Source organism: Brevundimonas sp. SL161, assembly GCF_049896985.1.
Taxonomy (GTDB): Bacteria; Pseudomonadota; Alphaproteobacteria; order Caulobacterales; family Caulobacteraceae; genus Brevundimonas.
In genome coordinates, this window is sequence record NZ_JAFCVJ010000022.1 from 1 (window position 1) to 43,398 (window position 43,398).

Here is a 43,398-nt window from a genome sequence, read left to right on the forward strand (position 1 = left end):
AAGAAGGCCCTGGTCGCCCATGTCCGCAAGGAGATCGGCCCGATCGCCGCGCCCGACGCCATCCAGTGGGCCCCCGGCCTGCCCAAGACCCGGTCCGGCAAGATCATGCGGCGGATCCTGCGCAAGATCGCCGAGAACGATCTGGGGTCATTGGGGGATACGTCGACCCTGGCGGACCCGTCGGTGGTCGATGATCTGGTGAAGAACCGGGGTGGGTAGGCCGCTTCCATCGAACCCGGCGAGGGTCCAACGTCGGCCTCAATCCGGAGCGTCTCATTGACCGCCATCGACACCCTTTACCGCCAACGCCTGATGAGCCCGGCCGATGCTGCCGACCTGATCCCCTCGGGCGCCAGGATTGCCATGGCCCTGGGCGTCGGCCAGCCGCCCGCCCTGCTGAAAGCGCTCGCGGACCGTGCCGAGGCCGGACAGGTCGACGATCTTCGCCTCTACTATCTGCTGTCGACCTCGATCGCGGGCGACACCGTCCTTCGATACGAGCTCATGGATCGCATCCATCCGTGCAGCCTGTTCCACAGCGCCATCGAGCGCCGTCTGGATGCGCGGGCGCGCGAAGACGGTCGCCCGTCCGTGGTGCAGTTCATCCCGACCGGGTTCCAGCAAACACCCCGTGTGCTGTGCCAGGAGATCGGGGTTGACACCCTGATCGCCACGGTCTCGCCGATGCACGCCGACGGCAACTTCTCTTTCGGCACCAATACCGACTACGCGCAGCCCGTTTCCAAAACGGCGAAACGCGTCATCCTTGAGGTCAATCCGCACATGCCGCGCGTGTTCGGCGACTGCACGGTCCATGTCTCGCAGGTCACCGCTCTGGTCGAGAACGCCGTCGCGCTGCTGGAAGTCGCCAAAGCCGCGCCGCAACCGGCCGACACGGTCATCGGCGGGCTCATCGCCGGTCTCGTCGAGAACGGCGCGACGCTTCAGATGGGCATCGGCGCCCTGCCGGACGCGGTCTGCGCCGCCCTCAAGGATCACACGGACCTGGGCATCCACACAGAGATGCTGACGCCGGGACTGGTCGAGCTAATGAAGGCCGGCGTCGTCACCAATGCGAGGAAGACCCTGCATCCGGGCAAGTCCGTCTTCGCCTTCTGCATGGGTGATCGATCGACCTACGAATACCTCGACCAGAACCCGGCCCTGGAGGCCCACCCTGTTTCGTACGTCAACGATGTCCATGTCATCGGGCGGAACGAACGGATGGTCTCGGTCAATGCGACGCTGGAGATCGATTTGGACGGGGCCTGCTGTTCCGAGCACCTGAACGGCCACCAGTTCACCGGATCGGGCGGCCAGCTCGACTTCGTGCGCGGCGCCTATCTCTCGAAGGGCGGCCTGTCGATCATCGCCTGTCACGCGACCGCCAGGGGCGGCGCCGTGTCGCGTATCGTCCCACGGCTCTCGGGTCCGGTGACGACACCCCGCAATGACGTGCACATGGTCGTCACCGAATATGGCGTCGCCAATCTCAAGGGACTGAGCACGTCCGAGCGCGCTCGCGCCATCATCTGCCTCGCCGCGCCGCAGTTCCGCGACGAACTGACTTCCCGTGCGAACGAGATGGGTGGGCCTCGCTAGAGGCGGATATTTCCAATGACCGAGAGGGCTCGGAGGCGGCAGGGCCCCGCGAACGGTGCTGACAGGTTAACCCCGCCAAGGCGAAAGCCGCCCGTCGTCGGCCCTTCAGTTGCGTCATCGCCTGAAATGCTGCATCTGCACGGTCGTCATCAGGACCCGGCGACGGGTGGCTACCCCGGGCGCCGATCCCTCGGGAAACGAGAACGACGCATCGCCGCGGGCGAGCCGTTCCCAACGACAGACTGAATTGTATGACCCTTATCGCATCGGCGCGCCAGCAATGGCTCGCCAACCCTCGCCGTGATCTGCTGGCGGGCACCGTTGTGGCGCTCGCCCTGATCCCCGAGGCGATTGCCTTCTCCATCATCGCCGGCGTCGACCCCGCCGTCGGCCTCTACGCCAGCGTCGTCATCGCCGTGACCATCGCCTTCGTCGGCGGGCGCCCCGCCATGATCTCGGCGGCGACCGGGGCGATGGCCCTGCTGATGGTCGGTCTCGTGCGTGACCACGGCATCGAGTTCCTCTTTGCCGCCTCCCTGCTGACCGGTGTGTTCCAGATCATCGTCGGTATCTTCAAGCTGGGGCGGTACATCAAATTCGTGTCGCGCAGCGTCATGACAGGCTTCGTCAACTCGCTCGCGATTCTGATCTTCCTGGCGCAGATGCCGGAGCTGATCGGCGCCAACTGGGAGACCTTCGCCCTTGTCGGCGCAGGACTGGCGATCATCTACGGCTTTCCACTGATCACCAAGGCAGTGCCCGCCCCACTGATCGCCATCGTGGCCCTGAGCGTCTTCGTGGTCGTCACCGGCGTGGATGTCCGCACCGTCGGCGACATGGGTCAACTGCCTTCGACCCTGCCGGTGTTCCATATCGCCAATGTGCCCCTCACCTGGGAAACGCTGCTGATCATCGCGCCGGTGTCCGCGACGCTGGCCTTCGTCGGCCTGCTGGAAAGCCTGCTCACCGCCAACCTGCTCGACGACATCACCGACACGCCTTCGGACAAGGACAGGGAGACGCGCGGCCAGGGCATCGCCAACATCGCTTCGTCGCTGTTCGGGGGCATGGCGGGCTGCGCCATGATCGGCCAGTCGATCATCAACGTGACCTCTGGCGCGCGAGGGCGGCTTTCGACGCTGTGGGCAGGGCTGTTCCTGCTGTTTCTCATTCTCGTGCTGGGGCCGTGGGTCGCGCAGATCCCCATGGCCGCCCTGGTCGCCGTCATGATCATGGTCTCGATCGGAACCTTCGACTGGGGGTCCGTGCTGAAGCTCAGCTCCACCCCATTCCAGTCCTCGATCGTCATGATCGCGACCACAGCCACGGTGGTGGCGACCCACGACCTGTCCAAGGGCGTGGTCCTCGGCGTTATCCTCTCCGCCGTCTTCTTCATGCGCAAGGTCGGCAAGACTGTGGTCGTCCAGGAGATCGAGACGCCGGAGGACGGCCGACTTCGGTACCGCGTGACCGGCAATCTGTTCTTCGCATCCGCCGATGTCTTCGCCGCCGCCTTCGAACATCATGGCCATCCGACGCGGGTCGAGATCGACATGACCGACGCCCATCTGTGGGACCTGACCGGCGTCGCCGCCGTGGACAAGGTCGTCTTCCGCTACCGCCGCCAGGGGACAGACGTGGAGGTGATCGGCATGAATGCCGCCGGCCGGACTCTGGTCGACCGCGTCGGCCGTCACGACAAAGCCCATCTGCCGGTCGGCGTCTCACATTGATGGCCGTGCCGCAGCGCCCCGGCGCCTTGCGAGATCGCGGTGGGCGATACCGAACCGTCACCGGCCGCGATCGAGATCCAGCCTGGCTGTGACGAGCGTCAGCGTCGCCATGATGAGCACCGCTCCGAGAAGGGCGTGGACCCCAAAGCTTCTGTACGCCAGCGCGCCCGTGACAGCGCCGGTCAGAAGGCCAAGCCAAAGCAACAGGAACGGCGCCCAGCCCAGGGGATCGCCGCCCAGAAGCGCGGCCGTGAGCCGCTTACCGAGTTTCACCAGTGTTCCGGTCATATAAGTCAGGCCAATCCTGACCTCGCCATCCTCGGCAAAGACCGTGTTTTCCGCGCCCATGGCCAGCACCATCGGGATCACCGCCATTACACCGGCGCCGAGCATGTGAGCGAGCAAGGCCGTGGCCAGCAAGACCGTGACCAGGCCGAGGATGGCTGGGCGACGACGGGCCTTGGCGATACGACCGGTGAGTGCGCCCAGCATCACCCCGATTACGAAGGTTGCCAGCAGCACGGCTGCGAAACCCGCCGTGGACGATCCGTCTGCAAGACCGATCCCCAATCTGGTGGAGTTTCCGCTCATGAACGAGACGAAGAAGCCGCCCGTCATCAGGAAGCCGATCGAGTCGACATAGCCCGCGACGCACGAAAAGCACGCGGCGAGAACCCGGACCCGGCGGTCGTACTGCATCATCGGGGAGGCTCTCCGCTGGGCATGAGACTTATCCCTCGACCAAACAACAAGAAATCTGACAACGGCGCTTGCACATTTTATACATTATAAGTGATACACAAGATATCATAACATAGTGCTTTGCATGCAAGGTTGATGCGCAAACGGCTGGGGATTGACGCACATGATCGTGGTCCACGAGGTCAACGATGGCGGGCATTCGATCCGCGTTACGGAATCACTGAGGGATGGCGCCCGCCGCTATTTCGATGGTCCAGCCCTTTATACGGAGGTCGACGTCAACGGCGAGAACCGTCTTGGCTACATCGCCGCGATGGAGCGGCAGATGACCGGTGCATCGAGCCTGCTGCTTCTTGGAACCGCCGGGGGCGCTCTGGCCACCCGCTTCAGCCGGGCAGGACGGGCGGTCACGGCGATCGACAACCGCGCGACGGTTTTCGAGATCGCTCGGAACTGGTTTCATATGCCCGACGAGGTCGAGTGCATATGCGCCGACGCGGTCGATTTCCTGCGTTCGAACACGCGTCGCTGGGATGCCGTCGCCGTGGACATCTTCCGTGGGACCGAGATTCCCGACTCCATGTTCGCCGCCGAGGTTGGCGAGGCCTTGCGGCGAGCCGTTGCGCCCGGAGGCGTCGTGGTCTGGAATGTAGCCGACAGTCAGAACGCCTGGCCCGTCTATGTCATCAGACGGATCATGCGCGTCGCCGGATTCGTGCCTAAGGTCGTCCCGGTCCTGGATATGGACATCGGCAACACTCTGGTCGTTTGCCGTGCCGACATCGCACCCCCGTCGCCCACGGTCGGCGGGTCCCGGCCAGGTCTCTTATCGCCATCGGCTAATCACGTTCCAGAAGTCGCACGCCTCGCCCGGAACCTTCGCTCCGTCCTCCAGCCGCAATCAACTCTACCCCGGCCTCGTTCAGCGCATTGATCACCTTCTCCAGACTGTCGACGACAGCCCGCACGACACCCGCGCTCGCCTCCATGCGCTGAATTGTCGGGAGCGACAGTTGCGCCAGGCGAGCGAGTTCCTTCTGGTCGATACCGAGAAGCGCGCGGGCGGCCTTCATCTGAGAACCTGTGATCATGGGTCGGTCTATAATGATGTGTGGAGCATCATCAACCGGATCATGCCGGCCGGGCGGACGCGGATCGCACCGTCACGCCGCCGTCGATGACCATGTCTCTCCACTCGCGCCTCATCTGGCCGATGCCAGTCCTCGACATGTCGAGACCGGCGCTGGCCCACCCCGGGGCCTGCTTCAAAAGGCTCTTGACGGATTCCAGCGCCGAGGGACCATCAAAGTTCAGAACCATCCGGTCGTGCCAGGCCGTGATGATCAAAGTCGTCGGCGTGGCGCGCTCGACCTCGACTTCGCGTGAAATGGGGATTGCGGACAGGCCGGTGTCCGGGTCGAGGAAGATGATCCGCCAGTTTGTGACGAGCGCCAGCCCGGGTCGGCAGACTGACCCATAGTCGCGAGACACGGCATAGCCCTCGAACAGCAGTTCGTCGGCCAGCAGTTTCACTGCCTGCTTCATGTCCATCAGCCGGCGCGTGATTTCCACGATGTCACCCTCATGAGAGATAGAAAAGTCGATATCCTAGATATCGATACTGATGTTTAGACCCTCGGCCTCACGAGGTGCAAGCGCGCTCCGGGTCGGTCTCGCCCCCGGGCTGGAGATCGACCTGCGCCATTGGGAAATGTGATGTAAAATATCATCAGTGATGCTTGAAACATCATTATAAGAGGCACATATGTCTCCTCGCGGGATCAAACCGCTTTCCGGTGTGGAGCGTCTGTCGTGAAGAGTCCCAATCCTTTTTTCGCGGGGGCAAGGTGCAGGTGCCCGCGGTGTGGAACAGGAGCGATCTTCTCCGGATTCCTGACGATACGGCCAAACTGCACCGTATGTGGACTCGACCTCGCCAAGGCTGATCCGGGCGATGGCCCCGTCGTTTTCATCCTCCTGAGCGTCGGCGCGATCGGCTGCTTCGGGTTGTTGTTCACCGAGATGACGTTTCACCCCCCCGCCTGGCTGGAACTCGCTTTCTGGCTGCCCATGATGGCGATCCTCAGCCTGGGCGCGCTGAGGCCGTTCAAGGCCATCATGATCGCGCTTCAATTCCAGAATGCCGCCTCCCAGGCGCAGAACGACGAGACCGGGGATGTCTGACGCCCGGACAAACAGCCTGTCCTTTCGCCATCCGGACCGTCGCTGGGGTCCGGACCAATGATTTCGGGGAGTCAGGTTCGTGCGGCCCGAGCACTGCTCGGCATCGATCAGAAACAACTCGCCAGTCTTGCGGGCCTGTCGCTCCCGACGGTCCAGCGGATGGAGCGATCCGAGGGGTCCGTGAGGGTCATCGTCGATAGCCTGGAGAAGGTGCTGCAAGCCTTCGCCATCGCGGGTGTCGAACTGATAGCCGACGGGTCTCCGAGCGCCGGGCGAGGCATCGGGGTGCGTCTGATCCTGCGCAACCAGAAAGCCCTGGCCGACACGCGATCATCAACCAACACTTCCCTGGCATCTCTGGACGCTCCCGATTCCGCCGAGAGTGCGGGTTGTGGGGCTTGCTCGCTGGAACGGCTAGTATGACCGACGACGCGCCAGTCAGACGCAGCCCCTTCGCCGGCCTCAAGCGCGGGGCTCGGGGTCAATGCCCAAACTGCGGGAAGGGCCAGCTTTTCCGCGCGTACCTGAAGATCCGGCCGATCTGCGAGATCTGTGGTCATGACAACGGCCAGTATCCTGCCGACGACGCGCCACCGTATTTCACCATCCTGATGGTAGGACATCTCGTGGTCGGTCCGTTGCTGGCCTTCCACGTCATCTTCACCTGGCCGCCCGGGCTCGTGCTTGCCGTTCTACTGCCCAGCCTGACCGCCCTGATGCTGTTCATGTTGCCGATCGTTAAGGGCGCCGTGGTCGGCGTTCTTTGGGGCGTGGCCAAGCCCGCCCCCTGAAAGAGTCCCCGCCATGACGCCTCAAGACCGCCGCGCGCGCGCCGACCAGGAAGCGCTCGATTTCCACCGTTGCCCCCGACCCGGCAAGATCGAGGTCAATGCGACCAAGCCGATGGCGACGCAGCGTGATCTCAGCCTGGCCTATTCGCCCGGCGTGGCCGCGCCGGTTCTGGCCATCGCGAACGATCCGGCCGCCGCCTACGACTACACCTCCAAGGGCAACCTGGTCGGCGTGATCTCCAATGGAACGGCCATCCTCGGCCTCGGCAATCTCGGCGCGCTCGCCTCCAAGCCCGTGATGGAGGGCAAGGCGGTCCTGTTCAAACGCTTCGCCGACCTCGACGCCTTCGACATCGAGGTCGCCACCGAGGACGCCGACGCCTTCATCGAGGTCGTCCGCCACATCGGCGCGACCTTCGGCGGCATCAACCTGGAGGATATTTCGAGCCCCGACTGTTTCCGGATCGAGGCGCAGTTGCAGGATCTGCTCGACGTTCCTGTCTTCCATGACGATCAGCACGGCACGGCCATCATCTGTTCGGCCGGTTTGATCAACGCCTGCGAGGTCACGGGCCGCCGACTGGAGGACGTCAAGCTGGTCCTGTGCGGCGCCGGGGCGGCCGGGCTCGGCTCCATCACCCTGATGAAGGCGCTGGGCGTCCGGGCCGAGAACACCACCCTGGTGGACATAGACGGGGTCGTCTATCGCGGCCGGCCTCACGGCATGGACCAGTGGAAAGCGGTCCATGCCACGGACACCCCGCACAGGACCCTGGCCGATGCCCTGGTCGGGGCCGACGTGTTCATCGGCGTGTCTGCAAAAGGGGTCCTGACCCAGGCCATGGTCGCTTCCATGGCCGCCAACCCGGTCATCTTTGCGATGGCGAACCCGGACCCGGAGATCACGCCGGAGGAGGTCCTGGAGGTTCGGCACGACGCGATCGTCGCCACGGGCCGGTCCGACTATCCCAACCAGGTCAACAATATCCTCGGATTCCCCTACATCTTTCGGGGCGCTCTGGACGTCCAGGCGAGCGCCATCAATCACGAGATGAAGATCGCGGCGGCGAGGGCCCTGGCCATGTTGGCGCGTGCGGACGTGCCGGACGAAGTCGCTCTCGCCTACCAGGGCAAGAAGCTGAAATTCGGCCGCGACTACATCATTCCATCGCCCTTCGACCCCCGTCTGATCTGGTTTGTGCCGCCCTTTATCGCCGAGGCTGCGATGGCGACCGGGGTTGCCCGGCGGCCGATCGCGGATATGGACGAATATCGGGCCTCGCTCCGGCGTCGCCTGGATCCGTCGGCGGGCTTTATTCAGACCATTACCGCCAGCGTGCAATCAGCACCCAAAAAGAAGGTCGTGTTCGTCGAGGGCGAAGAGCCGGCCGTCATCCGGGCGGCATACGCGTTCGGCGCCGAAGGTCTGGGGACGCCGATCCTTCTGGGTCGCGATGATGTCATTCGAGCCAATGCTCTCGATCTCGGCTTCGACGACGTCGGCGCAAGCGTTCAGATCGTCAACGCCCGACTGTCGCAGCGAAACACCGACTACGTCGATTTTCTGTATGGACGATTACAGCGCGAGGGCTACCTGCGCCGCGATGTTCAGCGTCTGGTCAATGTCGATCGCAACAGCTTCGCGGCCGCCATGGTGGCGCTTGGCGACGCCGACGCGCTCGTTACGGGCGTGACTCGCAACTTTGATCAGTGCCTAGAGGATGTCTCAAGAGCCATCGACCCCGCAGCGGGGGGCCGCATGTTGGGGCTCTCCGTACTGCTGGAGCGAGGGCGTACGATATTCGTCGCTGACACCTCGATTTGCGAACTGCCCACGCCGGAAGACCTGGTGGAGATTGCGTTTCAGGCCGCAGCCGCTGTGCGTCGCATGGGGCATACCCCGCGCGTCGCGTTTCTCTCGTCGTCCAGCTTTGGCCATCCGCGCGGCGAGCAGCCGGCGCGCGTGCGACGCGCCGTGACGCTGATGGACGAGCGGACGGTCGATTTCGAGTATGAGGGTGAGATGCCGCCCGATGTCGCCCTGGATGACGGTCTTTGGGCCAGCTATCCGTTCCAGCGATTGAGCGAGCCCGCCAACGTGCTGATCATGCCGACCATTCATTCCGCCACCATCTCCACAAAGCTTGTCCAGGCCATGGGAAGGGGCACCGTGATCGGCCCCCTGTTATACGGTCTCAGCAAACCGGTTCAGATTTGCAGGCTCGGAGCCTCGGTTTCAAACATCCTGACGCTGGCGACCCTTGCCGCCTACCAATGCCCCCCTTCTGGCCAACCTCTCTCGAGGTAGGAATTGGTGTTGAGTGATCCGCCCCCCGGAAACCGGATCACTGGACGGTGGAGTTTTCTGCTGAGGTTTCCCTCGTTGGGGATCTGCGCCAATTGCGCAAACCAAACGGGCCGGTCCGCGACCCCACGGCGGTGTCCTTGCGCTGCTCCGGATTCCAGTCGATCGCGGGCGACGGGTCCATCTGCGCAGGCCTGGCTCTCCGGCGACGGCCAGCGTCGGCAACAGGACGCTGACATAGCCCCGCCTTCGGATCAGAGCGCACCGTCGCTCAAGCGCCTTCGAACCGGCTCCGGACGGCGGCCCTGCGAAAGGCCCGGGGCGTCGTGCCGACCTGGTCCTTGAAGGCCCGATTGAAGGGACCGATCGACCCGAAGCCACAGTCGAAAGCGATCTCCAGGATCGAACCGGTCTCTGCCGGGTCGGCCAGCCGCGCCTTAGCCCGCTCGACGCGATGATGATTGATCAGGCGATTGAAGTTCGCGAACCCCAGGGCCGCGCTGATACATTGCGAGACCCTGTATTCCGGCTCCCCGAGCCGCGCCGCGACGTCGCCGATCCGCAGGTCCGGCGCGCTGTCGATCGCTTCCGTCTGCAGCAGGCGCACCAACCGGTCGGCCAGTCGCCGGTCCTCCTCCGTCGTCGCGCGTCGGATCGGCGAGACCACCGGTTCCGCGAGAGGGTGGCGCAGCCGGAACCACACTGCCGCCATCGCCGCACCGAGACCGACCACGGCGCAGGCGGCTTTGATCAGATTGTCGCGAAGCGCGTCGTCCGGCCCATCTCCCGAGGCCCAGAGCCCCAGGACCGACGCCCCCACCAGCACGGCATAGGTCCCGAGGAAGGCGAGCCGGAACCGCTTCTCTCCGGCGGGCAGGTCGCGCCTGTAGAGATGAAACGGCTCGACGAAGGTGAGCAGCAGGGCGGCCGATCCGCTCATCGCATAGAGGTTCCCGGCCACCCGGGACGCCGCGCCTCCGGATGGGGCCAGCACCGCGACAGCGGCGCTCACCGCGACGAACAGGACGACGATGCGCGGCCACCACGCGTCACGCGTGGAGGAATCGAACAGGGCCCGGGTCAGCAGCCACGCCCACCCGCAGGCCCCCAGTCCGAACACCGCGAAGGCCGTGGAGACATCACCCGTGGTGAGCCTGTGAAGGATGTAGCTGACGAACGACCCCGCCGCGACCGCCGCATAGACCCGCAGCCGACCCGGCGATCGGCCGGGGCCTTGTTCGCTCGCACCCATCGCTGTCGAGCTGCTGAACGGCGTCGTGGTGAACATCCGGTCCTCCCCGGGGACGCCTTTTCATGACCGGGGCGCGCCGGCGAAACAAGAACTTCTGGCCGAATTCCAAATCGGCGAGACCCCGGCGCGGCGACGCCCGCATGCCTGTCGATGACCTCGATCGGAGGCCTCGGGAGATTCCATGTCGACGACTGTTCAAACGCCGCCCTCGCGCGGCCTCGCCTCGAAAGCGCTGCGCTGGTCGGGCATGCTCTGGTTCATCGTCGCCGCCGTCGGCCAGACGGGCTTCATCGGCTTCATCGTCGCCTTCTACGGGGTGCGGACCGTTACCGGCGACTTCTCCGGCTGGAACGACAAGCCGCTGATCGACGGCTATATCGAGGGCGACGATACCGGCAATCTGATCTTCGCCGCCCACGTCCTGCTGGCCGCCGTGGTGACGCTCGGCGGGCTGATGCAGCTGCTCCCCGCGATCCGCCGCAGACTGCCCGGCCTGCACCGCTGGACCGGCCGAACCTTTCTCGTCATCGCCGGTTTCATGGCGTTGAGCGGCATCTGGCTGGCTCTGGTGCGAGGGACCTATCTGTCGGTCATCTCGAACGTCGCCATCCTGATCGACGCCCTGCTCATCCTGGTGTTCGCAGGGTTCGCCTGGCGCAATGCGATCAAGCGACGCTTCGAGCCGCACCGGATATGGGCCATGCGGACCTTCATGGTGGTCAGCGGCGTCTGGTTCCTGCGCGTGGGCCTGATGGGCTGGGTCATCGTCAACCAGGGCCCCGCAGGCCTGACGAAAGACATGAGCGGCCCGATCGACAGCCTCATGACCTTCGGCAGCTATCTGATCCCCCTGACCCTGCTCGAACTCTATTTCGCGGCCCAGCGCAGCAGGGGCGGCGCCCTGAAGATTTTCGCCGCCCTCGTCGTAGTCGCGGCCGCCGCCTACACGGCGCTGGGAGTCGTGGGGACCGTCGCCTTCATGTGGGGGCCCTATCTGTAGGCCACTCGCCGGTTCCGATCCTCGCGGATCGGAACCAGCGATCATGTCTCAGAACGGCGACTCAGTCCCCGTTGTGGCCGTGCCCTTGCGCGTGGGTGGAGCCGACCGCGAAGCCCTGGTCGCCCTCGCGCTCGAACCAGAACGGCGCCCTCGCCCGCTCCCGCAGCCCGACCTCGTTCATGTGGTCGTCGTAGAGGCGGCCGTTGGCCAGCGTGTACCGGACCGAGGTGGTGTTGCGGATGTTCTCCAGCGGGTTCAAGTCCAGCACCACCAGATCGGCCAGCTTGCCGACCTGCAGCGAGCCCACATCCCGATCCAGCCCCAGCGCCCTCGCCCCGTTCAGCGTGCCGGCCCTCAGCGCCTCCAACGGCGTCATCCCACCCTGGGCCATCATCCACATCTCCCAGTGCATGCCCAGGCCCTCACGCTGGCCGTGGGCGCCGGTCGAAACGATCACGCCGAGGTCCAGAAGGCGTTTGGCTTCGCGCGCGATGGAGATGTGATTCCACTCCCCCTCGGGCGCGGTGACCGGCCGCCGGGCGCGGGCGTCCAGCAGGCGGCGCGGCACATATTGCGTCAGGATCGGATGGTTCCAGACCTCGCTCTCCTGGTACCAGTAGTTCTCGCCGAAGGCGCCGCCATAGGCGACGATCAGCGTCGGCGTATAGGCGACATCCGACTGGCTCCACAGGTCGTGAACATCGTCGTAGAGGTTGGCCAGCGGGATCGAGTGTTCGATCGTCGTGTGGCCGTCGACCACCATGCTCATGTTGTGGTGATACAGGGACCCGCCTTCCGGCACGACGTTCATGCCAAGCTGGCGCGCGGCCTCGATGATCTGCTGGCGCTGTTCCCGACGCGGCTGGTTGTAGCTCTTCACGCTCCAGGCCCCGATCGCTTGCATCCGCCGCAGCGTCGACAGGGCGTCGTCCAGACTGTTGACCACCGCCGTGATCGGCGTCGCCGCCCCGTACAGGATCGTGCCGGTAGAGAAGATCCTCGGCCCGACCACCCGGCCGGCGCGGGCCAGCTCGGAATGGGCGAAGATTTCCGATGAGTCGTTCGACGGATCGTGGATGGTCGTCACGCCGAAGCCCAACGCCGCATAGTTCACCCAGCTCTGCTGCGGGATGATCTCGTCAGATCCCATCGAGCCGTGCCAGTGAGCGTCCACCAGGCCGGGAATGATGGTCTTTCCGGTCACGTCCACGACAGTCGCCCCGGCCGGAATCGTCACCTCGCCGCGTGCGCCGATGGCCTCGATGCGGTTGCCGTTGGTGACGATGACTCCGTCCTCGATCACCGTATCGCCGTTCATGGTGACGATCCGCGCGCCGGTCAGGGCCAGGCGTCCTTCGGGCCGATCAGCGACCTGCTGGAAGCCGAGGTTGATGCCGCTTTCCGGCGGTTTCGGCAGCTCGGCCGGCGCGCCTTCGACGAAGGCGAAGCCCTGATTCAAGTCGCGGCTGAACAGCTGCGGCCCCAGCGACCAGCTCAGACGGCGGCTATCGCCCGACCAGTGCAGCCAGTCCCCTGCATCGCGCGTGAACCGCGTCTGCGGCAGGGCCTTGCCGTCCGACGACAACGTCACCGGCCGCCCGGTCCGGGCGAAGGGCGCCACGAAAGCGTTGAAGCGTTCGGTCCACGCGATCCAGTGCTCGTCCGGCGACAGCACATACTCCGCCGCCCATTCCGAGGTCAGGTGAACCCGCTCGTCGTGGCCGCCCAGATCGACCGACTTCAACGCCGAGTTCCGCTCCACCCGGCCGGTGAAATAGATGCGGTCGTTCGAGGCGCCGAACTGGGGCGCGACGCCGTCATCAGTGACGAAGGTGGCCTCGCCGCCGGCTTCCGGGATGCGGTAGATGCCCGGTTCGCGGCTCCACAGGCCAGAGGTCAGGAAGCCGTCCGCAACCTTGCGATAGGCGATGGTCCGCCCGTCCGGTGAGAAGGTCGGCTCGATGTAGTGGCCCGGATGCGAGGTCACGACGCGGCTCTCGCCGCCCCTGGCCGGTATCACGCGGATGGTCCCCAGATCCTCGTCGTCCCAGGTCGTGTAGACGATCGACCGGCCGTCCCGCGACCAGGCGGGATAGAGCTCGAAATGGTCCGACTGGCGCGTCAGGCGACGCGGCGTCCCGTTCGGAAGGTCCTTGATCCACAGATTGCCGAGGGCCTCATAGACCACGCGCGATCCGTCCGGAGACGTCCGCGCCCAGCGGACCATTTTCACATCGAACGTGTCGGGCGCCACATCGACCGGGAAGCGCACGGCCTCCTCAACGCGACGGGTGTCTGCGACGTGGAACGGGACGTCCGCGACCTCGCGCGAGGCGACGTCGATGCGGCGGATCTTGCCGCCGGCCCAGAAGACGATGGCCGAGTTGTCGGGCGTCCAGCTCATCGCCGGATAGACGCCGTGGACGGCCCAGGTCTCCTGCAGGTCGCGGTCGAGACCGGAATAGATCGCCGTCTCGCGTCCGCTCTCGATGTCCATTACGAACAGGGTCGACTGGTAGCGAACGCGCCGGACGAAGGCCAAACTCTTGCCGTCGGGCGACGGCGTCGGGCGGATCGATCCGCCCGGCCCGCCGAGGAACTCCTCGACCTCGCCCGTCTCGCGATCCAGCCGCTGGATCACATAGATCTCGGTGTTCACGTCCTTGGAGTATTCGAACACCTCGCCCGCGGTGTTGTCGTCACTGAAGTACAGATAGCGGCCGTCCGGCGAGAAGGCGGGTTCCCCGGAGTCCTTCTGCTGCGTCCGCCGCGTGGTGAGCTGGACACCGCCGCCGCCCGAGCGGTGATACATCCACATCTCGCCGGCCCCCAGCGATCGGGACGAAGTGAAGTGTTTGCGCGCCACGATGAACTCGCCGTCCGGCGACCAGTCGGGCGAGTTCAGCAGACGGAAGCTCTCGTCCGACACCTGCGTCGGGTTCGACCCGTCGCGGTTCATGACCCAGATATTGTCGCCGCCGTCACGGTCGGAGGTGAAGGCGATCTTCGTTCCGTCCGGCGAATATTTCGGCTGCATGTCCCAGGCGACGCCGGATGCGATGGCCCGCGCCTCGCCGCCGCCGATCGGCATGACGTAGATGTCGCCCAGCAGGTCAAAGACGATCTCGCGGCCGTCCGGGCTGACGTCCAGCGCCATCCATGTGCCTTCGGTAACGTCGATGGCCGCGTCGTGCGCAGGGCCCGGCGGGTTCTGTACGTCCCACCCGGCCGTCTCGGCCTCGTCCGCCAGCGGTGCGGCGGGAGCAATTGCCGGCTCCGGCGGGGCCGCAGTCTGGGCCCATGCCGTACCGGCCACGGACAGCGCCACCACGGCGCTCAGCACAACACGCATCAGCATAAGACGATTCCCCCAAACGCTTGTTCCAGCCTGTGTAGGCAGGCCGCCGGAATTTGGCGAGAGGCCCCGTCGATCGGAAAATTTTGCACGAAGACGTGAAGGCGCTATTGGGGAATAATGCACCGTGTCGGTGTAAAGCGACGAGAAGTCGTTGCTTTACTTCCAATGTAGTGACGCTGGTCGGGGGGCCGTTCTTGCCTGATTTCATGATCAACAGCCTGCGCGCCTGCGCATTGTCCGCCATGCTTCTGGTCGGACTGGCCTCGTGCGGCGAGGGTGGGGCCTTGTCCGTCTTTGGCGACGCCCGCGAACGAACGACGCCGGTCGAGAACGACCCGGCCACGGCCGAATCGGCGGCGCGATTCCTGACCCAGGTCACGTTCGGACCGACCGACAACGACATCAGGACGGTCCTTGGCAAGGGCTATGGCGCCTATCTGGAAGGCCAGCTCAACGCGGTCTCGTCGTCCCATATGGCCTATGTGGACAATCGCCTGGCCCAGATCCAGCTGACCAATCCCACGGCCACGCTCAGCGCGAACCAGTTCTATGAAAGTTACTGGCTCTACGCCGCCACCAGCCAGGCCCAGCTGCGCGAGCGGATGAAACTGGCCCTGTCTGAGATCTTCGTAATCTCACTGCTGGACAACGCAATCGATACGCGCGGCGCGGCCTCCTACTATGACATGTTGGGGACCAAGGCTTTCGGCAACTACCGCACCCTGCTGGGGCAGGTGGCCCTGCATCCGATGATGGGGCGCTACCTGACGCATCTGGCGAACCAGCGGGAAGACCTCGCCTCGGGCCGCAAGCCCGACGAGAATTTCGCCCGCGAGGTCCTCCAACTGATGTCTGTCGGCGTCTATCAGCTGAACGCCGACGGTACCCTGCGCCGCGACGGCGCCGGGGCGACGATCCCGACCTACACCTCGGAGGACATCTCCAACCTGGCCAAGGTCTTCACCGGCTACAGCTGGTACAGCCCGACACCGACCAACACCACCTTCTTCGGCGGATCCCGCAACGTCGACGCCTCGGTGCGGCCGATGATCTATTATGCGAACTATCACTCGATCACGGCCAAGACCTTCCTGGGCGTGACCCTTCCGGCGGGGGCGGCGAACGGTCCGAACGATCTCGGCGTGGCGCTGGACACGATCTTCAACCATCCCAACGTGCCGCCGTTCATGTGCCAGCGCCTGATCCAGCGGCTGGTGACCTCCAATCCGACGCCGGGCTATGTCGGGCGTTGCTCGGCCATCTTCAGCAACAACGGCGCGGGCGTGCGTGGCGACCTCAGAGCCGTGGTCAGGGCGATCCTGATGGACTCCGAGGCGCGCAACCAGTCCCTGGCCTCAACGCCGGGCTACGGCAAGTTGCGCGAACCTGTCATCCGAGTGACCAACTGGATGCGGGCCTTCGGGGCGACGTCCGTCAGCGGGAACTATCTGATCACCTCGACCAGCGCGAACACGTCGCTGGGACAGTCGGCGCTGGCCTCGCCCTCGGTCTTCAACTTCTACCGGCCGGGCTACATCCCGCCCAACACCCGCCTGGGCGCGCAGGGACTGACGGCGCCGGAGTTCCAGATCGTCGACGAGGTCACTGTCGCCGGCTACGCCAACACCATGCAGACGGCGATCGGCACGGGCATAGGCTCCGGTTCCGACGTCCGCTCGGCCTATACGAACGAGGTCGCCATCGCGGACGACGCCAACGCCCTGGTCAACCGGATGGACCTGCTCCTGCTCTACGGCCAGATGAGCCCCTCGCTTCGCGCCCGCATTGTCGAGAGCGTGAACAGCGTCGTCATTCCGGCGCCCACCGCGAACAATGCGGCGACGATCGCCACTGCCAAACTCAACCGGGCCAAGCTTGCAGTCTACATGACGATGGTCTCGCCCGAATATCTGGTGCAGCGATGAGCCACGGAATCCACACCCGGCGTCAGTTGCTGCGCATCGGCGGCGGCCTGTCGATGCTCGGCGCCGCCGCGCCCTTCGCCGCCCAACTGGCCGCGGCCGGCGCCGCGGTCAGCCAGAGCGCCCCGGACTACAAGGCCCTGGTCTGCGTCTTCATGTTCGGCGGCAACGACGCCAACAACATGGTGCTGGCGACCGACCAGGACAGCTGGACCCGCTATTTCACCGCCCGCAACACCGGCGTGGATCCGATCGCCCTGATGCCCGTCGGTACGGCGCCGACAGCGGTGGGCGCGACCAACCCCCTGACCGGCCGCGTCGCCACCGCAGCGTCGCCCGACGCCTGGGGCGGCGTCCTGCCGATCGTTCCCCGGACGATCCAGGCCGTTCCGGCCGGCACCAACGCCTCGACCCGAACCTTCGGCCTGCATCCGCACATGGGCCCGGCCAAGACCGTGTTCGACGCCGGTCGCCTGGCGGTCGTCGCCAATATCGGCACCCTCGTCCGGCCGGTCACGCGCGCCCAGTACGAAGCTCGCTCGGTCACCCTGCCGACCAACCTCTTCTCGCACAACGACCAGCAATCGACCTGGCAGGCCGGCCGCACCGAGGGCGCCCAGCGCGGTTGGGGCGGTTCGTTCAGCGATCTTCTGACCGGAATGAACGGGACGAACGCCCTGTTCACCGCCGTCTCCACGGCCGGCAACGCCGTCTTCCTGTCCGGCCAGGACGTCGTCCAGTACCAGATGAGCACGGGGGCCCAGCCGGCCGTCGTCATCAACGGTCAGACGGGGACCAGCCTGTTCGGCTCCACCGTCGCCCCCAGCAGGGTGAGCGACATCGTCCGCGACACCTCATCTGCCAGCCTGTTCGCCGCCGACTACGCCACCACGACCGGACGCTCGATCGGCGCGGCGGGATCGTTGAACACCGTCTTCACCTCCTCCGCAGTCACCAGCGTCCCGGCAGTCCCCGCCTATCGCAACCCGATAACCGGTGCGACCGAGACGAACACCCTGGCGGTCCAGCTCCAGACCGTCGCCCGGATGATCGCCGCCGCCCCCACCCTGGGCGTCAAACGCCAGGTCTTCTTCGTCAGTATCGGCGGGTGGGACAGTCACGACGTTCAGAATACCGCCCAGCCCAACAACCTGTCCAAGGTCGCCAACGCCCTGGCCTACTTCGACGAGGTCCTGGGCAATCTCGGCGGCGTCAACATGCGCGAGGCGGTGACCACCTTCACCGCGTCGGATTTCTCGCGGACCTTCACGACCAACGGCGACGGCACCGACCACGCCTGGGGCGGGCATCACCTGGTCATGGGCGGCTCGGTCCGGGGCGGCGACATCTACGGCCAGTTCCCGACCGTCGGGATCGATCAGGGCACGGCCTTCCGCAACCCGGACATGACCCAGGCCTACATGATCCCGACCACTTCGGTGGATCAGTACGCCGCCACCTTTGGCCGCTGGATGGGGGTGTCGGAAACCAACCTCGACCTGATCTTCCCCAATCTCAGGAACATGGTCACGCGGGGGCTGGGCTTCCTCTAGGGCCTTATCGTTTGAGACGGAACTGCTTCGTGCTTCTGTCGAAAGCGTGAATCAGGCCCTCGCTGGTGCCGATCCTGCTCTAGGACCGGCGACGGCCCGCCCACTCCGCATCTCGCGTTGCCTCGTAGCCGTCCCGCACCGTCTGTCTCGGCTGGTCGGCGCCCAGTTGCGCGATCTGTTCGGCCCAGACGTCGGCCATACGGCGGACCGTCGTGGTCACCCAGCCCGGAGCCTGTTGACGCGACCAGTTCTGGATCGACACGGCGTTGAAGATCAGCAGGAAGACCGTCGCCAACACGATGATGCGGCTGGTCCAGCGACGGTCGCGCGCCGCCACCCCCTCCTCGTCCGGCGGCTCTCCCGGCGGGAAGGCGAACCGTCCCAACGCCAGCAGCGGATTGACCGGCACCTGAGCCGTCGGCAGGTCGTGGGCGTCGGCCGTCTCGATCCAGTCGCTGGGCGGATCCTGCCGGACCTCCTCGACGGGATCGTCCAGATAAGGTTCGGCAGCCTCCCCCTCCAGCGGCGGGAAGGGGCTGGCCGGCAAGGCCGTCGGGAAGGGCGCCAGCGGGATTTCAGGATCGTCGGGACGGTCGCTCATCTCGCCACCCTCAGAACTGGAAATAGATGAAGGGGGCCACGCCGTCCGGGCGCACGGCCTCGACCAGAAGGATGGCTGCGCCGAGCAGCAGAGCCATGGTCAGGGACGGCGCTGGCTTCAGCCAGGTCGCGATCCCCTCGGCCGCACGCGGCGGCAGCCAGTGCATGGCCAGACCGCCCACGATCAGCGTCAGCAGGAAGGGCGTCACCAGGGTCGCCGCCTCGAACCGCCCGAGCCCCGTCAACACCTCCACCGCCATCGGGAAGGTCTCGGACCGGAACAGGATCCAGCCCAGGCAAACGATATGGAAGGTGACCAGCACGCCGAGCCAGGCCGGCGGTCCCTTGCGGTCGCCGTCCGCGCTCAAGTCGCCCTCAGGGCGATAGCGCGATGAGAATGCCGCGCGGCCCAGTCGCTCAAGCACCTGCACCCCGCCGTGCAGCGCCCCCCAGGCCACGAAGGTCCAGGCCGCCCCGTGCCACAATCCGCCCAGCAGCATGGTAATGAAGACGTTGAGGCAGGACCGGATCAGCCCCTTCTTGCCCCCTCCCAGCGGCACATAGAGGTAGTCGCGCAGCCAGCTGGACAGGCTGATATGCCAGCGCCGCCAGAAGTCCTGCATCGAGCTGGCGCGATACGGCTGGTCGAAGTTGCGCGGGAAGGAATACCCCAACAGGGCCGCGATCCCGATCGCCATGTCCGAATAGGCCGAGAAATCGCAGTAGATCTGGACCGCATAGCCATAGACCGCCGCCATCAGGTCCAGCGTTCCATAGGCCGCCGGATCGAAGAAGACCGGGTCGACCAGTCGCACCGACAGTTCCGACGCAATCACCGTCTTCTTGAACAGCCCCCAGCAGATCAGCAGCAGCCCATGCGTAGCCATCTCCCTTGTCAGCCGCGGCGCGCGGTCGAACTGGGGCAACAGGTCCGACGCCCGCACGATGGGCCCGGCGACCAGATGCGGGAAAAAGCTCATCAGAAGCATGACGTCGAGCAGCGACCGCGCGACCGGCGTCTTCCGGCGATGCACGTCGACGACGTAGCTGATGCCCTGGAAGGTGAAGAAGCTGATCCCGACCGGCAGCACGATCTGCAGCAAGGGCAGGTCCCGCTCCCACCCGAACCGGGTCAGCAGGTCGCCCGCCTGTTCGACGAAGAAGCCGTAGTATTTGAAGAACCCCAGGATCAGCAGATTGGCCGCGACGCCGAGCCCGACCAGCCACTTCCTTCGGCTCTGCTCGTCGGACCGCGCGATCAGAACCGCGACACCCCAGTTCAGGATGGCGGACGCGATCAGCAGGGCGACGAACCGCCAGTCCCACTGGGCGTAGAAGAACCAGCTGGCCAGCAGCAGGAACAGCTTCCGCCGCCCGTTGTCGCGATCCAGCGACCAGGCGGTGAAATAGACGAACAGGAAGAACACGCCGAACGCCAGCGTCGGGAACAGCACCCTACCGGTCCCGCTGGTCGTAGGCCGCGATCAGGTCGGCGGCGAGCAGCGCCCCGATCCAGTCGCCGCCAGGGCCGGTGAAATGCACATGGTCGCCACGCATCAGCGGGGCCTCACCCAGCGTCAGGGCGTGGGCCGAACAGTCTCCCCCCATACGGCCCCTCCAGTCCCAGAACGCGACGCCCATCGACGCCGCAACCCGATGCTGCACGTCCCGCACCACCGACAGAGTGTCGGGCGCCTTCCAGCGATAGTCCGCATCTCCCGCGCATCGGCCGCCCCCGTCGCCCCGCATCGCTTCGGGCGCCCCAAGCATCAGGATCGCCGTCCCGGGCGAGGTCTCCCGCACCCGTTCGATCTGTGCCCGCAGTAGGGCCTCGTAGGCGCGCGGGTCGAGCAATTCGTCGAACCCCTCGTTGGTGCCATAGGCGAGGATGACCAGATCCGGCCCCGCCTCGCCGTCGTCCAACAGCGGCTCGCGCTGCGCCATGGCGTTGAGCGTCGCCCCGACCAGCCCGTGCGCATGCAGATGAATTGGCCCGCCCTCGAACCGTCCCTGCAGCCGCCATAGGAGGGAGCGGGTGATGTCCCCGCCGGCCGTGTGGCTGTCGCCGAACTGGACGATGCTCACCGGCCTGCGCTGTCCGAAGGCGGCGAAGAACGCGGTCAGTCCCTCCGGCTGGCAGATCCCGCCCGGACAGGTCGCGCTGACCGGCGACGGCAGCGGCCTGTAGGGGCGCTCCTGCGCAATGGCCGGGCCCGCCAGCGCCAGTCCAATGAGCAGGGCCAGCGCCCGGTTCACGCCGCCGGTTCTGCGGCCGGACCTGGCAGCCCCGCGTCCCGCTTCAGTCGCGCGGCCACCGGCTCGGTGATCCGCAGATACCCGGCCATCGACATGTGGATCCCATCGTTGGCCCGCATCAAGCGCCGCCGCCCGGTGCCCGTCTCCGGCAGGTAGGCGTCGTATTCGCCCTCGGCGTTCTGCGTGATGCTTTCAGTCTCGATATAAGGCACCCGCAGCGCCGCCATCCGCGCCGATACCACCTCGTTGATCAGCATCATCTTGGCGTCGAAGCTGGCTCGTTTCATCGCCGGCAGCCCGACCCAGTAGACCGCCACGTTCTGGCCCCGCAGCATCGCCACCAGGTCGTCGACCCGTCTGGCGTAGGCGGCCTTCCAGCCGTCGGTGCCGAAGTCGTGGACCTCACCGTCGATGCTGATGCCCTGCGCGTCGTTGGTGCCGAACAGGATCACCGCAGCGTCGATAGGCTGTTCGGCGATCTGACGCGCCGTCTTGGCCTGGATGTCGACGTAGTCGTAGCGGCTCAGACCCGTGGAGACCTCGCTGAATTTGGTCACCGTCACGCCCGGCTGGTCGCGCATCTCGCGGTAGAGGCCGGTCCACAGGCCGTCGGCCATGGAGTCCCCGAACACCCCGATCCTCAGTTGTCCGCGCGCGGCTCGCTCGGCCAGCGGCCTCGGCACGGGTGCGTTGGGGAACGCAGCGGCAGGCAGGACGGCGGGGGCGATCGGCTCGGGGCCTGCAGAGGCATTGGCCACCCCGCCCAGCATCAGGGTCGGACGACGCAGCCAGCCGCGGCCGTCCGGCGTCAGCGCCAGCCCGATCAGAACACCGACGACCAGGGCCGCCGTCACTGCATTGATACCCGCGCGCAAACGTCCCACCCCGACCGGGAAACTCAAGTCCCGCTTATAACCCGGCGACGCTAACCGCCGCCATGGCGCACGCGTCACGCACGAGGATAAAGGTTAACGGCCCAGTTCGGTCAGGAACAGCCGACCCGACACGCCCCGGCCGGCATAGGCGCCGACCCAGACGTCATAGACGCCCGCTCGCGGGTTCCGGAACGTGATCTCCGGGTCTGCCTGGCCACCGGAATCGTCGTCGCAATACCATTGTCCGTCCGGTCCATTGATGACCAGGGTCGTGTCCCCGTCGGCCTCGACGCCAAACGTCAGGGGCAGGCTGCCTGACTCGTAGGTCAGCTGGAAATCGGGCGCCTCCGAGATCATGCCGACGCAGCCGCTGGCCACCGTCGAGGCGTCAATACTGCCGCCCGAATAGATCGGCAGCCAGTAGGGGTCCGGCGTGAACCCGGCCGACAGGTAATACTCGCCAAAATTGGCAGTCAGGGCGGAGTTGGGCCGGGTGGCATCCGAATACCGGCCGTCGTTGTTGCCGCCGCTGTCGCCATAGACCTGGCTGTTCAGCTCGGTGATGTAGAGCTGCGCCGCCGCGCCGTTGCCGCCGTAGGCGCCGACGAAGACGTCATAGGTCCCGGACTGGGGATCAGGGACCGACATCAGCGGGTTGGTGCCGTCGCCGCTGTCATCGTCGCAATACCACCGGCCGTCCGGCCCGTTGATGACCAGGGTCGTATCGTTCGAGCTGGTGACCCCGAAGATCAGCGGCAGGCTGCCCGCACTGTAGGTCAGCTGAAAGTCCGGGGCCCGCGCCACCATGCCGACGCAGCCGCTGGCGATGGTCGTAGCGTCCACGTCGCCGCCCGAGAACATGTCGACCCGGTAGGGGTCGGGCGTGAAGCCTGACCTCAGAGACGCGTCGCCATAGGTCGCCCGCTGGCTGACATCCACGGCGGGTGCGGTGACCTTCTGCCCCTTCTGGCCGCTCAGCGGAGCCGCCGCCGACGCTCCAGTGGTGAGTGCAAGGGCGCCGATCATCAGCGCGAGCCCAAAAGCGGTCTTCATCGTCTCACCTCCGTCGAACGATCCCCGTCGTCCGCACTCGTTGCAATGTTGCAGCCGAACACCCGTCGGCGTCTTCATCAACACGAATGGGAGCGCCCGCTGGCTACAGGGAGCCGCGCACGATCCCATTCCCCTCACACGGATCAGATATCATCGGCTGGTGAAAGACAACCGTCCGCCTCAGCGAAGCTCGGTGATGAACAGTTCCGCGTCGGCCGAATCGCCGCCGAAGGCCCCGATCCAGACGTCATAGACTCCCGATTGCGGACGATAGAACGAGATTTCCGGGTCGGTCCCGCCGCCGGAGTCGTCGTCGCAATACCAGTCGCCGTCTGGAGCGTTGATGACCAGGGTCGCATCGCTGTAGCTCGACACCCCGAACGTCAGCGGCAGGCTGCCGGCGTCGTAGGTCAGCTGGAATTCCGGCGCCCGCGAGATCATGCCGGTGCACTCCCCGCCCAGACTGGACGCATCGAGCTCGCCGCCCGAGGTCACCGACACCGTATAGGGATCGTCGTCGAACCCGGCGCTCAGATACTCTTCGCCGTAGTTGGCCCGCGCGCTGGGGTCTGGCGCGCCATTGCCGCCGCCGTAGCTCCCGCCGCCATAGGCCGGCCCGGGCCCGTAGCCGCCGCCGTAGCCGTAGGGATCCTCGACGCAGCCCGACAGACCGATGATTGCCAGTGCGCCCAGCGCCAGAATGATCCGCATCTCGATGTCCCCACGAAGCCCCTCGCTCCGCTTTCATCAGAGATCATCGATTGCCTGAAAACAACCTGTCGTCGGAAATCGTCAGGTTACGCGTCGGTCCGCTTACCATTGGCGCTCGCTGCCGGGCCTCGCTACCTTGCCCCCGCGCCCCGACCGCCGTATGGAGCGTTCAAGCACCGATATTCATCTATCGGTGAAATAAACGAGGAAGCGATGCGCAAGATCTACGCCGACGCCAAAGCGGCGCTCGAGGGCCTGACCTTTGACGGCATGACCGTCATGTCCGGCGGCTTTGGCCTGTGCGGCATCCCCGAGAACCTGATCGCGGGTCTCAAGGCCTCCGGGGTGACGGGGCTTACCGTCATCTCCAACAATGCGGGCGTCGACGGCTTCGGCCTCGGCCAGCTTCTGGAGACGCGCCAGATCGCCAGGATGATCTCGTCCTACGTTGGCGAGAACAAGGAGTTCGAGCGCCAGTATCTGGCCGGAGAGTTGCAGCTGGAGTTCAACCCCCAGGGCACCCTCGCCGAGCGCATCCGCGCAGGCGGCGCCGGCATCCCGGCCTTCTTCACCGCCACCGGCGTCGGCACCCTGGTCGCCGAGGGCAAGGAAGTCCGCAACTTCGACGGCCGCGACTATGTCATGGAGACCGCTCTTGTCGCCGACCTGGCCATCGTCAAGGCGTGGAAGGCCGACGAGCGCGGCAATCTCGTCTTCCGCAAGACGGCCCGCAACTTCAACCCGATGATGGCCACGGCCGGCAAGGTCACCGTCGTCGAGGTCGAGGAAATCGTCCCCGTCGGCTCGCTGGATCCCGACAACATCCACACGCCCGGCGTCTATGTCGATCGCCTGTTCGTCGGCACGTTCGAAAAGCGCATCGAACAGCGCACCATCCGCCAGCATGCGGACGCCTGACATGACCGCCCAACGCGCCGACCGCGGCGCGGCCTATATGGCGACCCTCGATCCGGGCCTCGAGGGCGCCCTGCGCAAGGGCATGGCCCCGATCGCTCCAGACTTCGCCGACATGATGGTGGAGTTCGGCTATGGCGAGATGATGAGCCGCCCCGGCCTCGATCCGAAGAGCCGCCAGATGGTCACGCTTGGCGCCCTGGCCGCGCTCGGCCACCCCGTCGATCAGCTGAAGGGCCACATCAACGGCGCACTCTCGGTCGGCGTGACGCCGCAGGAGATCGTCGAGGCCCTGATGCAGGTCGCGATCTACGCCGGCTTCCCCTCGGCCACCAACGCCCTTCGCGTCGCCAAACGCGTCTTCGCCGACCGGGGCGTCAGCCCCCTGCCCCAAACCCTTTCCGGAGACTCCTGACATGCCCCGCACCCGCGAACAGCTCGCCGAACGCGCCGCCCAGGAACTGCAGGACGGTTTCTATGTGAACCTGGGGATCGGCATCCCGACCCTGGTCGCCAACTACATTCCGGCCGGCATGGAGGTCACCCTCCAGTCCGAGAACGGCATGCTCGGCATGGGGCCCTTCCCCTATGACGAGGACGTCGACGCCGACCTGATCAACGCGGGCAAGCAGACGATCACCGAGATCCGCGAGAGCGCCTATTTCTCCTCGGCCGACAGCTTCGCCATGATCCGTGGCGGCCACATCAACCTGTCCATCCTGGGCGCCATGGAGGTGGCCGAGAACGGCGACATCGCCAACTGGATGATCCCGGGCAAGCTGGTGAAGGGCATGGGCGGCGCCATGGACCTGGTCGCGGGCGTGAAGCGCGTCGTGGTCGTCATGGAACACGCCAACAAGCACGGCCAGTCCAAGGTTCTGAAGGCCTGCTCCCTGCCGCTGACCGGCACAGGGGTGGTCAGCCGCATTATCACTGACCTCGCTGTCTTCGACGTGAAGCCGGACGGCGCGGGCCTCGAACTGATCGAACTGGCCAACGGCGTGACCCTCGAGGAAGTCGCCGCCAGGACCGAGGCGACCTACACGGTTTCCCAATCCCTGAAAGCTGCGGCATAGTTACTCCGCGATCGGCACGAAGAGGCCGCGACGGAGGGTGATATGGATATTGCGGGGTCGATCAGTCCGCCGGGCGGCGCGCCAAGGCCGGATCCCGAACGCGTGGCCACGCTGCGCTACACCATCGTCGACGAGCCCGAGACCTGCGCCGCCTTCGGCGAGAACGCCCGCGCCGCGCTCGCCTCGCTGAACGACCGCGCCCTGGCCGAAACACGCAGCGGCGACCTCGGCGAATGCCTGCTTCTGCTGGATCAGGTCCGCGGCCATGTCGCCGGCCTCGATCCCGCCCGTCTGGAGCCGCGCAGCGGCCTCGCAGGACTGTTCGACAGTCGAGGCAAGCGGTTGAAGGTCTTCCGCGCCGCCTGGGACTCCGCCGCCACCGCCGTGGCCCGGTCCGCCTCCGACCTCGGCGACCGCGCCGGCGCCCTGGCTCGCAAGAGCACGGCGCTGGAGACCCTGTGGTCCGAAACCCGAGACGCCATCGCCGAACTGGACGCCCATATCGCCGCCGCGCGAATCTGGCTGGACAACGAGACTCCGGCGCCCGCCACCGTTGAATCCGCGGCGCCCTTTGCCGAGATCGAGACGTCCCAACCGACGGAAGATGTCCACGAACAGGTCGAGGCCCAGGCCGACGACGGAACTCCCGCCTCGCCTGTCGAGGACAGGGGCGAACCGGGGCCAGTCGAGACTGTCGACGACCGCGTCGAAATCGCGCCGACCGGGGAAGCGCGAGCGACGGACCCGATTCTTCCGCCGGACGCCGAAGACGCACCCGTCGCCGAAGGCCTCATCGCCGCCGTCGAACCCCTGGAAGACGCACCATCCAAGGCCGGGGTCGTCGCGGAAGCGTCCGCCGAACCTGAGGTGATGATTGCACCGGAGGCGTCTGCGGCCCCCGAAGCCGAGCGACAGACCGAACCCGCCCCGCCGCCCGCGCCCATCGCCTCACTGCCTCATCCGCTGGAAACCAGGCTCGTCGCGCTGGAGGCCATACGCGCCACGGCGATCGGTCGCCTGCCTCTGCTGCGCGCGGCCCAGAATGCCGACTGCCGCGCCCCGGCGGTGCTCAAACAGGTCTGCGACGGCGTCGAAGCCTGGCGCGCCGACTGGCAAGATGCCCTGGGCCTCGCGGGCAAACGGCCGAAAAAGGTCCGCCCCGACCGCGTGCGGCTGTCGAACGCCTCGTCCGCCCTGACCGGGAGCATCACCGCCGCAGCCCATGAACTCACGGCCGCGCAGGGCCGCCGCGCCGAGCTCGACGCCCGCACGGCGCCCGCCCCGGGCGCCGCACTGGCAGCCTAGTCCGTCGTCGCGTTCGCGTCGGTCCACGCCACGATCTGCGTGTTCACATCCCGCGTCGCCAGGTCATAGGCCTCTACGATGGCCGAGACCCGGTTCTCGCCGGCCGGCTGGCTGACCGTGAAGGTCTGTTCCGACACCACGGTCCGCTCCGGGAAGCGCAGCAGCCGCGCCCGCACCGTGATCATCACCGTCGGCGTCGCCCCGGCGTAGTCATAGCGGGTCTCGAACGCGCGAACGTCGACGTCCAGCAGACGCGTCGTCGGCGTCAGCTCACGCCGGCCGATCAGACGGACCGTCCGCGCCTGGGAACCGAAGCTGGTCTCCAGCGCATCGCTATACAGCATCAGGGCCGGCGAGACCCAGCGTGCGCCGGCGATATAGGCCGCTTCGGATCCGGTGACGCCCAGCAGTCGGTCGCCCTGCGAGGCCTGCGGCATGTCGAGCGCGCGCAGCTTGATCTGCACCGGCGAGGCGACCGGCGTCGCGACCGGGCCCGCCGCGTCACCGAAGCGATACAGCTGCACCGGGTCCGGCGACGACAGAAGCGCGCATCCGGACAGGGAGACGGCGGCGATGGCCGCAAGGGCGAGGGTGCGGATCATGGCTGGACCTCCAGTTCCTGGGACGGCGGCCGTCCGATGAAGTCACGCGGGCTGGAGCGCACGTCGTCCACCAGTCCCTGCAGGGATTCCGTCGCCTCCTGCAGCCCCTGGATCGCCTCCAGCAGCTGCGGTACGCCGGTCGTGGCGAACTCGCCGGCCGGACCCTCGATGGCGTTGGCCGTGCGGTTGATCGAGGCGATGGCCTCGCGCGCATCACCCGTCGCCTGGTTGATGTTCCGGACAGCTTCCGCGCCGTCTTCGTTGACCAGGCGCCGCGCGTCGACGCCCAGGGCGCGGTATTCGGCTATGGCGTCATTGGCGTTCTCCAGCGCCTTCTCAAGGTCCTCGAACATGCCCTTGCGCGCTTCCAGCTCGGTCGACAGCGCCTCGACGTTCTTCAGACTGGTCGAGAAGCTGCGGATATTGTCGTCCGACAGCACCCGGTTGATGCGGTTCAGCGCGTCCACGGTCTGGGCCAGAACAGTGCCGGAGCCCGACAGCAGTTCGGCGATCGGCGACGGCTGCGACTGGATCACCGGCACGACATTGGCCGGATACTGGGTCTTCAACAGGGCGCTGCCGTCCGTACCGGCGGTGATCTGGATATAGTTCAGGCCGGTGATGCCCTGCGGCTCCAGCTGGGCCCGCGAGGTCACCCGCACCGGCGTCGTGCCGTTAAGCCTGACCCGCGCGATGACCTGGTCGCCCTTGTCGGGATCCAGGTTCAGGTCGGTGACCTCCCCGACCCGGATGCCGTTGAAGTGCACCTCGCCGCCTTCCGACAGCCCGCGCACCGGCCCGTAGAAGACGATGTCATAAATATCGTAGTCGTCGTTGAACTGCAGCCGGGCCAGCCAGATGGCGAACACCGCCAGCGCCGCCAGCAGGGCGACGGTGGCTATGCCCACGGCGGCGTAGTGTGCGTCTCGTTCCATCGTCTGTCCCTACGCCGCCTTGGTCGCCGCGCGTCCGCGCGGCCCCAGGAAATATTCCTTGATCCACGGGTGGTCGGATTTCTCCAGCTCCTGCACCGTGGCCTTCTCGATCACCTGTTTATCAGCCAGCACCGCGACCTTGTCGCAGATGGCGTACAGACTATCCAAATCGTGCGTGATCATGAAAACAGTCAGACCCAGATCGTCGGACAACTTGCGGATCAGTTCGTCAAACGCCGCCGCCCCGATCGGATCCAGTCCCGCTGTCGGCTCGTCGAGGAAGATCAATTCGGGATCCAGAGACAGGGCGCGGGCCAGACCCACGCGCTTGCGCATTCCGCCCGACAGTTCGGCGGGCTTCTGGTGGTGGCTCTCGGGTTTGAGACCGACCATGGCGATCTTCATCTCGGCCAGTTCGCGAATGGTGTCCTTGGGCAGTTTGGTGTGCTCGACCATCGGCGAGGCGACGTTCTCAAGCACGGTCAGCGAAGAGAACAACGCGCCTTGCTGGAACAGGACGCCGGTGCGTCGCTCGACGTCGGCGCGTTCCGCATCGGTCGCGCCACCGACATCATGGCCGAAAATCTTGATAGAGCCGCCCTCCGGCTCTTTCAGTCCGATGATGGAGTTCAGCAGCACCGTCTTGCCTGTGCCCGACCCGCCGACGACGCCCAGAACCTCGCCGCGCACGACGTCCAGATCGAGGTCGTGGTGAATCACTTGATCGCCGAACTGGCTCAGCAAACCGCGCACTTCGATCAGGGTCTCCGGCGTCTTGACGCCTGACGCGTCGTTTGCCGCGCCTGTTGTCGTCCGGGCCGCCTTCACAGGTTCAGCTCCAGGAAGATCAGGGCGAACACGGCGTCCAGTGCGATGATGGCGAAGATCGCCTGCACAACCGCCGCCGTGACGCGCCGTCCCAGGCTTTCCACGTCCCCGGCGACGGCCATGCCCTGACGGCAACCGATGGCCGCGATGACAACGGCGAAGACGGGGGCCTTGACCAGCCCGACCATCAGGTGCGTCCCCATGTCCGGGTCTTCGCTGACGCGCTGGATGAAGAAGGCGGGGCCGTAGTCAAGCTGACTCCAGACCACCAGCATGCCCCCCAGGAAGCCCGAGACCATCCCGATGAAGGTCAGCAAGGGAACCATCACGAGCATGGCGGCCAGGCGAGGGATGACCAGGGCCTGGAACGGGTTGACCCCCATCACCTGCATCGCGTCCACCTCCTGGCTCATCCGCATCGAGCCGATCTCAGCCGCGAAGGACGAGGAAGAGCGCCCCGCCAGCAGGATGGCGGTGATGAGGACGCCGAGTTCCCGCAGCACGGCTACGGCGACCAGCTGCACGGTAAACACGCCCGCCCCGAACTGGGTCAGCAGATCGGCTCCGAGGAAGGCGATCACCGCCCCGATGAAGAAGTTGGTCACGGCGATGATCGGCAGAGCGTCAAGGCCCGAGCGCTCCGCCTGGCTCACCCAGGCGGGCCAGCGGATGGCGCCTGGATGCCGCAAGGCGAAGCCCGTCGCCCCCATCAATCGACCCAGGAAGGCCATCGACAGCAGAATTTCGGCCGCAGCGTCGTGCACGCCATGGCCGATCTTGGAGAAGATGCGCACCAGGGGCGCCTGTCGTTTCGGGGGTTCGGCGCTCTGCCGCTCCAGGGTCTCGACCATCGCATAGATGCGGCCGGCCTCTGGGCGCGTGTCGAAAGCGTTGGCGGGCATGGCGAAATTCGACGCCTGCACCAGGGCCAGGGCGCCGGCCGTGTCGAACCGGCCCAGTTCGCTCAGATCGACGTGTTCGATGCTGTAGCCGCGCAGACTTTCCCCGAGGCGGATCGCGGCCTGGTTGAGCCCCATGGTCGTCCAGTCGCCCGTGAGCTTCAGCACGGTCGCGTCGCCCCTGGCGTCCTCGATGTGGAAATCGGCCGTCCTCATACGCCCACCCTTAGACGAGACCGAGCGAATCGCCCATGCCCGAAAGCCGTGTCGAAACCGTATGAAAGACGGGCCGTCTTCCTTGGGCAACAGCCGTTACGCGAAGGCTACAGAAGATCGCGCACCGCCTTGAGATCACGCACGAACAGAGCCCGCTCGCGCCCCTTGGACTCCGCTTCGGGAAGGCGCAGCAGGTAGGAGGGATGGACCGTGATCATCGCCGTCGATCCATCGGACAGGGATAGCCGCTGGCCCCGCTCCCGGGTCACCGCGACGGGCCGACCCAGCACGCCAAGCGCCGCCGTACCGCCCAGCGCCAGGGTCACCTTCGGCCGCACCAGCCGCCGCTCCTGATTCAGCCACCAACGACAGGCGGAGACCTCGCTGGTTGTCGGCGTCCTGTGCAGCCGCCGCTTTCCGCGCGGCTCGTGCTTGAAGTGTTTCACCGCGTTGGTGACATAGACCTCCGCCCGGTCGATCCCCGCCTCCTCCAGCGCCGCATTCAGCACGTCACCCGCCGGCCCTGCGAAAGGCCGCCCGACCAGGTCCTCCTGATCGCCCGGTTGCTCGCCCACGATCATCAACCGCGCCTTCTTCGGTCCCTCGCCGCACACGCCTTGCGTCGCATCACTATAGAGGGGGCATCGGCGGCAGGCCTGCACGCCGTGCCGCAGCTCTTCCAGATCGGACGCGACGAAACCCTCCTCATACGATCCATCGCGCACGGATCGGGCGATGGCTTTGGCGAGGCGTGCGTTGGGCTCGGTGTGCGGACTGGCGACCATGACTTCGGTTCGAGCGTGTGACGCGGCGACCAGTTCCGCGATCAGCGATGCCTCCGGCAGGTTCTTCCAGTACCGTTTGGGCATCTCGCCCTGCATCGTCCGGACCTTCAGCCGGGCCGGATTGAAGGTCGAGGCGTAGTAGGTCTTCCAGAACTCCTCGATCTCGTCGTCCTGCGGCGCGTCGGCCGCATTCGCAGGCGGCCCGAAGGACAATTCACCCCCGCTGATCTCCGCGGACGCGGGGACCCAGAAACAGGATCCGTCCGGCGTCAGGATCGACCATCGCATCGTCGTGAACCGCCGCACGAAGAAGCCCGAAGTCTTTTCCAGCACCCGATGCGCCGGCTCGAACCAGGCGACGAACACTTCTCCTGCGTCGTCCTCGACCGATCGAAACCGGACAAAGGCCTTCATCTTGTGCGATGCCCTGGAAACGTTCTTCGCCCGCTCCATCGCGTCTGCGACATCGCGATCCGACACGACCTTCATCAGATCCGGCTCGTCCCTGAGCCGCCACAGCAACCGGTACAGCAGATCGAACCGGTCGGTGGACCGGTGCAGGATCACCTCCTGCGCCACGTCCACGAAGGCTTTGGGCACGGTGAACGGCCCTTCAATCCGTGCATCGCCCTTCCCTTCCAGTGCACCTCGGCGAAGGTCGGGGTCCAGATCATAGACGTCGCTCGTTCCCGCTCGGCTCAGGGTCCTTGCGTCAGGCGAAATTCCCGTGTGGGCAACGGGATCCCGGCCTTCGCCGGGATGCGCGGCGATGACAGTATCAAACAGCGAGCCTGTCCCTTCCGCCCCCGCCACTACGAACCGCACAGCCGCCGGCTCCGCCCCGGCCAGCCGGAACGCCCGTGCAGCCTTCCGCCACCCGTCGAAATCCGTCTCGTGCGCGAGTTCAGCGATCGGCATCAGAACAGGCTCAACTGCTCGGCCTTCGGCCCCCCGACCAGCCGTTGCCGCAGATCGACCGCATCCGTAAGCCCGCCCGGGGTCCAGTCCAGCGCCGTGATAAACGGCCGCACCTTGTCGATACCCCGGCACAGCCGCGCGATGTCCTCCAGCCTCAGCGTGCGATAGCGGCGCACCGAGATCATCCGGTCGACCGACTTCACCCCCAGCCCCGGCACCCGCAGCAGCATCTCGCGGGGCGCGGTGTTCACATCGACCGGAAACTGCGCCCTCTGGTTCAGCGCCCAGGCCAGCTTCGGATCGATCGCCAGATCCAGCATCCCGTCCGTGGCCGCCTCGCCGATCTCGGGCGCCGAGAAGCCGTAGAACCGCATCAGCCAATCCGCCTGATACAGCCGGTGCTCCCGCATCAGCGGCGGCTTCGACAGCGGCAGGGCCGAGCTCGAATCCGGGATCGGGGAGAAGGCCGAGTAATAGACTCGTTTCAGACCGTAGCCGCCGTAGAGCGACGCCGACCGGTCGAGAATTTCCGTGTCCGGCGCCCCGTCCGCCCCTACGATCAGCTGGGTCGACTGCCCCGCCGGCGCGAATTTCGGCGGCCTCGTGCGGTCCTTCTTCTGCGGTCGGGCGGCCTCGACCTTGAGCCGGACGTTGGCCATGGCCTGTTTGATGACGCTGACGTCCTTCTGGGGCGCGAACCGGCCCATGGCCTCGTCGCGCGGCAGTTCGATGTTGGCCGACAACCGGTCTGCATAGAGACCGGCCTCCTCGACCAACTTGGGATCCGCCTCGGGGATCAGCTTCAGATGGATATAGCCGCGGAAGTCGTGCTCCTCGCGGAGCTTCTTGGCGACCAACACCAGCCGTTCCATCGTGTAGTCGCCGGACTGGATAATGCCGGACGACAGGAACAGGCCCTCGATGTAATTCCGGCGGTAGAAGTTGAGCGTCAGCTCGACCACCTCATCGACGCTGAACCGCGCCCGCTGGACGTTCGAGGAGACGCGGTTGATGCAGTAGACGCAGTCGTAGATGCAGAAGTTGGTCAGCAGGATCTTGAGCAGGGAAACGCAACGCCCGTCCGGCGTATAGGCGTGGCAGATCCCCATGCCCTCGGTCGAGCCGATGCCCTTGCCGCCCCGGCTGTCGCGCTTCGACGTGCCCGACGACGAACATGAGGCGTCGTATTTGGCCGCGTCGGCCAGCACCGACAACTTCTTCCTGAGATCCAGCTGCGCCATCGTTCATGGTATGTTCCTTTTCAGGAACGACGTCCAGCGTGACCGTTCTTCTGTCCGGAAGGAGGCTTATCTCAGGTAATTCAACAGCGAGACTTCGCTGAGTTGTGCCACGACCTGAGCCGACGCCTGCACGGCGATCTGCGACAGCTGCAATTCCGTCACGGCCTTCAGCGGATCGACGTCGGTACGGCTCGACACCAGCTTCTCCAGCGACAACTGCTGCGCCTCGTGGCTGGTGGTGATCTGTTCCATGCGCTTCTGCAGCGAACCGTTGCGCGCCCCGGTGTCGATAGTCGCGGTCGAGGCCGCGTCCAGCCGTTTCATTTGTGCGGTCAGGAAGGTCTTCTGCGCATCGGTCGGCTTGCCGGTCAGCGGCCCGGTGGCCGGGTTGTCATTGTAGGCCTTGATGTCACGGAAGATCTCGAAGATGTGGCTCTGGGTGACGCCGTCGGCCTCGATGAATTTGAAGCCATCGGCGAGGTAGCCTGTCTCGACCGAGGTGTTCTCGGCGATCCGCGACACCGCCTTGATCTGGTCGTTGGCGAGGGTCGCGGCCACGCTCGGCGCGGCTGCCAGTTCGCTCAGAGTCGCCACCGTCACGGGCTGGTTGGTGGTATTGGCCCCGGCGAACAGATAGCCGCCCTGATGGCGATAGTTCAGGCCGTTGGACACCGACTGGAACTGGCCCTCCAGGTCCAGCATCAATGTCGCCGACGAGTCCGAAGCCAGGACGCTGGCGATCGCCTCGCGCGCGGAGCCCAGAGCATCGGCGATCTGGTTGAGCGCCAGGTCCTGGGCGTCCAGCCGCGCCGTCACAGCCTCACCCGTGTTGAGGAAACCCTGCACGCGGGACTCCGCGCCCTTCAGCGCCGTCAGCGTCTCCGAACTGCGGCCGTAGCCGGTCATGTCAGTCGCATTCTTGCGGGTCGAGACCCGCTCTCCAGCGTCGGTCTGGGCCTGCTGCGCCTGCATCAGGTTCAGCAGCGCCGACTGATAGTTTCCGGTTGTCGAAACGCGGCTCATCAGATCATCCCCAGCAGAGTATCGTACATTTCACTGGCCGCCTGAATCAACCGGGCGGAGGCGTTGAAGGCCTGCTGATAGGTGGTCATCAGCACCAGCTCTTCATCCAGGTTCACGCCTTCATAGTTGGCCTGGCGCGCATCGGCCTCGGTGGCCAAGGCCTGGGCGCTCGCCTGTCGTGTCTTGGCCGCCTGGGCCCGCCCGCCGATCTCGCCGGACAATTCTGACGCATAGCGCGACACGGACAGGTTGCCGCCGGGACTGTCCCCGGCCGCCGAGAACCTCGCCGTCCTCTGGCCCGCATCGGCCAGCGTCAGCGCGCCGCGTCCATCACCGGAGCTCAGCGCCGCCGTCCCGACCGACGCGGCCAGGTTCAGTTGGGCCAGCGCCAGTTTCGACGGGCTCTGCTGGATGTCGGTGCGCACCTTGAATCCGTCCGAGCGCGACGCCCGCACCCCGCCGCCCAGGCCGAACAGCTCGGTGGCCGAAACGCCCGAGGGGATCTGGACCGTGGTGTCTTCCAGCACGCTCATGCGCGGCGCCGGATCGCCCAGCGGCGTGAACTTCATCTCGCCGTTCCCATCCAGCGCAAAGCTGCCGTAGCGGCCGACGCCGGTCACGGTGCTGTTCAGGGCGGTCAGCATGTCGCCCACCGTCCCGCCGGCCGGGATCGCCACCTGGATGTCGCGGATCCTGGCCCCGCTCTGGCCGGTAAAGCGGAAGCTCAACGTCTCGCCGGCGGTGAACCCGTGCGCCGACGTGGCGGTCATGCCCAGGTCATACAGCGGGGGCCGCTCGCTGGAGATCAGGTCGTTCATCCCGAAATAGTGGGAGAAGCCGCGCCCGGCCTTGGCGCCGGGTGTCGCCGTGCTGTCGGCGATGGCGACGCCGTTCGATCCCGTCGCGGCGATGCTCAGGCTGCCCCCGACGAAGCTGGCCGTCGCCGCGCCGCCCAGGGCGGTGTTCACGTCGGTCAGGAAGTTCGCCATCGGCGTGACTGCCCCGCCGTTGATGCTGACTCCGGTTCCCGAGAAGACCAGATCGACGCGGGTAGTGATCGCACCGGTCGTGGGGTTCACCACCGCGATCGTCGTCCCGCCGGTGAAGCCGGTCAGGGCGGTGGTCAGGTCCTGTCCCACGTTCTTCCCGGTCAGGGTCGTGGGCGGCGGCACCGCGGAGTTGGCGTTGTGCGCCCGGTTCAGTTCATCGACGACGTGGGTGACCAGTTCGGCCAGCCGCTCCGCCGCCTGCGGCGCGTCGACGTCGCGTAGTTCCAGCAATCCCTTGATCTCGCCGCTCTTCAGCCCGTCGGCGAAGGCGCGCTTGGTCCCGCCCGGCTCGGTGACCCAGATCTCGTTGAAGCCGGTCTCGGCGTTGACCGTGCCCGCGCGATTGTACTGCAGCGTCGCCGCGCCCGCTCCGGCCAGCAGGATGCCGGCGCCTGTCCGGATCGACACCCCGCCGACCGATCGCTGCGACACCTGCACGTCCATCAGACTGGACAGCTCATCGACCAGCCGGGCCTGCTGAGTCTGCGCCCCCGAGGCGTCGCCGTTCAGCACCGTGGCCTTGGCGATATCGACGTTCAGCGTCTCGATCTGCTGGAGCAGGCTGTTGGCCTTCTCGATGGCGCTCTGGATCCGGCCGTCCGCGTCCTCGCGCACGGCCTGTATCTGGCCGGAGATACGGCCAGCCTCGTCGAGGATCGCCTGGGTCCTGAACAGGGCGTCCTGACGGCGGGGGCCCGACACGGCATCCTCGCCGGCCACGGCGAAGGCCGCGAAGATGTCGTCGATCTGGGAGAAGAAGCCCGTATCCCCGCCCGGGTCGCCGAACAGCGACTGGATACGGTCGTACAGTTCGTAACGCACGCCCTGGCGGCTGGCCTCGGCCCCTGCGCTGAGCGACGCGGCCTGCAGGAACCGGTCGGTGGCAATGCGCACGCGCGCCACCTCGACGCCGGAACCGACGCCCTGGGTCGTCAGCGACACCTGGTCAGCGATCTTGCGGACATATCCGGGCGTGTTGACGTTGGAGACGTTGTCCGAGACCACGCGCAACTGCGTCTGGGCCGTCTGCAGCCCCGAGTTGGCGATGTTCAGGATGGTGCTCAGGCTCATCCGATTAACCCTTCGCCCGGCAAGCCCTGCCCGGCAGGCTGCGCGTGTTGCCCAGCCGTGCGCGTATACGGCGAGAGCAACACCTTGTTTTTCTTCAACATCACTGAACGCGACTGGACCATGGTGATTCAGATCGCAAACGGCGGGCCACACACGGAACAGGGTGGCGCTCACCCGGAAAGGTCTTGGAAGGGCGCCGGGCAAAAAGCGACGTCTGCGCGGCAAGAAAGGTCGCTGACGCCCACCACATCAGCCGGGCCGCCCGCAGCAATTATCGATTAAAAACAGTTGGATGATATCGAACGCGACGCTTGGCCCGACCCTTGCGACGGCCCATCCGAATGTTCCGGCGCAGCAGGCGCCCTTGTCCTCCAGTCGTGAATTGCCTGCCGCCGCATGTCCGCGCCCAGCCTCGCCATTCCTGCCGCGCCCGCCGTGGGCCACGCCGCTCCAAAGCGCGGCGCAGCGACGCCTGAAGCCGACTTCGCGGCCATCCTGGACGAGTCCGCCCCGCCAGAGGCGCCCGCCAGAACACCCGCCGCCACCGGGTGGAAGCGCGATGCGGAAGCTGCCCCCGCCGAAGATGCGGTTGTCGAGGTCGCTCCGGAAACCTTGGCCGATGCCGCTCCCGTCAAGAACGATCTCATCGTCGCCGCCTCCGTCCCCCTGATCGTCGCCGCAGTCCCGGTCATCGTCGAGGCCGCCACGATGGAAGCCGCCCCGACCGCTGTTGCCCCTGCGGCGGAGGCGCCCGCGCCATCCGACGATCTCGTCCTTCCTCCGCCCATGGCGACGGGCCAGCCCGACGCAGCGGTCGCAACGGCGCCGATGGCCGACGACAACGCCCCTGCCCCGGTGCCTGCGCCCGCGCCCGCGCCCGCGCCGACAGATCAGACCCGCTCAGGGACCGAAACGGCGCCCGCCGTCAAAGCCGAGGCTCCCAGCCCCGCGCCTGCTTCAGTGCCGGCGCCGGCGCCGGCCGACATGCCCGATCTCGCGGCTCTCCAGGCAGAACAGACCAAGGGTTCGGCCCAGAACCCTTCAGCCGCCCCGGTGGCGAAGTCGGCCGCCGCTCCCGTCGCAGCTACTGTGGCGGCGCCGCGCCCGGCGAAACCCGCCGCCGACGTTGCGGTCTCCGCCGAAGCCGCTCCCGCGGACGCCGCCGAGGACGCCGCCGCCCTGGCCGCGCCGCTCGAGGCTCCGGCCGCCCCGGTCGACGCGCCTCGCACCCGCGACGTGATTGATCGGGTCCAGGCGACCCGCCCTGAGGGTCGGAGCGGCGCTTTCGCCGATCCTGATGTGTCGCCCCAGGCGGACGGCCCCGACGCCGCGAGCCCCAAGGCTTCGACCCCGACCGCCTCGGCCCGTCTCGACCCTGCTGTTGCCGCCCCCCCCGCCTCTCTCGTCCTGACCGGCGCCGATGAGGGAGTCTCGGCCCCGCTCGCCGCGGCCGCCCAGCCGACGGAAGCCCGCCCCGCCCAAACCGTCGTGTCCCTGGCCCTCTCCACCCTTTCCCGCGCCACCATCGAAACCACGGCCCAGATCGCCGCCCAGATCGTGCGCAAGCTGGAAGGCCGCTCGACCCGTTTCGAAATGGCCCTGACGCCGGAGGGTCTCGGCCAGGTCGACGTCAGCCTCGACATCGATGCGGACGGCAAACTCATCGCCCGGATGGCCTTCGACAATCCGTTGGCCGCCACCGAGCTGCGCGGCCGGGCCGATGAGCTGCGTCGCCAGCTCCAGGACGCGGGCTTCACCGTCGCTGACGACGCCCTGTCCTTCGCCGAGCGCGACGCCTCCGCCGGCCAGCAGGGCGGCTCGGCCTTCGACCGCCGGCCCGATCCCCGCAACGCCCGCGCCTTCGGCGCCGCCTCGCGGCTGGAGGCGGACGCCGACCGCCTGCTGACGCCGGGCCGCTGGATCCCTCTCACCCTGACGCCCGACCGCGTCGATATGAAGGTCTGACCCCATGGTCGACGCAATCACCGCCAACGAGGCCGTCAGCCGCACCGGAACCAGCCGCGCCAGCCTGGTCTCGAACTTCGAGACCTTCCTGCAGCTGCTGACCGCCCAGCTGAAGAACCAGGACCCGCTTTCGCCGCTCGATTCCAACGAGTTCACCGCCCAGCTGACCCAGATGACCGGTGTCGAGCAGCAACTGCTCACCAACGACCTGCTGACCAGCCTCCTGGACGCCCAGCAGGGCGGCGGCCTGGGCACAGCCTCCAACTACATCGGCAAGGACGCCACGGCGGCCTGGGGCGTCACCAAGCTGGACGAAGGCTCGGCCAACTGGTCCTACGAACTCGGCGCCGCGGCCTCCGAAGCCACGCTCCAGGTGCTGGACTCGAGCGGCAAGGTCGTCTGGACCGGCCCCGCCCCGGATCGCACCACCGGGACCCACGATTTCGTCTGGAACGGCAAGACCACCGCCGGCGGTCAACTGCCCGACGGCGGCGTTTATTCGCTGAAGGTCACTGCCAAGAACGGGACGAACACCATTGAGTCCCAGGTCCTGACCCGCGGCCGCGTCACCGGCGTCGAGATGTATGACGGCGTCCCCTACCTGACCATCGGCAACTCGATCGTGCCCGTCTCGAGCGTCTTCGGACTGCAGGACCACGTCGCCGCCGCCGAAGCCTCTGCCGCCAGCGCCGACGACGACGAGAAAAGCCTCGCCGCCCGCATCGCCGATGCCCTGAACCCCCTCAAGTTGCTTTCCTAAGGAGCCCACGTCGTGAGCATCAACTCAGCCCTTCTGGCCGGCGTGTCCGGTCTGACCGCCAACTCCGCCGCCCTCGCCGCCATCTCGCAGAACATCGCGAACGTGAACACCGTCGGCTACAAGCGGACCAGCGTCGACTTCTCGACCGTCGTCAACGCCCAGAACCAGGGCGCAGGCTACTCTGCAGGCGGCATCCTGGGCACGACCCGCAACTACATCTCCCAGGCCGGTCAGCTTCAGCGCACGACCTCCTCGACCGATCTCGGCATCGCCGGCCAGGGCTTCTTCGTAGCGACGGAGAAGGCCGAGGGCCTGGACGCCGGCGACGCCCGCCTGTTCACCCGCGCGGGCGCGTTCCGGGTCGACGAGTTCGGTTATCTGAAGAACACCGCCGGCCTCTACCTCCAGGGCTGGCCGGTGGACTCCGAGGGCGGCATCGCCCGCGACCCGTCGGACCTGAACAAGCTGAAGTCGATCAACGTCGGCTCGGTCGGCGGCACGGCCGAGGCCACGACCCGCGCCCAGCTCAATGCCAACCTGCAGTCCAGCCAGGCCGTGTCACCTGACATCGCCACCTACAACCTGGCGACCAACTCGATGTCCATGTACGATGCAGAGGCCGGCACGGGCTTCAAGCCCGACTTCCAGATCACGATCCCCGCTTCGGATTCCAAGGGCGGCCAGCGCTCGATCGCCTACTCCTTCATCAAGACCGCCAACCCGAACGAATGGCGCGCGGAAGTCCATGTCATCCCGGCCAGCGACGTCGAGAACGGCTCCACGCCATCCAACGGCATCCTGAAGGCCGGGCTGGTCTTGTTCACCCAGGACGGCCGCCTCGACGTCGACGGCATAAAGGCGGCGGAAATCGCGACGCCAGGCACCATGCTGTTCGCCGATCCGTCCGTCGCCTCCATCACCCTCGGCGCCTCCGACCCTGCGACGGTAGGCACCGCCGTTGCGCCCCAGTGGCGCGACTCCCTCGGCATCGACGACCAGACCATCACCTTCGATCTCTCCGCCTCGGCGGGCGGCCTGACCCAGTACGACTCGGATTCGATCGTCCAGGCCGTGACCACCAACGGCACGGCCTTCGGCAACCTGTCGAACATCGAGATCGACGACGAAGGCTATATCACCGCCATCTTCGACAACGGCGTCACCCGCCGTGTCGCCCAGGTCGCCCTGGCCACCTTCACCAGCGCCGACAGCCTGGCCGTCGCCAACGCCAATGCCTACCGGGTCAGCCAGGGCTCCGGCACCTACAACCTCAAGGCCCCCGGCACCGGCGGCGCAGGTCTGATCGGAGCCTCCCAGCTGGAAGCGTCCACGGTCGATCTGTCACTGGAGTTTACCGGCCTGATCACCACCCAGCGCGCCTACTCCGCCTCGTCCAAGATCATCACCACCGCAGATGAAATGTTGGCCGAACTTATCAGCATCAAACGCTGATCTTCAGGTAACGCGGCGTTCAGCTAGATGAAGATTTACTCAACAAGCGGCCGAAACGGCGTTCCGGGAGAGGATGGATTTTATCCATTCCTTCACCACGACGCTAAACGCGGCCTTAGCGGCGCCTCGCTATCTTCACGATCAATTGGTGGTGGTGAATGAGGCAAAAGCCCATGTTGCAAGAGCGACGCGTGAACAAGCAAGGCGAGCAGTATGTCGTCGGTCCGACGGGCACCCCCCTGACGATGCGTGACCTGCCGCCCGAGAATACCGACCGCTGGGTCATCCGTCGCAAGGCGGAAGTCGTGGCGGCCGTGCGCGGCGGGCTGCTCAGCCTGGACGACGCGCTTCTCCGCTATCGTCTGACGGCCGAGGAGTTCCTCGCCTGGCAAAAGGCGATCGACAAATGGGGTATGCAGGGCCTGCGCACGACGCGGATCCAGAACTACCGCTCCTGAAGGTTTCCTCCCGAGACGACGACAACGGCCGCGCCCGGCGACGGGGGCGGCCGTTGTCGTTTGGGGGATCGGCCTCGAAATCGTCCCCCATCCTGTCTATATGCGCGCTATGACTTTGGCTGAGCCAATCTGCGCGATCCCCGACATCGCCCCCCTTTCGTCTCCGGCCGAGCTGGACGCGGCGGTCGAGAGCGCACGGCTGGCCGTCGGCCTGCCGGTCGGCTCACGCATTGTGGCGGCCATGTCCGGAGGCGTGGACTCTACCGTCGTCGCGGCATTGCTGCACAAGGCCGGCTATGACGTCGTCGGCGTCACCCTCCAACTCTACGACCACGGCGCGGCGCTGAAGAAGAAGGGCACCTGCTGCGCGGGTCAGGACATCCACGACGCCCGTCTGGCCGCCGAGATGCTGGGCATTCCCCACTATGTCCTCGACTACGAGAGCCGCTTCCGCGACGCCGTCATCGACCAGTTCGCCGACGACTATCTGCAGGGCCGCACGCCGGTCCCCTGCATCCGCTGCAATCAGACGGTCAAGTTCCGCGACCTGCTCGACGTCGCCCGCGACCTCGGCGCCGCCGCCATGGCGACCGGCCACTATGTCGGGCGAGCCGTCGCCGCCGATGGCCAGACCCAGATGCGCAAGGCCATCGACCCCTCGCGCGACCAGTCCTATTTCCTGTTCGCCACCACGCGCGACCAGCTCGACTATCTGCGCTTCCCGCTCGCCGGTCTGGAAAAGCCCGCCGTGCGCGGCGTCGCCCAGTCGCTGGGCCTTAAGATCGCCTCCAAGCCCGACAGCCAGGACATCTGTTTCGTCCCGTCCGGCGACTATCGCACCCTGATCGACCGCCTGCGCCCCCAAGGGCGCGAGGCCGGAGAGATCGTGCACATGGACGGCCGCGTTCTTGGAAATCACGCGGGCATCACCGACTACACCATCGGCCAGCGCCGCGGCCTGAACGTCGCCGTGGGCGAGCCCCTGTTCGTGACGAAGCTGGACCCCGAGAACCGCCGCGTCATCGTCGGCCCGCGCGAGGCCCTGCTGACCGCCTCCCTGACGCTCGACGAGACCAACTGGCTGGGCGACCACGCCTCGATCGAAGCGGCAGCCGAAGCCCATGCGCCGGTCCTCGCCCGTGTCCGCTCGACCCGCCCGCCCTCGCCCGCCCGCCTGACGCTTCGGGACGGGGCGATCTCGATCGTCTTCGAGACCGGCGAAGAAGGCGTCGCCCCCGGCCAGGCCTGCGCCCTCTACGACGCCGCCGACCCGGACCGCCTGCTGGGCGGAGGCTTCATCGCCAGCACCACGGCCTGTGGTGTCTGACGAACTCCACACTCGAGCGGGCCTGCCCGAGCCGTACCGCTACCTCCTCGCCGACCTCCCCCGCGACCGCTGGCACGGCCATGAGGTCGCGGCCATGGCCCGGTTCTGGCTGCAGATGCACTCCGGCTTCCGCCGCGAGGCCGCGGCTATGGACGCCCTGACCGGCCAGTGGCGCTCGGGCGCTCTCGCCCTGCCCGACCTGCACCGCCGGCTGATCCCGACCCTGCAGTCGTTCCTCCAGCACCTCGACGGCCACCACAACATCGAGACCCACCACTATTTCCCGACCATGCGTCAGGTGGAGCCCCGCATCGGCGCCGGCATCGACCTGCTGGACCGCGACCACGACGTCATCCACGGCCATCTGGAGACCCTGTTCCAGACCGGCCTCGCCTTTCATCAAGGCGTCAGCGGCCATGCGCCCACGGCAAGCGACGCCGCCTCCCGCCTCGCCGACGCCCTCGACAAGGCCGGTCCGTCGCTGTCCCGCCACCTCGAGGACGAGGAGGACATCGTCATCCCCCTGATCACCCGCCACGCGGATCACTTCAAAGGCTGATCTAGGTGGTGTGGACAAAGTGTCTGATCCACAGTCGGATGGATGCGACGACGACGAAGCCGAGGAAGCTGTCGGCGGTCTTGTCGTATCGGGTAGCCAGTCGTCGGCTGTGTTTGA

At 66.5% G+C, this 43,398-nt stretch carries 40 protein-coding genes, 1 pseudogene and 1 other annotated feature; of the genes and pseudogenes, 21 read left to right on the plus strand and 20 right to left on the minus strand.

Annotated elements, in window-relative coordinates; translation table 11 throughout:
• The 3 genes from ACP7AU_RS13755 to ACP7AU_RS13765 form a co-directional block, all read left to right on the plus strand.
• The coding region (locus tag ACP7AU_RS13755) for an AMP-binding enzyme (RefSeq protein WP_426051768.1) at positions 1–219 on the plus strand (219 nt) is incomplete at its 5' end.
• A 57-nt stretch (positions 220–276) separates the two neighbouring features.
• Positions 277–1,602: an acetyl-CoA hydrolase/transferase family protein gene (locus ACP7AU_RS13760; RefSeq protein ID WP_426051769.1), complete on the plus strand. Its 1,326-nt coding sequence runs from the start codon at positions 277–279 to the stop codon at positions 1,600–1,602.
• 149 nt (positions 1,603–1,751) lie between these two features.
• Positions 1,752–1,802: a sequence feature (sul1 is cis-regulatory element that is thought to sense ions involved in sulfur or methionine metabolism; They are found in Alphaproteobacteria), on the plus strand.
• A 51-nt stretch (positions 1,803–1,853) separates the two neighbouring features.
• Positions 1,854–3,335 (plus strand): SulP family inorganic anion transporter, encoded by a 1,482-nt coding sequence (locus tag ACP7AU_RS13765; RefSeq protein WP_426051770.1) that lies wholly within the window; start codon positions 1,854–1,856, stop codon positions 3,333–3,335.
• A 57-nt stretch (positions 3,336–3,392) separates the two neighbouring features.
• Here the strand turns inward: ACP7AU_RS13765 and ACP7AU_RS13770 are convergent, their stop codons facing one another.
• Entirely contained in the window at positions 3,393–4,037 is a 645-nt protein-coding gene (locus tag ACP7AU_RS13770; RefSeq protein WP_426051771.1) for a YoaK family protein, read from the minus strand.
• Between the two features lie 163 nt (positions 4,038–4,200).
• Here ACP7AU_RS13770 and ACP7AU_RS13775 point away from each other — a divergent pair, with 163 nt between their 5' ends.
• Complete coding sequence (locus ACP7AU_RS13775; RefSeq protein ID WP_426051794.1) at positions 4,201–4,971, plus strand: spermidine synthase; 771 nt, start codon at positions 4,201–4,203, stop codon at positions 4,969–4,971.
• On the opposite strand, the gene ACP7AU_RS13780 is transcribed toward ACP7AU_RS13775, so the two are convergent.
• Positions 4,877–5,128, minus strand: coding sequence for a helix-turn-helix domain-containing protein (locus tag ACP7AU_RS13780; protein WP_426051772.1), 252 nt, complete (start codon positions 5,126–5,128; stop codon positions 4,877–4,879). The genes ACP7AU_RS13775 and ACP7AU_RS13780 overlap by 95 nt on opposite strands.
• Before the next feature lie 40 nt (positions 5,129–5,168).
• A complete protein-coding gene (locus tag ACP7AU_RS13785; protein ID WP_426051773.1) occupies positions 5,169–5,609 on the minus strand; it encodes a hypothetical protein in 441 nt (146 codons plus the stop codon).
• Between the two features lie 240 nt (positions 5,610–5,849).
• Here ACP7AU_RS13785 and ACP7AU_RS13790 point away from each other — a divergent pair, with 240 nt between their 5' ends.
• The 4 genes from ACP7AU_RS13790 to ACP7AU_RS13805 are packed head-to-tail and all read left to right on the plus strand — an operon-like array spanning position 5,850 to position 9,320.
• Positions 5,850–6,221 carry a DUF983 domain-containing protein gene (locus ACP7AU_RS13790; protein ID WP_425990508.1) on the plus strand — a complete coding sequence of 124 codons (372 nt, stop codon included), beginning with the start codon at positions 5,850–5,852 and terminating at the stop codon, positions 6,219–6,221.
• A gap of 57 nt (positions 6,222–6,278) precedes the next feature.
• Positions 6,279–6,644, plus strand: a complete 366-nt coding sequence (locus tag ACP7AU_RS13795; RefSeq protein ID WP_426051774.1) for a helix-turn-helix domain-containing protein — start codon at positions 6,279–6,281, stop codon at positions 6,642–6,644.
• Positions 6,641–7,012 carry a DUF983 domain-containing protein gene (locus tag ACP7AU_RS13800; RefSeq protein WP_426051775.1) on the plus strand — a complete coding sequence of 124 codons (372 nt, stop codon included), beginning with the start codon at positions 6,641–6,643 and terminating at the stop codon, positions 7,010–7,012. Before ACP7AU_RS13795 ends, ACP7AU_RS13800 begins: the two co-directional genes overlap by 4 nt.
• 13 nt (positions 7,013–7,025) lie before the next feature.
• Positions 7,026–9,320: an NADP-dependent malic enzyme gene (locus ACP7AU_RS13805; protein ID WP_426051776.1), complete on the plus strand. Its 2,295-nt coding sequence runs from the start codon at positions 7,026–7,028 to the stop codon at positions 9,318–9,320.
• A gap of 268 nt (positions 9,321–9,588) precedes the next feature.
• Here the strand turns inward: ACP7AU_RS13805 and ACP7AU_RS13810 are convergent, their stop codons facing one another.
• A complete protein-coding gene (locus tag ACP7AU_RS13810; RefSeq protein ID WP_426039109.1) occupies positions 9,589–10,605 on the minus strand; it encodes a helix-turn-helix domain-containing protein in 1,017 nt (338 codons plus the stop codon).
• A gap of 145 nt (positions 10,606–10,750) precedes the next feature.
• Here ACP7AU_RS13810 and ACP7AU_RS13815 point away from each other — a divergent pair, with 145 nt between their 5' ends.
• Positions 10,751–11,569: a DUF2306 domain-containing protein gene (locus ACP7AU_RS13815; RefSeq protein WP_426051777.1), complete on the plus strand. Its 819-nt coding sequence runs from the start codon at positions 10,751–10,753 to the stop codon at positions 11,567–11,569.
• 61 nt (positions 11,570–11,630) lie between these two features.
• On the opposite strand, the gene ACP7AU_RS13820 is transcribed toward ACP7AU_RS13815, so the two are convergent.
• Positions 11,631–14,927: an amidohydrolase family protein gene (locus tag ACP7AU_RS13820; protein ID WP_426051778.1), complete on the minus strand. Its 3,297-nt coding sequence runs from the start codon at positions 14,925–14,927 to the stop codon at positions 11,631–11,633.
• A 194-nt stretch (positions 14,928–15,121) separates the two neighbouring features.
• On the opposite strand from ACP7AU_RS13820, the gene ACP7AU_RS13825 reads away from it, so the two are divergent.
• Positions 15,122–16,852, plus strand: a complete 1,731-nt coding sequence (locus ACP7AU_RS13825; protein WP_426051779.1) for a DUF1800 domain-containing protein — start codon at positions 15,122–15,124, stop codon at positions 16,850–16,852.
• Complete coding sequence (locus ACP7AU_RS13830; RefSeq protein WP_426039105.1) at positions 16,849–18,402, plus strand: DUF1501 domain-containing protein; 1,554 nt, start codon at positions 16,849–16,851, stop codon at positions 18,400–18,402. Before ACP7AU_RS13825 ends, ACP7AU_RS13830 begins: the two co-directional genes overlap by 4 nt.
• A gap of 79 nt (positions 18,403–18,481) precedes the next feature.
• On the opposite strand, the gene ACP7AU_RS13835 is transcribed toward ACP7AU_RS13830, so the two are convergent.
• The 6 genes from ACP7AU_RS13835 to ACP7AU_RS13860 form a co-directional block, all read right to left on the minus strand.
• Positions 18,482–19,003 carry a hypothetical protein gene (locus ACP7AU_RS13835; RefSeq protein WP_426051780.1) on the minus strand — a complete coding sequence of 174 codons (522 nt, stop codon included), beginning with the start codon at positions 19,001–19,003 and terminating at the stop codon, positions 18,482–18,484.
• Positions 19,004–19,013: 10 nt separating this feature from the next.
• Positions 19,014–20,456 (minus strand): MBOAT family O-acyltransferase, encoded by a 1,443-nt coding sequence (locus tag ACP7AU_RS13840; RefSeq protein ID WP_426051781.1) that lies wholly within the window; start codon positions 20,454–20,456, stop codon positions 19,014–19,016.
• Position 20,457: 1 nt separating this feature from the next.
• Positions 20,458–21,258 carry a GDSL-type esterase/lipase family protein gene (locus ACP7AU_RS13845; protein WP_426039102.1) on the minus strand — a complete coding sequence of 267 codons (801 nt, stop codon included), beginning with the start codon at positions 21,256–21,258 and terminating at the stop codon, positions 20,458–20,460.
• Complete coding sequence (locus ACP7AU_RS13850; RefSeq protein WP_426039101.1) at positions 21,255–22,133, minus strand: DUF459 domain-containing protein; 879 nt, start codon at positions 22,131–22,133, stop codon at positions 21,255–21,257. The genes ACP7AU_RS13845 and ACP7AU_RS13850 overlap by 4 nt, the downstream gene beginning before the upstream one ends.
• 93 nt (positions 22,134–22,226) lie before the next feature.
• Positions 22,227–23,186 (minus strand): peptidase, encoded by a 960-nt coding sequence (locus ACP7AU_RS13855; protein WP_426051782.1) that lies wholly within the window; start codon positions 23,184–23,186, stop codon positions 22,227–22,229.
• 180 nt (positions 23,187–23,366) lie between these two features.
• Positions 23,367–23,897, minus strand: coding sequence for a peptidase S1 (locus ACP7AU_RS13860; protein ID WP_426051783.1), 531 nt, complete (start codon positions 23,895–23,897; stop codon positions 23,367–23,369).
• A gap of 213 nt (positions 23,898–24,110) precedes the next feature.
• Here ACP7AU_RS13860 and ACP7AU_RS13865 point away from each other — a divergent pair, with 213 nt between their 5' ends.
• The 4 genes from ACP7AU_RS13865 to ACP7AU_RS13880 are packed head-to-tail and all read left to right on the plus strand — an operon-like array spanning position 24,111 to position 27,193.
• Positions 24,111–24,815 (plus strand): CoA transferase subunit A, encoded by a 705-nt coding sequence (locus ACP7AU_RS13865; protein WP_426051784.1) that lies wholly within the window; start codon positions 24,111–24,113, stop codon positions 24,813–24,815.
• Position 24,816: 1 nt separating this feature from the next.
• A complete protein-coding gene (locus ACP7AU_RS13870) occupies positions 24,817–25,227 on the plus strand; it encodes a carboxymuconolactone decarboxylase family protein (protein WP_426039097.1) in 411 nt (136 codons plus the stop codon).
• A 1-nt stretch (position 25,228) separates the two neighbouring features.
• Positions 25,229–25,888, plus strand: coding sequence for a 3-oxoacid CoA-transferase subunit B (locus ACP7AU_RS13875; RefSeq protein WP_426039096.1), 660 nt, complete (start codon positions 25,229–25,231; stop codon positions 25,886–25,888).
• 42 nt (positions 25,889–25,930) lie between these two features.
• Positions 25,931–27,193 carry a toxic anion resistance protein gene (locus ACP7AU_RS13880; protein WP_426051785.1) on the plus strand — a complete coding sequence of 421 codons (1,263 nt, stop codon included), beginning with the start codon at positions 25,931–25,933 and terminating at the stop codon, positions 27,191–27,193.
• On the opposite strand, the gene ACP7AU_RS13885 is transcribed toward ACP7AU_RS13880, so the two are convergent.
• The 8 genes from ACP7AU_RS13885 to flgK form a co-directional block, all read right to left on the minus strand.
• Positions 27,190–27,795: an ABC-type transport auxiliary lipoprotein family protein gene (locus ACP7AU_RS13885; protein ID WP_426039094.1), complete on the minus strand. Its 606-nt coding sequence runs from the start codon at positions 27,793–27,795 to the stop codon at positions 27,190–27,192. The two genes, ACP7AU_RS13880 and ACP7AU_RS13885, sit on opposite strands and share 4 nt — an antisense overlap.
• Positions 27,792–28,730, minus strand: a complete 939-nt coding sequence (locus tag ACP7AU_RS13890) for an MlaD family protein (RefSeq protein WP_426051786.1) — start codon at positions 28,728–28,730, stop codon at positions 27,792–27,794. Before ACP7AU_RS13890 ends, ACP7AU_RS13885 begins: the two co-directional genes overlap by 4 nt.
• Positions 28,731–28,739: 9 nt before the next feature.
• Positions 28,740–29,558, minus strand: coding sequence for an ABC transporter ATP-binding protein (locus ACP7AU_RS13895; RefSeq protein WP_426041286.1), 819 nt, complete (start codon positions 29,556–29,558; stop codon positions 28,740–28,742).
• A complete protein-coding gene (locus tag ACP7AU_RS13900) occupies positions 29,555–30,673 on the minus strand; it encodes an MlaE family ABC transporter permease (RefSeq protein ID WP_426039091.1) in 1,119 nt (372 codons plus the stop codon). Before ACP7AU_RS13900 ends, ACP7AU_RS13895 begins: the two co-directional genes overlap by 4 nt.
• Before the next feature lie 107 nt (positions 30,674–30,780).
• Positions 30,781–32,376, minus strand: a complete 1,596-nt coding sequence (locus ACP7AU_RS13905; protein ID WP_426051787.1) for a UdgX family uracil-DNA binding protein — start codon at positions 32,374–32,376, stop codon at positions 30,781–30,783.
• A complete protein-coding gene (locus ACP7AU_RS13910; RefSeq protein ID WP_426051788.1) occupies positions 32,376–33,617 on the minus strand; it encodes a putative DNA modification/repair radical SAM protein in 1,242 nt (413 codons plus the stop codon). The genes ACP7AU_RS13905 and ACP7AU_RS13910 overlap by 1 nt, the downstream gene beginning before the upstream one ends.
• A gap of 66 nt (positions 33,618–33,683) precedes the next feature.
• Positions 33,684–34,640: a flagellin gene (locus tag ACP7AU_RS13915; RefSeq protein ID WP_426051789.1), complete on the minus strand. Its 957-nt coding sequence runs from the start codon at positions 34,638–34,640 to the stop codon at positions 33,684–33,686.
• Positions 34,640–36,760 carry a flagellar hook-associated protein FlgK gene (flgK, locus tag ACP7AU_RS13920; RefSeq protein WP_426051790.1) on the minus strand — a complete coding sequence of 707 codons (2,121 nt, stop codon included), beginning with the start codon at positions 36,758–36,760 and terminating at the stop codon, positions 34,640–34,642. The genes ACP7AU_RS13915 and flgK overlap by 1 nt, the downstream gene beginning before the upstream one ends.
• 396 nt (positions 36,761–37,156) lie before the next feature.
• On the opposite strand from flgK, the gene ACP7AU_RS13925 reads away from it, so the two are divergent.
• From ACP7AU_RS13925 to ACP7AU_RS13950, 6 genes are all read left to right on the plus strand, one after another.
• Complete coding sequence (locus ACP7AU_RS13925) at positions 37,157–38,725, plus strand: flagellar hook-length control protein FliK (RefSeq protein WP_426051791.1); 1,569 nt, start codon at positions 37,157–37,159, stop codon at positions 38,723–38,725.
• Positions 38,726–38,729: 4 nt separating this feature from the next.
• Complete coding sequence (locus ACP7AU_RS13930; RefSeq protein ID WP_426039085.1) at positions 38,730–39,485, plus strand: flagellar hook assembly protein FlgD; 756 nt, start codon at positions 38,730–38,732, stop codon at positions 39,483–39,485.
• 12 nt (positions 39,486–39,497) lie between these two features.
• A complete protein-coding gene (locus ACP7AU_RS13935) occupies positions 39,498–40,937 on the plus strand; it encodes a flagellar hook-basal body complex protein (RefSeq protein ID WP_426051792.1) in 1,440 nt (479 codons plus the stop codon).
• Positions 40,938–41,110: 173 nt separating this feature from the next.
• The gene (locus ACP7AU_RS13940) at positions 41,111–41,395 is read left to right on the plus strand and encodes a DUF1153 domain-containing protein (protein ID WP_271085516.1); all 285 of its coding nucleotides are present in this window, start codon (positions 41,111–41,113) and stop codon (positions 41,393–41,395) included.
• A 109-nt stretch (positions 41,396–41,504) separates the two neighbouring features.
• Positions 41,505–42,722 (plus strand): tRNA 2-thiouridine(34) synthase MnmA, encoded by a 1,218-nt coding sequence (mnmA, locus tag ACP7AU_RS13945; protein WP_426051793.1) that lies wholly within the window; start codon positions 41,505–41,507, stop codon positions 42,720–42,722.
• A complete protein-coding gene (locus ACP7AU_RS13950; protein WP_426039082.1) occupies positions 42,715–43,281 on the plus strand; it encodes a hemerythrin domain-containing protein in 567 nt (188 codons plus the stop codon). Before mnmA ends, ACP7AU_RS13950 begins: the two co-directional genes overlap by 8 nt.
• Before the next feature lies 1 nt (position 43,282).
• On the opposite strand, the pseudogene ACP7AU_RS13955 reads toward ACP7AU_RS13950, so the two are convergent.
• Positions 43,283–43,398: pseudogene (locus tag ACP7AU_RS13955) on the minus strand (IS5/IS1182 family transposase); the annotation flags it as partial.

Coding starts and splice junctions, on each gene's coding strand:
- ACP7AU_RS13765 (WP_426051770.1), top strand. CDS start 1,854: ATGACCCTTATCGCATCGGCGCGCCAGCAATGGCTCGCCAACCCTCGC.
- ACP7AU_RS13770 (WP_426051771.1), bottom strand. CDS start 4,037: ATGATGCAGTACGACCGCCGGGTCCGGGTTCTCGCCGCGTGCTTTTCG.
- ACP7AU_RS13775 (WP_426051794.1), top strand. CDS start 4,201: ATGATCGTGGTCCACGAGGTCAACGATGGCGGGCATTCGATCCGCGTT.
- ACP7AU_RS13780 (WP_426051772.1), bottom strand. CDS start 5,128: ATGATCACAGGTTCTCAGATGAAGGCCGCCCGCGCGCTTCTCGGTATC.
- ACP7AU_RS13795 (WP_426051774.1), top strand. CDS start 6,279: ATGATTTCGGGGAGTCAGGTTCGTGCGGCCCGAGCACTGCTCGGCATC.
- ACP7AU_RS13800 (WP_426051775.1), top strand. CDS start 6,641: ATGACCGACGACGCGCCAGTCAGACGCAGCCCCTTCGCCGGCCTCAAG.
- ACP7AU_RS13805 (WP_426051776.1), top strand. CDS start 7,026: ATGACGCCTCAAGACCGCCGCGCGCGCGCCGACCAGGAAGCGCTCGAT.
- ACP7AU_RS13810 (WP_426039109.1), bottom strand. CDS start 10,605: ATGTTCACCACGACGCCGTTCAGCAGCTCGACAGCGATGGGTGCGAGC.
- ACP7AU_RS13815 (WP_426051777.1), top strand. CDS start 10,751: ATGTCGACGACTGTTCAAACGCCGCCCTCGCGCGGCCTCGCCTCGAAA.
- ACP7AU_RS13820 (WP_426051778.1), bottom strand. CDS start 14,927: ATGCTGATGCGTGTTGTGCTGAGCGCCGTGGTGGCGCTGTCCGTGGCC.
- ACP7AU_RS13830 (WP_426039105.1), top strand. CDS start 16,849: ATGAGCCACGGAATCCACACCCGGCGTCAGTTGCTGCGCATCGGCGGC.
- ACP7AU_RS13835 (WP_426051780.1), bottom strand. CDS start 19,003: ATGAGCGACCGTCCCGACGATCCTGAAATCCCGCTGGCGCCCTTCCCG.
- ACP7AU_RS13855 (WP_426051782.1), bottom strand. CDS start 23,186: ATGAAGACCGCTTTTGGGCTCGCGCTGATGATCGGCGCCCTTGCACTC.
- ACP7AU_RS13860 (WP_426051783.1), bottom strand. CDS start 23,897: ATGCGGATCATTCTGGCGCTGGGCGCACTGGCAATCATCGGTCTGTCG.
- ACP7AU_RS13865 (WP_426051784.1), top strand. CDS start 24,111: ATGCGCAAGATCTACGCCGACGCCAAAGCGGCGCTCGAGGGCCTGACC.
- ACP7AU_RS13870 (WP_426039097.1), top strand. CDS start 24,817: ATGACCGCCCAACGCGCCGACCGCGGCGCGGCCTATATGGCGACCCTC.
- ACP7AU_RS13875 (WP_426039096.1), top strand. CDS start 25,229: ATGCCCCGCACCCGCGAACAGCTCGCCGAACGCGCCGCCCAGGAACTG.
- ACP7AU_RS13880 (WP_426051785.1), top strand. CDS start 25,931: ATGGATATTGCGGGGTCGATCAGTCCGCCGGGCGGCGCGCCAAGGCCG.
- ACP7AU_RS13885 (WP_426039094.1), bottom strand. CDS start 27,795: ATGATCCGCACCCTCGCCCTTGCGGCCATCGCCGCCGTCTCCCTGTCC.
- ACP7AU_RS13890 (WP_426051786.1), bottom strand. CDS start 28,730: ATGGAACGAGACGCACACTACGCCGCCGTGGGCATAGCCACCGTCGCC.
- ACP7AU_RS13900 (WP_426039091.1), bottom strand. CDS start 30,673: ATGAGGACGGCCGATTTCCACATCGAGGACGCCAGGGGCGACGCGACC.
- ACP7AU_RS13905 (WP_426051787.1), bottom strand. CDS start 32,376: ATGCCGATCGCTGAACTCGCGCACGAGACGGATTTCGACGGGTGGCGG.
- ACP7AU_RS13910 (WP_426051788.1), bottom strand. CDS start 33,617: ATGGCGCAGCTGGATCTCAGGAAGAAGTTGTCGGTGCTGGCCGACGCG.
- ACP7AU_RS13915 (WP_426051789.1), bottom strand. CDS start 34,640: ATGAGCCGCGTTTCGACAACCGGAAACTATCAGTCGGCGCTGCTGAAC.
- flgK (WP_426051790.1), bottom strand. CDS start 36,760: ATGAGCCTGAGCACCATCCTGAACATCGCCAACTCGGGGCTGCAGACG.
- ACP7AU_RS13925 (WP_426051791.1), top strand. CDS start 37,157: ATGTCCGCGCCCAGCCTCGCCATTCCTGCCGCGCCCGCCGTGGGCCAC.
- ACP7AU_RS13930 (WP_426039085.1), top strand. CDS start 38,730: ATGGTCGACGCAATCACCGCCAACGAGGCCGTCAGCCGCACCGGAACC.
- ACP7AU_RS13940 (WP_271085516.1), top strand. CDS start 41,111: ATGTTGCAAGAGCGACGCGTGAACAAGCAAGGCGAGCAGTATGTCGTC.
- mnmA (WP_426051793.1), top strand. CDS start 41,505: ATGACTTTGGCTGAGCCAATCTGCGCGATCCCCGACATCGCCCCCCTT.